Origin of the sequence: Methylobacterium sp. E-046 (genome assembly GCF_022829625.1) — a bacterium.
GTDB lineage: Bacteria > Pseudomonadota > Alphaproteobacteria > Rhizobiales > Beijerinckiaceae > Methylobacterium > Methylobacterium longum.
Genome location: NZ_JAKSYP010000038.1, coordinates 1 through 44,462 on the forward strand (window position 1 = coordinate 1; position 44,462 = coordinate 44,462).

General features: G+C 71.0%; 31 protein-coding genes, 1 tRNA gene and 1 pseudogene. 19 read left to right on the plus strand and 14 right to left on the minus strand.

Features of this window, described 5'->3' with window-relative positions; translation table 11 throughout:
• Nucleotides 1-63: 63 nt before the first annotated feature.
• A tRNA-Met gene (locus tag MKK82_RS01725) sits at nt 64-140 on the plus strand.
• A gap of 595 nt (nt 141-735) precedes the next feature.
• On the opposite strand, the gene MKK82_RS01730 is transcribed toward MKK82_RS01725, so the two are convergent.
• Entirely contained in the window at nt 736-2,880 is a 2,145-nt protein-coding gene (locus MKK82_RS01730) for a helicase-related protein (RefSeq protein WP_243984460.1), read from the minus strand.
• Between the two features lie 123 nt (nt 2,881-3,003).
• Entirely contained in the window at nt 3,004-3,891 is an 888-nt protein-coding gene (gcvA, locus tag MKK82_RS01735; RefSeq protein WP_238291618.1) for a transcriptional regulator GcvA, read from the minus strand.
• Nucleotides 3,892-3,984: 93 nt separating this feature from the next.
• On the opposite strand from gcvA, the gene MKK82_RS01740 reads away from it, so the two are divergent.
• Entirely contained in the window at nt 3,985-5,208 is a 1,224-nt protein-coding gene (locus MKK82_RS01740; protein WP_238291619.1) for an MFS transporter, read from the plus strand.
• A gap of 43 nt (nt 5,209-5,251) precedes the next feature.
• Here the strand turns inward: MKK82_RS01740 and MKK82_RS01745 are convergent, their stop codons facing one another.
• Nucleotides 5,252-6,982 (minus strand): adenylate/guanylate cyclase domain-containing protein, encoded by a 1,731-nt coding sequence (locus MKK82_RS01745; RefSeq protein ID WP_238291620.1) that lies wholly within the window; start codon nt 6,980-6,982, stop codon nt 5,252-5,254.
• A gap of 251 nt (nt 6,983-7,233) precedes the next feature.
• On the opposite strand from MKK82_RS01745, the gene MKK82_RS01750 reads away from it, so the two are divergent.
• Nucleotides 7,234-7,791, plus strand: coding sequence for a DNA-3-methyladenine glycosylase (locus MKK82_RS01750; protein ID WP_238291621.1), 558 nt, complete (start codon nt 7,234-7,236; stop codon nt 7,789-7,791).
• 6 nt (nt 7,792-7,797) lie between these two features.
• Here MKK82_RS01750 and MKK82_RS01755 read toward each other — a convergent pair whose 3' ends face one another.
• The 3 genes from MKK82_RS01755 to MKK82_RS01765 all read right to left on the minus strand — a co-directional run bounded on the left by MKK82_RS01755 (nt 7,798) and on the right by MKK82_RS01765 (nt 12,865).
• Entirely contained in the window at nt 7,798-9,960 is a 2,163-nt protein-coding gene (locus MKK82_RS01755; protein WP_238291622.1) for a molybdopterin-dependent oxidoreductase, read from the minus strand.
• A gap of 167 nt (nt 9,961-10,127) precedes the next feature.
• A complete protein-coding gene (locus MKK82_RS01760; protein ID WP_238291624.1) occupies nt 10,128-10,448 on the minus strand; it encodes a DMT family transporter in 321 nt (106 codons plus the stop codon).
• 221 nt (nt 10,449-10,669) lie between these two features.
• Nucleotides 10,670-12,865: an ATP-dependent RecD-like DNA helicase gene (locus tag MKK82_RS01765; RefSeq protein WP_238291625.1), complete on the minus strand. Its 2,196-nt coding sequence runs from the start codon at nt 12,863-12,865 to the stop codon at nt 10,670-10,672.
• Between the two features lie 459 nt (nt 12,866-13,324).
• On the opposite strand from MKK82_RS01765, the gene MKK82_RS01770 reads away from it, so the two are divergent.
• From MKK82_RS01770 to MKK82_RS01820, 11 genes are all read left to right on the plus strand, one after another.
• Nucleotides 13,325-14,479 (plus strand): transporter substrate-binding domain-containing protein, encoded by a 1,155-nt coding sequence (locus MKK82_RS01770; RefSeq protein WP_238291626.1) that lies wholly within the window; start codon nt 13,325-13,327, stop codon nt 14,477-14,479.
• Nucleotides 14,476-15,102, plus strand: coding sequence for an ANTAR domain-containing response regulator (locus MKK82_RS01775; RefSeq protein WP_238291627.1), 627 nt, complete (start codon nt 14,476-14,478; stop codon nt 15,100-15,102). The genes MKK82_RS01770 and MKK82_RS01775 overlap by 4 nt, the downstream gene beginning before the upstream one ends.
• 172 nt (nt 15,103-15,274) lie before the next feature.
• The gene (locus MKK82_RS01780) at nt 15,275-16,120 is read left to right on the plus strand and encodes a nitrilase family protein (protein ID WP_238291628.1); all 846 of its coding nucleotides are present in this window, start codon (nt 15,275-15,277) and stop codon (nt 16,118-16,120) included.
• 44 nt (nt 16,121-16,164) lie between these two features.
• The gene (locus tag MKK82_RS01785; RefSeq protein ID WP_238291629.1) at nt 16,165-17,319 is read left to right on the plus strand and encodes a substrate-binding protein; all 1,155 of its coding nucleotides are present in this window, start codon (nt 16,165-16,167) and stop codon (nt 17,317-17,319) included.
• Between the two features lie 240 nt (nt 17,320-17,559).
• The gene (locus MKK82_RS01790; RefSeq protein ID WP_238291630.1) at nt 17,560-18,393 is read left to right on the plus strand and encodes a branched-chain amino acid ABC transporter permease; all 834 of its coding nucleotides are present in this window, start codon (nt 17,560-17,562) and stop codon (nt 18,391-18,393) included.
• Complete coding sequence (locus tag MKK82_RS01795) at nt 18,386-20,188, plus strand: ABC transporter permease subunit (RefSeq protein ID WP_238291631.1); 1,803 nt, start codon at nt 18,386-18,388, stop codon at nt 20,186-20,188. Before MKK82_RS01790 ends, MKK82_RS01795 begins: the two co-directional genes overlap by 8 nt.
• Nucleotides 20,181-20,924: an ABC transporter ATP-binding protein gene (locus MKK82_RS01800; RefSeq protein ID WP_238291632.1), complete on the plus strand. Its 744-nt coding sequence runs from the start codon at nt 20,181-20,183 to the stop codon at nt 20,922-20,924. The genes MKK82_RS01795 and MKK82_RS01800 overlap by 8 nt, the downstream gene beginning before the upstream one ends.
• A 17-nt stretch (nt 20,925-20,941) precedes the next feature.
• The gene (locus tag MKK82_RS01805) at nt 20,942-21,871 is read left to right on the plus strand and encodes a DUF1028 domain-containing protein (RefSeq protein ID WP_238291651.1); all 930 of its coding nucleotides are present in this window, start codon (nt 20,942-20,944) and stop codon (nt 21,869-21,871) included.
• On the plus strand, nt 21,864-23,264 hold the full coding sequence (locus MKK82_RS01810) for an amidase (RefSeq protein WP_243984462.1): 1,401 nt from the start codon (nt 21,864-21,866) through the stop codon (nt 23,262-23,264). The genes MKK82_RS01805 and MKK82_RS01810 overlap by 8 nt, the downstream gene beginning before the upstream one ends.
• 165 nt (nt 23,265-23,429) lie before the next feature.
• The gene (locus tag MKK82_RS01815) at nt 23,430-23,675 is read left to right on the plus strand and encodes a hypothetical protein (RefSeq protein WP_238291634.1); all 246 of its coding nucleotides are present in this window, start codon (nt 23,430-23,432) and stop codon (nt 23,673-23,675) included.
• Nucleotides 23,676-23,719: 44 nt separating this feature from the next.
• Nucleotides 23,720-24,136: a DUF1236 domain-containing protein gene (locus MKK82_RS01820; protein ID WP_238291635.1), complete on the plus strand. Its 417-nt coding sequence runs from the start codon at nt 23,720-23,722 to the stop codon at nt 24,134-24,136.
• Between the two features lie 252 nt (nt 24,137-24,388).
• On the opposite strand, the gene MKK82_RS01825 is transcribed toward MKK82_RS01820, so the two are convergent.
• On the minus strand, nt 24,389-24,778 hold the full coding sequence (locus MKK82_RS01825) for a response regulator (protein ID WP_238291636.1): 390 nt from the start codon (nt 24,776-24,778) through the stop codon (nt 24,389-24,391).
• An 18-nt stretch (nt 24,779-24,796) separates the two neighbouring features.
• Nucleotides 24,797-26,653, minus strand: a complete 1,857-nt coding sequence (locus tag MKK82_RS01830; protein ID WP_238291638.1) for a PAS domain-containing sensor histidine kinase — start codon at nt 26,651-26,653, stop codon at nt 24,797-24,799.
• A 315-nt stretch (nt 26,654-26,968) separates the two neighbouring features.
• Here MKK82_RS01830 and MKK82_RS01835 point away from each other — a divergent pair, with 315 nt between their 5' ends.
• Nucleotides 26,969-27,943 carry an HWE histidine kinase domain-containing protein gene (locus MKK82_RS01835; RefSeq protein WP_238291639.1) on the plus strand — a complete coding sequence of 325 codons (975 nt, stop codon included), beginning with the start codon at nt 26,969-26,971 and terminating at the stop codon, nt 27,941-27,943.
• Nucleotides 27,944-28,026: 83 nt separating this feature from the next.
• On the opposite strand, the gene MKK82_RS01840 is transcribed toward MKK82_RS01835, so the two are convergent.
• The 5 genes from MKK82_RS01840 to MKK82_RS01860 all read right to left on the minus strand — a co-directional run bounded on the left by MKK82_RS01840 (nt 28,027) and on the right by MKK82_RS01860 (nt 38,666).
• On the minus strand, nt 28,027-28,431 hold the full coding sequence (locus MKK82_RS01840) for a response regulator (protein WP_238291640.1): 405 nt from the start codon (nt 28,429-28,431) through the stop codon (nt 28,027-28,029).
• A gap of 23 nt (nt 28,432-28,454) precedes the next feature.
• Nucleotides 28,455-31,706 (minus strand): GAF domain-containing protein, encoded by a 3,252-nt coding sequence (locus tag MKK82_RS01845; RefSeq protein ID WP_238291641.1) that lies wholly within the window; start codon nt 31,704-31,706, stop codon nt 28,455-28,457.
• A 151-nt stretch (nt 31,707-31,857) separates the two neighbouring features.
• Nucleotides 31,858-34,287, minus strand: coding sequence for a hybrid sensor histidine kinase/response regulator (locus MKK82_RS01850; RefSeq protein ID WP_238291642.1), 2,430 nt, complete (start codon nt 34,285-34,287; stop codon nt 31,858-31,860).
• Nucleotides 34,288-34,654: 367 nt separating this feature from the next.
• Entirely contained in the window at nt 34,655-38,125 is a 3,471-nt protein-coding gene (locus tag MKK82_RS01855) for a chemotaxis protein CheB (protein WP_238291643.1), read from the minus strand.
• Nucleotides 38,106-38,666: a PAS domain-containing protein gene (locus tag MKK82_RS01860; RefSeq protein WP_238291644.1), complete on the minus strand. Its 561-nt coding sequence runs from the start codon at nt 38,664-38,666 to the stop codon at nt 38,106-38,108. Before MKK82_RS01860 ends, MKK82_RS01855 begins: the two co-directional genes overlap by 20 nt.
• A gap of 833 nt (nt 38,667-39,499) precedes the next feature.
• Here MKK82_RS01860 and MKK82_RS01865 point away from each other — a divergent pair.
• From MKK82_RS01865 to MKK82_RS01880, 4 genes are read left to right on the plus strand one after another with little or no spacing between them, the layout of a single operon-like run.
• Nucleotides 39,500-41,989, plus strand: coding sequence for a methyltransferase domain-containing protein (locus MKK82_RS01865; RefSeq protein WP_243984463.1), 2,490 nt, complete (start codon nt 39,500-39,502; stop codon nt 41,987-41,989).
• A gap of 17 nt (nt 41,990-42,006) precedes the next feature.
• Nucleotides 42,007-42,753 carry a class I SAM-dependent methyltransferase gene (locus tag MKK82_RS01870; protein WP_238291647.1) on the plus strand — a complete coding sequence of 249 codons (747 nt, stop codon included), beginning with the start codon at nt 42,007-42,009 and terminating at the stop codon, nt 42,751-42,753.
• Complete coding sequence (locus tag MKK82_RS01875; protein ID WP_238291649.1) at nt 42,704-43,348, plus strand: HAD-IB family phosphatase; 645 nt, start codon at nt 42,704-42,706, stop codon at nt 43,346-43,348. Before MKK82_RS01870 ends, MKK82_RS01875 begins: the two co-directional genes overlap by 50 nt.
• Nucleotides 43,324-44,004, plus strand: coding sequence for an NTP transferase domain-containing protein (locus tag MKK82_RS01880; RefSeq protein ID WP_238291650.1), 681 nt, complete (start codon nt 43,324-43,326; stop codon nt 44,002-44,004). The genes MKK82_RS01875 and MKK82_RS01880 overlap by 25 nt, the downstream gene beginning before the upstream one ends.
• Before the next feature lie 306 nt (nt 44,005-44,310).
• Here MKK82_RS01880 and MKK82_RS01885 read toward each other — a convergent pair.
• Nucleotides 44,311-44,462: pseudogene (locus tag MKK82_RS01885) on the minus strand (electron transfer flavoprotein subunit alpha/FixB family protein); the annotation flags it as partial.

Sequence of the window (44,462 nt, forward strand, 5' to 3'; positions counted from 1 at the left end):
CCGGATACCGCGCCCGCTGCACCCCAGCCCGCGCCGCACCCGGGACCAGCCGCACAGACTTGGCGCGGGGTGGAGCAGCCCGGTAGCTCGTCAGGCTCATAACCTGAAGGTCACAGGTTCAAATCCTGTCCCCGCAACCAAACACAAGCCCGTCGTTCCCATGGAATGGCGGGCTTTTTGCTGTCCGCTGTCTGGCCCGCCCCGTGCCGTTCAAAGCGCTGGCCTACTGCGAGAAGGCCGCCACGCTGGGTCAGATCGGTGCGCTCAATATCCTGGACCTTGGCGGCGGCACGGCACCATCCGAACGCATCGGACGCGCTACGACGGGTAAGCGCTCAGCTTTCCTAAGAGGAGATCCTGAAGGCGCAGGCCGAAGCGAAATCGTGGAAGGCCGAGGGCCGAACGGGAGCGGCCATGGGTGGCCGGACTCGGTCACGTCCTCCCAATCCTTCACGTGTCCGTCGTGATCTCGTGGACGTGTCGTGGACGGGTCTCGGCGAACGGCAGGGCGAACAGGGCCGTCGCGCAAGCTGGGCTGAAGAACCGGCGAGTACAAACGACGGCGACGGATGATCTAAGAATCGACGGCCGTCTTTGGCTGTACCGGAGTCTGGCGCGGTATGCGGGGAAAGATCTCATAACCGGAAGGTCGGGGTCCACGGCCTGCCCCCGGCACCGACACCTTCCCTGAAGCCGGTCCGCGTCCCGCGGGCCGGCTCTTTTTTTGCCTGACCCTCAGCGCGCCCCGCCGGTCCGCCGGCTCCGGCGCTCGGCCTTGCGGGTGGCAGTCTCGCGCAGGTGCTGCTCAATGGCGTCGTTGGCCCGCCCGCGCATGTGGCGGATGGCGTCCACGTCGTCGAAGGTCTCGGGGAAGCGGCGCGACAGCCACAGATAGGCGCTGGCGAGCTTCACGGTCCGCTCTTGGTAGTCGAGCTCGCCCGCGAGGTTGCCGCGCAGCGCCGGGACCGTGAGGCCGGCGGCCCGCGCCTGGCACCAGCGCTCCAGCAGGCCCATGGCGATCTCGTCGCGCCGGTCGATCGGGCAGACCGAGAAGGCGAACTTCTCCTCGATCGGCAGCCGCGCCCGGTCGACCGTGCGGGCGACCTCCAGCACCTCCTCCAGGGCCGAGGGCTGAAACGGCGAGCCGGCGTAGAAGGTCGCGCGGGCGAAGTGGGTCAGCACCTCGTACAGGCTGTGCGTGCGCATCTCCTCCGCCACCGAGCGGATCGCCCCGAGATCCGGGCGGACGAAGAAGCGCGTGTCGGCCGCGGGCGCCGTCGGGGCGCCCGAGAGCGCCGTGCGGATCGGCTCCGCGGCGTACGGGTCGGTCGCCGCCACGTAGCCGACATCCTGGTGGCCGTAGCGGCCCGCCCGGCCGGCGATCTGCCGGATCTCGGAATGGGTCAGCGCCCGCTCGGCGGTCCCGTCCCACTTGCGCACCGCCGAGAACACGATCCGCTTGAGCGGCCCGAGGTTCAGGCCCATGCCGATCGCGTCGGTGGTGACCAGCACGTCGGCCTCGCCGGAGCGGAAGCGCGCGGCCTCGGCGCGGCGGACCTCCGGCGACAGGGCGCCGTAGATCGTCGCCACCCGGTGGCCGCGGGCGACGAGGATCTCGCGGTTCTCGTGCACGGCCCGGCGGGAGAAGGCCACGACGGCGTCGCCGGCCTCGACCTTCTCCAGGGGCACCGGCTCCTCCAAGAGCAGGAGCGGTGATTTCCGGGTGAAGGGGATGACCTCCAGGGACTCGTTGGCGGCCTCGGCGGCGCGGCGGACATACGAGAGCGCGTCGTCGGAGCCGCAGACGATCACGGTGCGGGCGGCGACGCCGAACAGGGCGTTGGTCCAGGCCCAGCCGCGATCGGGATCCGACAGCATCTGGATCTCGTCGATCACCGCGACGTCGATGGGGCGCGTCAGGTCGGCGGTCTCGATGGTGCGCGCCGTGTGGGTGGGGTTGGCCTCGCCCAGCACCTCCTCGCCGGTGATCATGCCGGCGCGCAGCCCCCGCTCGCGCAGGGTCTCGTAGTTCTCCAGCGCCAGGAGCCGGAGCGGCGCGAGGTAGGCGCCGGTCTCGGCCGCCGTCAGGTGCTGGAGCGCCGCGTAGGTCTTGCCGGAATTGGTCGGCCCCATGTGGAACAGGATTTTCCGGTTGAGGCGCCGGGCGGCGGTGAAGCGCTCGATATAGGCGCCGAAACCGACCTGATCGCGCAGGCGGCGCAGGCGCGAGCCCTCGCGGGCCACCGCCTTGGCGTGGCGGCGCACCGGCGTCAGCGTGTCGTTGAGGGCGCGGGCGAGCTTCGGGCAGTAGGTGAACACCCGGGACCGGAGCGACCGGTCCATGTGGGCGATGTAGGCGGCGGCGTCCGCCCCGACCTCGCGCAGGTCGACGAGGAGCTGCGCCCGCAGCCGGTCGACCGGCTTGTGCAGGGCGCGGGTGGCCTGGAGCGCGGTGCGCGCCACGGCGTCGCGCAGGGCCTCCAGGCGGTGAGCCGGGTCGTTCCGGGCCGCCATGCGGGCGAGGATCTCGGCCGCCTCCGGCTCGGGGGCCATGTCGAGCCGCAGGTCCAGGCGGCCGCTGTCGAGGAGCGGGATCTCGGTCCGGATCAGCCAGGTGATGCGGTGGTCCTTGGTGACCACGGCCCGGAGGCTGGGGATCGCCGTCCGGATCGCCGGAATGCCGGCCTCCGCGAAGGCGCGGGCCGCCTGCATCTCGCGCACGGCGCGGGCGACGCGGTCGTCCTCCACCTCGGCGCCGTAATCGGGCAGTTCGAGATGGACGAGCAGCCGGTCGAGGTCGACCGTGTCCGGCGAGAGGCCGAGCCGGCCTAAGGAGTCGATCAGGCTCTCGATCGTCGGGCGGAGACGCTTGCGCGCCATGCGGTCACCTTCGGCAGAAGCGTCTCACGCCAACCCGGACGCGGTCGGGGGCGTTCCGAATCCGATCCCTGCGCCGGGCGGAGGCGGCGCGCCATCCCCGAAGGCGCGTCGGCGCTCCTTGCCTCACGGCCGCCGCGCCGCCTCCGCGAGCCAGCCGCAGAAGGCGCGGACCGCGGGGTCCTCCGCGCGCGGCTCAGGGACGTAGGTGTAGTAGCTCCGCGCCGGCAGGGCGGGACCCGCGAAGGGCAGGGTCAGGCGGCCGGCCGCCACGTCGTCGGCGATCAGCCGCTCGGGACCCATGGCGACCCCGAGCCCGTCGAGGGCGGCCTGAAGGGTCAGGTAGAAGTGCTCCAGCGTCACCGTGGCCTGCGGCTCCAGCTCCGGCACGCCCGCCGCCCGCAGCCAGTCCGGCCAGACCCGCGGGAGCGTCGCGGCGTGCAGCAGCGTGTGCTGCCGGAGATCCTCGGGCCGGTCGAGGGGACGGCGCCGCCGCAGCGCCGGGCTGCAGACGGGGATGCGCCGCTCGGACAGGAACGGCTCCGCGCGGTGGCCCGGGCGGCTGTCCGGCCCGCCGCGGATCGCGACATCGAACGGGTCCGCGAGCTGCGCCAGGGGCACGTTCGAGGTCGTCAGCCGCACCTCGATCGCCGGGTTGGCCACCTGGAATCCGGACAGGCGCGGGATCAGCCAGCGCAGCGTGAAGGTGGCCAGCGCGTTCACGTGCAGCAGGCGCGGCCGGCCGCGCTCGGCCTGGCGGGCGGTGGCCAGGGCGATGCGGTCGAGGCCGGCCCCGATCTCGATGGCGTAGGCGCTGCCCGCCTCGGTGAGGACCACGCGCCGGTTGTGGCGCTCGAACAGGGGCACCCCGAGCCAGCCTTCCAGCATCTGCACGTGCCGGCTGACCGCGCCGTGGGTGACGAGCAGCTCCTCCGCCGCCCGGGTGAAGCTCCCGTGCCGGGCCGCCGCCTCGAAGGCTTTGACGGCGTTGAGCGGCGGCAGGCGACGGTGCATGGGTCAGGTTTCCTCACGCGAGCGTCAGCATAAGTCGTTTGTCAGCCACGCACCAGGTCGCCATCCTGGCGTGCTACCACGAAGGATGGCTGGATGTCCGTCGCGTCCGTTCCGACCGCGTCTTCCGAACACGTCCCCCTGCCGGAGGCCCGGCGCACCCTGGTGGCCGCCGGGGTCAATCACGCCCTGCACGACGGCTACACGGACCTGATCTACGTGCTGCTGCCGGTCTGGCAGGCGGAGTTCGGCCTCGACTACGTCGCCCTCGCGTTCCTGCGCTCCCTCTACAACGGCGCCCTGGCGGCGCTGCAGATGCCGGCGAGCCGTCTCGCCCAGGCCTGGGGGGCCCGCACCGTGCTGGTGCTCGGCACCGGCCTCAGCGCGGCCGGCTACGCGGTCGCGGGCGCCTCGGGCGGCCTCGTCGGGCTCGGGATAGGCCTCCTGCTCGGCGGCGCCGGCAGCAGCACCCAGCATCCCCTGGCCTCGGCGGTGATCGCCCGGGCCTACGGACCCGGCGCCCGCGGCCCCCTCGGCACCTACAATTTCACCGGCGATCTCGGGAAAGCGGCGGTCCCGCCCCTGGTCGGCCTCCTGCTGACCCTGACGGGGTGGCGGCACGCGCTCTGGGTGATCGCCGGGGCGGGCGTCGTCGTGGCGGCGGCGGTCGGACGCCTGCTCCCGCGTGAGCCGGAGTCACGCGGAATCCGCAAGGCCGCCGGGCCGGCGCCCCATCGGGCCGCCGGGGGATCGACGAGTCCCACGGGGTTCCGGCTGCTCGTCGCCATCGGGATGCTCGACAACGCCGCCCGTCCGGCCTTCCTGCTCTACCTGCCGTTCCTGCTGCAGGAGAAGGGCGCGGCCCTGACCACGGTGGGCCTCGCGCTCTCACTGGTCTTCGTCGGCGGCGCGCTCGGCAAGGCCGTGTGCGGGCGCCTCGGGGAGCGCCTCGGCGTGACCCGGACCGTCATCGTCACCGAGACCGGGACGGCGCTCGCGATCCTGGCGGTGATCGTGTTGCCGCTGATCCCCGGGCTGATCCTGCTGCCGCTGCTCGGCGTGATGCTGAACGGCACCTCGTCGGTCCTCTACGGGACGGTGCCGGAACTGGCCCCGGGGGGCCGGGTCGAGCGGGCCTTCGCGGTGTTCTACACCTGGACGCTCGGCGGCAGCGCGCTCGCGGCGCCGCTGCTCTACGGAAGGCTCGGGGACGCGGCCGGCCCGCACTGGGCGGCCGTGGCGGCGGCCGGGACGGCGCTCGCCGTGGTGCCGCTGATGCTGGCCCTGGCGCCGCGCCTCGGGGCGTCGCGGCCGGCCTGAGGCGCGGCCCCGGACGGCGGGACCTCCCGCGAAGACGGACGCCTCAGAGGCTGCCCAGCGCGCTGACCCGGACGGCCTCGGACCGGCCGTCCACCGCCACGTCCCGGATCGCCTCCGGCGCCACGCGGGCCGCCGCGTAGACCGCCTCCGACACCACGGCCACGCAGCCCAGCCCCTTGGTCAGCCCCTGGAGCCGGGACGCGACGTTCACGGTGTCGCCGAGCGCGGTGAAGCGAGCATCGGTGGCGTCGCCCATCGCGCCGACGATCGCCGGGCCGGCATGGAGGCCGATCCCGTACCGGAGGGTGTGCTCCAAGTCGGCGGCGAGCAGGCCGTTCAGGGTGTCGACCGCCTCGGCGATGCGGTCCACCGCCCGCAGGGCGTCCCGGGCCGCCGCCTCGGGCTCGCTCTCCAGGCCGAAGAGCGCGAGCAGCCCGTCGCCGAGGAACTGGTTGGTCGAGCCCCCGGCCTCCCGCACGGCGTCGCCCACCGCGCCGAGGAAGCGGTTGATGATGAACACCGTGTCGTAGGGCAGGCGCTCCTCGGCGAGCCGCGTCGAGCCGCGGAGATCCACGAACATCGCCACGATGAAGCGCTCCTCGCCGGACTGCGCCCGGTCGAGGAGGTCGGCCTGCCGGGCGCGGGGCTGCGGCGGCAGCAGCGGCACCACGGCCATGTTGGTCTCGGGCCGGAACTGGCAGGCGAGGCGTACCCCCGGCCCGGCGCCGATGCGCTCCAGGACGGCCCGCTCGGTGCGGCCGGGGCTGGGCGCGCCGTCACTGCCGTCGGTCACCCGGATCCGGCAGGTCGAGCACCGGCCGCGTCCGCCGCAGACGCTGGCATGGGGGATCCGGTTGCGCCGGCTCGCGTCCAGCACGCTGGTGCCCCGGGGCACCCGCACGACCCGGCCGTCCGGGTAGCTGAGCCGGACCGTGCCGCGCTTGACCTCGGCGAGCGTCCGGGCGCCGCGGGCCGCGACGACCGCCGCCACCAACCCCGCATAGGTGGCCAGCATCCCGTTCCGGATGGCGACGAGCCGCGCCACCTGATCGGGCAGACCGACATGGACGGGCCGCAGGGCCTCGGCCCGCCACGCCGGGTCCTGCGCCAGGGTCAGGATCATCCGGCCGCCCTGCGCGAAGCCCAGCAGCGACAGGACCGGCACCAGGACGGCGAGCGCCAGCAGCCAGGGTGCCGCGCGCCCGAAGGCGGATTTCAGCCGGAGCCAGAAATACAGGCCCATGCAGCCGTGGATCCAGGCGACGACCAGGACGGCGACCTGCATCAGGCCCAGCGGCGGCGAGGCCACCCAGAAGGCGTAGAGTTCCTGCGCGTAGCCCTTGTCGAGCCCCTCGGTGACGAAGGAGACCCGGGTGCCGACGACGTGGCTGATGAGCAGCGGCGGGATCAGCAGACCGGAGACGAGCTGCAGGGTCTCGGACGGCCGCCAGCGGAAGAAGCGGGCCGCGTAGAGGGCCTGGAGCCCGAGCAGCAGGTGGATCAGCAGCGCGCCGTACAGGAGCGACAGGCCGACGGGGTTGAGCCACAGGGCCGTGACGACGTCGAGGCCGTCCTCCATGGCGTCGAGGGACACGTTGCCCAGCGCGTGGTTGATCAGGTGGGTCAGCACGTAGCCGAACAGCACGAGGCCGCTGCCCAGCCGGAGGCGGCGCAGGGTCAGGAGGCCGCGCGCCCGGGAGACGGGCGCGGCCGCGCGGTCGGGCGCGCCGGGCTCGGCGGAACGCAGCGGCGCGATCGGTAGGGTGCGCATCATGCTGGGAGGTCCGTTGGGATCGGCCGCTTGCCCGCCTGTTGGCCGGCTCTCGTACCAGCAAGACTTCGGCCGCGTCCGATTTATTTCGCTTCGCCCCTTCGTGCGCGCGCTCCGGCCGGTCCTCGGGACGCCGAAGACGTTCCGCCTTGCCCTTCCCCATGGCCGACCGGATGCACACGTCCCGGTTCGGAACTCGGCGCGGGCGGCCTTCCCGCGCGGGATCCGGTCCCCGCCCCGAACCCGGAAAGCCGATGCTGGAATCCTTCTTCGCCCGCAGCGCCGCCGCGGTGGCCGCCGAGCTGATCGGCGCCCGGCTGTTCGTGGGCGACGCGGGCGGGGTCATCGTCGAGACCGAGGCCTACGACCGCACCGATCCGGCCTCCCACAGCTTCGCCGGGCCGACCCGGCGCAACGCCAGCATGTTCGGGCCGCCGGCCCACGCCTACGTCTACCGCTCCTACGGGATGCACTGGTGCCTGAACCTCGTCTGCGAGCCCGGCAGCGCGGTGCTGCTCCGGGCGCTCGAGCCGACGGAGGGCCTGACCGCCATGGCGGCGCGAAGGGGCACGGAGGCGCCGCGGCTGCTCTGCGCCGGGCCCGGTCGCCTCGCCCAGGCCCTCGGCGTCTCCGACGCGCTGGACGGGGCGCCGCTGGCGCGGGCGCCGTTCCGGTTCGAGCCCCGCGCCGCGCCGGCCGCGGTGGTGAGCGACCGGCGCATCGGGATCAGCCGCGGCGCCGAGACGCCGTGGCGCTTCCTGCTGGCCGGTTCCCGGTTCGTCAGCCGGCCGGCGCGTCGGGTCGCCCCCTGAGCCGGCTCAGTTCGCCCGCGCCACCTCGACGAGGTTGTCGGAGAACGAGGGCGCGTGGCCCATGTCGGTGAAGGCGCCGGACGAGATGCTGTTGACCGTGCCCTCGTTGAGCTGACGCCAGTAGCCCAGCGTCGCCACCACGATGCCGGCCTTCACGTCGTCGGTGATGCGCGCCACGCCCTTGAAGGCCCCGCGGTCATTGGCGACCTGCACCCGGTCGCCGTCCCGGATGCCGCGGGCATCGGCATCGGCTTGGTTGATCATCACGAACTGCTCGCCCTGACCCTTCTGCTTGTCCTCCATGTTGGCGTAGCAGGAGTTCAGGAAGTAGTGGCTCTTGGGCGAGACGATGTTGAGCGGGAAGCGCTTGGCCAGCTCCGGGTCGTTCGTATGGCTCTCGCGCGGGCCGAGGTAGTCGGGCAGCGGATCGAGCGCCTCGCCGGGCTGGAAACCCTCGTACATCTGCCGGAACGGCGGGGCGACGAAGTTGGTGGCGCCCTCGACCTTCAGCATGCACTTGCCGGTCGGCGTCGGGAAGTTCCCCTCCCGGTGCGGCGCGCGGTCGTCCGGCGTGCCGACCTTCAGGCGCGCGAAGCCGTGCTCGCGCATGTACTGGAGGTCGATGCCCTCGCAGGCCGGGGCGTTCCAATCGACGTAGTGCTCCAAGCACTCGCTATCGGTCCACTTGAAGTTCTCTTCCTCGAAGCCGAGCCGGGCGGCGAGCTGCCGGAAGATCTCGTTGTTCGGGATCGCCTCGCCGGGGGCTTCCGCACACTTGGTGTTGTAGGTCAGGTAGAGGTGGCCCCAGGAGAGGATCATGTCCTCCATCTCGGCGCCCATGGTCGCCGGCAGCAGGATGTCGGCGTAGGAGGCCGTGTCCGAGATGAAGTGCTCGGCCGAGACCATGAACAGGTCCTCGCGCATCAGGCCTTCGACGATCTTGTCGGTCTCGGGCGCCTGCGTGACGGGGTTCGAGTTCCAGCACATCATGGACATGATCGGCGGATCGAGCTGCATCTCGCCGGTCAGCGCGCGGCCGATCTGCAGATTCGAGACGACGCGGGTCCCCTCCGGGATCAGATCGGGCCGGCACATCACGTCGAACTTGTAGGGGTGCTCCCACACGCCGAACTGCGTGACGCCGCCGCCGACATGGCGCCACGCGCCGGTCAACGCCGGAATGCAGGTCACGGCCCGGATGGTCTGGCCGCCGCCGTAGTGGCGCTCCAGCGCCACGCCCATGCGGATCGCGGCGGGCTGCGCCGTCGCGAGTTCGCGGGCCAGCGTGCGGATGTCGTCGGCCGGCACGCCGGTGATCTCTGAGGCCCATTCGGGCGTCCGGGGAGCGGCCCGCTCCTTCAGCTCCTCGAAGCCGACCGTGTGGTTGTCGACGTAGTCCTGGTCGACGAGCCCCTGCGCGATGATCGAGTTGATCAGCGCCATGGCGAGCGCCCCGTCGGTGCCGGGCTTCGGGGCGATGTGCCAGTCGGCCGCCTTGGCGGTGCGGGACGCGTAGGCGTCGATCACGACGACCTTGGCGCCCTTCTTCTGGGCGTCCTTGACGATGGCCCAGTGGTGCAGGTTCGTGCTGACCGAGTTGCAGGCCCAGATCACGATGTACTTGGAGTGGATGTAGCTGTCGGGGTCGAGGCCGGCGGTCGGCCCGACGGTGAGGAGCCAGGCCGTGCAGGAGCCCTCACCGCAGAAGGTCCGCTCGGTCACGGTGGCGCCCATCCGGTTGAAGAAGGCATCGCCGCCGTTCAGCCCGTGCACCAGCCCCTGGTTGCCGAGGTAGCTGTAGGGCGCGATGGCCTGCGGACCGTACTGGTCGATGATCGCCTTCCAGCGCGACACGATGGTGTCCAGCGCCTCGCCCCAGGTGATCCGCTCGAACTGCTTCGACCCCTTCGGGCCGACCCGCTTCATTGGATAGAGCAGCCGATCCGGGTGGTAGTGGCGCTTCTCGTAATCCTTCAGCTTCACGCAGAGACCGCCGCGGGTCATCGGGTGGTCCGGGTTGCCGCGCACGCCCTGGAGCTGGCCGTCCTTGACGTCGAACAGCATGGAGCAGGTGTCGGGGCAATCGTGCGGGCAGCCCCCGAAGAAGGTCTCGGTCAGGCTCTGGGCCTCGGCCATGATCAGGGAGTCGGGCTTGACGATCTCGTTCATGGGTCCTCCGGGGGGAGCGTGAAGCCTCTTTGTCCGGCGGACTTCGATCGCTGACCCCCCTGTTGCGTACAGCAGGAGGAACAAAATTACCAATCTCGCCGCGTTGTCGCCGGTGAGTTCGGAGATACGCAGTCTAGTCCTGCGTCATAGTTCGGATCCTGGGCGCGTCAGGCATCGCCCGCCAGCTTCATGGTGACGAGGCCGGCGACGATCAGGCCGGCGGCGGCGAGCCGGGCGGGCGAGGCCTGCTCGCCCAGGACCGTGACGCCCACCGCGAAGGCGCCGACGGCGCCGATGCCCGTCCAGATCGTGTAGGCGGTGCCGAGGGGGAGGGTGCGCATGGACAGGGCGAGGAGGCCGACGCTGCCCACCATCGTGGCGACCATGATGGTGGTCGGCCAGGGGCGGGTGAAGCCGTCGGATTGCTTCATCGCGTAGGACCACGCGACCTCCAGCAGGCCGGCGGCGACGAGACAGATCCAGGCCATGGCGGCCCTCCTGAAAGGGCCGGGCCGTCCCGGGCTTGTGCTCCGCGCGCTGGCAGGCGCGGAGGGAGGACGTGGCCTCGCACGGCCTAGCTGGTGCTGCAGCGCCGGCGTTCAAGGCCGCCGGCGGGTCGATGGTCCCGTGAGGCTGAACGGCGGAATCCGCCCCGCGCCATCACCCGCGGAGGGGAGGGCGAGAAGCGGCTCCTTCCGCGCCCGGGCCTTCACCCGCCCAGCCACTCCCGCAGCTTGGTCCAGCGGGGCTTCATCGTGCCGCCGCGGACCGCCACCGCCACGGCCTTGCGCTGCCCGAGCAGCACCACCAGCCGCTTGCCACGGGTCACGCCCGTGTAGAGGAGGTTGCGCGCCAGCATGGTCCAGTGCTGCATGGCCACCGGGATCACCACCGCCGGGTATTCCGAGCCCTGCGACTTGTGGATGGTGGTGGCGTAGGCCGGCACCAGCGTGTCGAGCTCGCCGTAGGGGTAGATCACCTCCCGCCCCTCGAAGTCGACGATCACCGCGCCCTCGTCGGCGTCGATGCGCGCCACGGTGCCGAGGTCGCCGTTGAAGACCTCGCGGTCGTAGTCGTTCTGGCTCTCCATCACCCGGTCCCCGGGGGAGAAGCGCCAGCCGAACCGCTCCACCGAGACCGGCGGGTTCGGGTTCAGCACCGCCTGGAGGGCGTGGTTGAGGTTGCGCGCGCCGAGCACGCCGCGCTGCATCGGGGTGAGCACCTGCACGTCGCGCACCGGGTCGAGGCCGAAGCGGGCCGGGATGCGCCGCGTCACCACCTCGATCAGCGTCTCGACGGCCGGCTCGGGATCGTCGATCGCGATGAGGTGGAAGTCGCTCTCCGCGCCGCGCGGGGCCGGCTCGGGCATCCGGCCCGCGTTGATCCGGTGGGCGTTCACGACGATCCGGCTCTCGGCCGCCTGCCGGAACACCTCCGTGAGCCGCGCCACCGGCACGGCGCCGGAGGCGATCACGTCGGCGAGCACCTGTCCCGGCCCGACCGAGGGCAACTGGTCGACGTCGCCGACCAGCAGCAGCGCCGCGTGCTCGGGCACCGCCTTGGTCAGGGCGTTCATCAGCGGCACGTCGACCATCGAGGTCTCGTCGATGACGAGGAGGTCGCAGGGGAGGGGGTTTTCCGCATTGCGCGAGAAGCCGCCGTGCTTGGGGTCGATCTCCAGCAGCCGGTGGATCGTCCTGGCCTCCAGCCCGGTCTGCTCGCTCATGCGCTTGGCGGCCCGGCCGGTGGGGGCGGCGAGCAGCACCCGCACGCCCTTCGCCCGCAGAATCCGCAGGATCGTGTCCAGGGTCGAGGTCTTGCCCACCCCCGGCCCGCCCGTCACCACCGCGAGCTTGGCGCCGAGCACGCGCCGCACCGCCTCTTCCTGCGAGGGCGAGAGCGTCTTGCCGGTCTTCTCGGTCACCCAGGGCAGGGCCCGGGCGAGGTCGATCTCGGGCCAGGGCGGCGCGCCGGTCGCCCGCCGGAGCAGCCTCTCGGCGATGGCGCGCTCGGCGGCGTGCAGGCCTGCGAGGAAGATGCAGGCCTTGTCGCCCACGATGTCCTGCACGACCGCGCCGGTCTCCAGAACCTCGAGCAGCGCCGTGCGGATCAGGGGCGCCTCCACGCCCAGCAGCTCCCCCGCCAGCGCGACGAGCTCCGCCACCGGCAGGGCGCAGTGGCCCCCGTCGGTGGCGGTCTGCAGCGCGAAGGAGATCCCGGCCCGCAGGCGTTGCGGGGCCTCCGGGGCCAGCCCGAGCTTCATCGCGATCGCGTCGGCGGTCTTGAAGCCGATCCCCCGGATGTCCTTCGCCAGCCGGTAGGGATCCTCGGTCATGACCGCGATCGCCTCGTGGCCGTAGGTCTTGAAGATCCGCACCGCCCGCGCCGTTCCGACCCCGTGGGCGTGCAGGAACAGCATGATCTCGCGCACGGCCTTCTGCTCGGCCCAGCCGGCGACGATGCGGGCGGCGCGCCTCGGCCCGATGCCGCCGACCTCGGTGAGGCGGCCGGGCTCGGCCTCGATGATCTCGAACGTGCCTTCCCCGAAGGCCGCCACGATGCGCTTGGCCATGGCGGGGCCGATGCCGCGCATGTGGCCCGAGGCGAGGTACTTCTCGATACCGGCGATCCCGGTCGGCGGCGTGACCTTGAGGGTGTCGGCCTTGAACTGAAGGCCGTGCTGACGGTCCGTGTGCCAGATGCCGGTGGCGGTGATCCACTCGCCCGCCCCGATGGCCGGCGCGTGGCCGATCACCGGCACGAGGTCGCGCTTGCCGCGCGCCTGGACCTTGAGCACGCAGAAGCCGGTCTCGGGGCTGTGGAAGGTGACGCGCTCGATCGTCCCGGCCAGCGCCTCGACGGGCTGGCCGCGCTCGGAGGGGTGTGGCGTCGCTCGCTGGTTCATGCCTTGGCGTCGGGCCTTGGCGACGGGCCTCGGCTTCGGGCCTCGGCCGGCGCGGATGGGCCCGGTGTGGCACATCCTGACGTTGAAGATCGGACCTGCCGGGGAGCGGAGCAACGGCGGCGCGGCCCTGCGGCCGGACTTGCCGCCGCGACGCGTCGTCACGCGCCCTCGTCGACGCGCCCTGGTTCCCGCGCCCTGGTTCAAGCGTCCCGCGGAGCCCCGATGGAACCCGGATCCGTCCGCCTCCGTGCCGGCGGCTTCGTGCCCCGAACACCCGATCTGCCGGTCCTCCTCCGCCGCGGCGCCGTCCAGGCGGCGGATCCGGGCCGGACCACCGTCGTCCGGACGGCGCCGACGCGCCGCCGCGACTCTATCGGCTTCCACCGGGGGTTGTCCGTCGGGTAGGACGGTTCGTCACGCAGCCGCCGCCCGGGGGCCTGCGGCGAGCCCGGAGGGACCATGGCGGTCAAGGATGAGGCGACGTGGCGGGTCGGCGTCCTGTTCTCCCGCAGCGGGGTGAGCGGCGTCACCGAGACCGAGCACTTCCTCGGCACGGCACTTGCCATCGAGGAGATCAACCAGGCCGGCGGTGTCCTCGGACGTCCGATCGCACCGGTCTGCTACGACCCCGCGGGCGACAACGACGCCTACCGCAATCTCGCCCGGCGCATGCTCGCCGAGGACGGGGTCGAGGTGGTCTTCGGGTGCTCGCTCTCGGCCAGCCGCAAGTCGGTGCTCTCGACCGTCGAGCGGCACAACGGCCTGCTCTGGTATCCGTCGATCTACGAGGGCTTCGAGTATTCGGAGAATATCATCTACACCGGCGCGACCCTCAACCAGAACGTCTTCGCCCTGGCCGACTACCTCCTGCAGGAGCACGGCCCGCGGATCTTCGTGATCGGTTCCGACTACATCTACCCGCGCGAGTCGAACCGGGTCATGCGCGACCTGATCGAGGCGAAGGGCGGGACGATCGTCGGCGAGCGTTACGCGCCGCTGGACGCGGATGATGCGGCCCACGCAGCCATGATCGCGGAGATCCGTGGCGCCGCGCCGGATGCGGTGTTCTCCACGGTGGTGGGGCGCGGCGCCGAGCGGCTCTACCGGGCCTACGCGGAATCCGGGATCGACCGCGCCCGCTGCCCGATCGCCAGCCTGACCATGGCGGAGGGGCAGATCCGGGCGATCGGCCCCGAACACTGCGCCGGCCATGTCCTGGCCGCCCCGTATTTCGGCGCCCTGGCGACCGAGGAGAACCGGCGCTTCGTGACGGCCTTCCAGGCCCGGTTCGGGCTCGATCGCCCGACCAGCATGTGGTCGGAGACCGCCTACGCGCAGGTCCACCTCTTCGCCCGGGCGCTGGCGGAGGCCGGCACCCTCGATGCCGAGCGCCTCGGCGCGGCGGCCCTGCGGCAGCGCTTCGCGGCGCCGGAGGGCGAACTCGCCTTCGACGGCGAGACGCGGCACCTCTGGCTCACCCCCGGCATCGGCGTCGCCCGTGCGGACGGGCAATTCGACGTCGTCTGGCGGGCGCGCCGGCCGGTGCGGCCCGACCCCTACCTCGCGTGGTCCCGGTTCGAGACGAACTGGCTGGAGGAGGGGCTCGCCGCGTGACCGCCTCAGCCCGCAAGATCCTGGACGACCTCAGACGGGCCCGCGCCCTCGTCATCCACCCCAAGGACGAGGAGGGCGCCGCGCTCCTCGAGCAGCTGCGGCGCCTCGGCTGCGCGGTCTCCCTGGCCTGGCCGCCGCCGGCCGCCCTGCCGCCGGAGATCGACACGCTGTTCATCCAGCTCGACGACGCGCAGGTGATGCACCTCCTGCCCTCGATCGAGGAGACCGAGCCCGCCGTCATCGCCATCGTGGCCTACGAGAGCCCGACCTCGCTGAAGGCGATCGCCGACGTGAACGCCCACGGGGTGCTGAACAAGCCGCTCCACCCGCGGGGCGTGCTCACCCAGTTCGCCCTGGCGCGCTACCGGCGCGGCTACGAGGGACGGCTCACCAGCAAGATCAACCGCCTGGAGGAGACCATGAAGGGCCGCCGCACCGTCGAGAGGGCGGTCCGGCTGCTCGTGGAGCTGAACCGGATCGACGAGGATGCCGCCTACAAGATGCTCCGGGATCGGGCCACCGCGTCCCGGGTGCCGATGGCGAGCGTCGCCGAGGGCGTGGTGTCGGCCCACGAGGCGATGAGCGGTCTCGGCCTGCGCATCGCGTTGGCCGAAAAGCCCTGATCGCGGCAGCGTGCCGCAAATATGGCCTTGCGGTCCGTATCCTGAGGCGTATCGTCCTCGGATAGGGCAAGGTTGCCCGGCTGCAGCGCTGCTGCAGCGCATCTCGGCTTTGGAGCCTCTGGTCCGCGGCGTACCGTCCGCGTCCAGGGGCTTTTTGCGTTTTGGAGCCCGCATGATCCCAGCGAACGCGACCGCACGGCCGCCCATACGGGTGTCCTGCATCCAGTTCGAGCCGCAGCTCGGCGCGGTCGCGGACAACGTGGCGCGCGCATCGGACCTCGTCCGCGCGGCCGCCGCGGAGGGCGGTCGGCTGATCGTCCTGCCGGAACTCGCCAGCACCGGCTACGTGTTCGAATCCGCCGCGGAGGCCGCCGCGCTGGCCGAACCGGTGCCGGACGGCCCGACCACCCGGGCCTGGGCGGCGCTCGCCGCGGAACTCGGCGTCCACATCGTGGCGGGGATCGCGGAATCGGCCGGCGACGTCCTCTACAACGCCGCCGTGATCGTCGGGCCGGAGGGCTATATCGGCACCTACCGCAAGGCGCATCTCTGGGACCGGGAGAACGTGTTCTTCGCGAAGGGGGATCTCGGCTTCCCGGTCTTCGACACGGCCCTCGGCAAGGTCGGCGTCGCCATCTGCTACGACGGCTGGTTCCCCGAGACCTTCCGGCGGCTGGCACTGGGCGGGGCCGAGATCGTCTGCATCCCCACCAACTGGGTGCCGATGCCCGACCAGCCCGAGGGCGAGGCCGCCATGGCCAACACCCTGCACCGGGCCGCCGCCCACACGAACGGGCTCTTCATCGCCTGCGCCGACCGGGTCGGAATCGAGCGCGGCCAGCCCTTCGAGGGCCAGAGCCTGATCATCGGCGCCACGGGCTGGCCGCTGGCCGGTCCGGCCAGCCGCGACCGGACCGAGATCCTGTCGGCGCTGGTCGACCTCGACGCGGCCGGCCGCAAGGACCTGAACGCGTTCAACTCGCTCCTGCGCGACCGCCGCACCGACATCTACGGCTGAGCCGAGATCCGCACCCGCCCCTGTCCGTCCCAAGGAGTTCGTTCATGGTGAAATGGTCCCTCGTCGGCGCCGCGGCGCTCGCCCTCGCCGCCACGGCCGGGCAGGCCGCCGACGGCAAGCCGATCGTCATCGGCATCCCGATCGGCCTGTCGGGCGCCAACAGCGTCGTCGCCCCCTCGGTGGTGCAGTCGGCCGAGCTCGCCGTGGAGGAGATCAACGCCAAGGGCGGCGTGCTCGGCCGCAAGCTCGTCCTGGAGGTGGCCGACGACGCCTCCGGGGCGGCCGGCGCCCAGAAGGCCTTCGACAGCCTGATCTACCAGAAGAAGGTCGACGTCCTGATCTCCATGGAGACGAGCGCGGCCCGCAACGCCGGCCTGCCCGCCGTCACGAAGGGGAAGGTGCCGTACATCTACACGTCGTTCTACGAGGGCCATTCCTGCAACAGGAACATGTTCGTGAACGCCTGGGTGCCGGAGCAGCAGGTGCCGCCGGTGGTGGACGCGTTCAAGGCGAAGGGCGCCAAGACCTACTTCCTGATCGGCAGCGACTACGCCTTCGGCCGCGGCATGCTGGGCTTCGCCAAGAGCTACGTCGAGAAGACCGGCGGCAAGGTTCTGGGCGAGGAATACCTGCCGATGGACGGCAGCGACTGGACGGCGATCATCTCCAAGCTGAAGGAGGCCAAGCCCGACGCGCTGATCACCTCGACGGCGGGCGGCGCGCCGAACGTGACGCTGACCAAGCAGTTGCGCGGCGCGGGCGTGACCCTGCCCTTCGCCAACCTCGCGCTGGACGAGGGCACCGCCAAGAGCATGGGCGCCGACGCCGAGGGCGTCTACCTCTCGGCCTCCTACGTCACCGGGATCGACAGCCCGGAGAACAAGGCCTTCCTGGCGGCGATGCAGAAGAAGTTCGGCGCGGAGCTGCGCACGCCGAACGACCTCTCGGTGCCGGAATACGAGGCGATCTACCTCTACAAGGCCGCCGTCGAGAAGGCGGGCGGGACCGAGACCGCCAAGGTGCTGGAGGCGCTGCCGACGGTGAGCGTCACCGGGCCGCGGGGCACGATCACCATGAGCAAGCAGCACCACGCGCCGCTGACCATGTATCTCGGCCAGATCCAGAAGGACGGCACCGTGAAGGTCGCCGGGACCTTCACGGACGTCGATCCCGGCGCGCAGTGCCCGAAACTGCCGTGACCGGAGGGGATTGAGGGCGCCGCGCATCGCCCTCCCCCTCCGCGGGGGAGGGGGCGACGGTGCAGGATCGGGTTCCGCCCGCCCTGCGAGTCGCATCCCTCCCGGCCACGTCTCTCCCGGCCACGTCGCGCCCCTCTCCCGACCCCGGCCGACGCCGGGGTCGCTTTCCCCCCGCTGCGGGGAGGGGGGCGCATCGTCGCCCGCCGTGCCTTCCCGTTCCCGCGCACCCGGACCGCCCCGATGCTGCTCACCCTCGACATCCTGACCACCGCGGCGATCCTGTTCATCGTCTCGATCGGCCTCCTGGCAATCTTCGGCGTGCTCAAGATCATCAACTTCGCCCACGGGGCGTGGCTGACGGTCGGCGCCTATTGCGCGGTGGTGACCGCCAAGCTCGGACTCAATCCGTGGGCAGCGCTGCCGCTCGCCTTCGCGGTCGGCGCGGCGTTGGGCGGCCTCGCCGAGCACTTCATCATCCGCCCGCTCTACCGCAGGCCGCTGGACGCGATCCTCGCCACCTGGGGACTCGGCATCGTGGTCGGGCAACTCGTCACCCTGGCCTTCGGCCGGGACGTCCAGCTCACCCCGAACCTCTACGCCGGCACCGTCGAGATCCTCGGCGTCGACTACTCCGCCTACCGCCTCGTGGCCTTCGGCATCGCGCTGGCGATCGGCACGCTGTTCGCGCTGATCATCGAGCGGACCCGGCTCGGCCTCTCGGCCCGGGCGGTGATCATGAACGAGACCCTGGCGCGCAGCCTCGGCATCGACACCGGCCGCGTGCGGCTCGTCGTGTTCATGATCGGCGCCGGCTTCGCGGGCCTCGCCGGCGTCCTGCTGACGCCGCTCACCAGCGTCGATCCGAACATGGGCGTCTCCTGGCTGATCGGCGCCTTCATGCTGGTGATGGTCGCCGACGCCTCGTACCTGGCGCTCGCGGCGGCCTGCCTCGTCTTCGGGGCCGCGCAGGTCCTGATCAGCACCTTCGTGAGCCCGATCCTGGGCAGCATCGCCATCGCGGTCCTGGCCGCCCTGGTGCTGCGGATCAGCCCGAAAGGTTTCTCCCGTGCTTGAGACCCTGCCCGTGACCGAGCGCGCCGCCGCGGCGCCCGGACGCCGCCTGTCCCGCGCCGCGCCCTTCGTGGTCGCGGCCCTGGCGGCACTGGCCCTCTGGATCGCGCCGCTCTTCCTCGACACCTTCGCGGTCAACGTCCTGACCCGCTCGATGATCTACGCGGTGCTGGCCGTCACGGTGGACCTGCTCTGGGGCTTCGCCGGGATCCTGACCTTCGGGCAGGCGGCGTTCTTCGGCATCGGCGCCTACGCCACCGCGATGATCCTGGCCGCCTACGGGGCGACGCCGCTGGGGATCGCCGCGGCGGTCGCGGCGGCGCTCGTCGCGCCGGCGCTCCTCGGCCTCGCGGTCGGCTGGCTGTCCTTCTACCACCGCTCGACCCCGCTCTACGCCTCGGTGATCTCGCTCGTCGTCCCGATCGTGGTGGTGCAGCTCATCTACTCGGGCGGCGAATGGACCGGCTCCAGCAGCGGCCTCGTCGGCTTCGACGTGCTGCCCTTCGAGATCGAGGGCTACTTCCGTCTGGCGGCGCTGTTCCTGATCGTCGTCACCCTGGCGGCCTGGATCCTGGTCCGGGCCGATGCCGGGCGCGCCCTCGTGGCGCTCCGGGACAACGAGGCGCGCTGCGCCTATCTCGGCCTCAACCCGCGGCGCCTGCAGATCCGGCTGACCGCGGCGCTCGCCGGGATCGCGGGGCTCGCGGGCTTCCTGTTCGCCAACGCCTCGGGGGTGGTCGCGCCCGAGAATGCCGGCTTCCTGTTCGGCACCGAGCTTGTGATCTGGGTGGCGCTGGGCGGCCGCGGCACCCTGCTCGGCCCGGTGCTCGGCACCATCGCGATCGACTACCTCGCGGCGAACCTGTCCGGCGACCTGCCCTTCCTCTGGCAGCTCCTCCTGGGCACGGCCTTCGTGGCCATCATCATCCTGCTGCCCGGCGGCCTCGCCGACCTCGTGGGCCGCCTCTGGCGGGCGCTGCCGGTGGGCCGGCGGGAGCCTGCGCCGCCGCGCCTCGTCGCGCGGGTGGCCGGGACGGAGGCGACCGGGACCGGGATCCCGATCCTCAAGGTCGAGAACCTCGCCAAGGCCTACGGCGCGCTCACGGTGCTGGAGGGCATCGACCTGGAGATCCGGGCGGGCGAACTCGTCAGCCTCGTCGGGCCCAACGGCGCCGGCAAGACCACGCTGATGCGCTGCCTCAGCGACGGCACCGAGCCGTTCAAGGGCGCCATCGCGGTCGGCGGCACCCCGATCACCGGGCTGACGCCGAACCGGATCGTCGGCCTCGGCGTCGGGCGCAAGTTCCAGGTGGCGAGCGTGTTCGAGAGCCTGTCGGTGGCCGATTGCCTGCGGCTGGCCCGGGCGCCGCATGACGGCCTGAACCCGGTCGGGCAGGCCGAGACCCTGGGCCTGCCGCAGGCGGCCCTCGACGTCCTGCGCATGACCGGCCTCGACCGCCTGCTGACCCGGCCGACGCGGCTCCTGTCGCACGGCCAGAAGCAGGCGCTGGAACTCGCCATGGTGGTGGCGCTGGAGCCCCGGCTGATCCTGCTCGACGAGCCCACCGCGGGGCTGACCAAGGCCGAGCGCACCACCATCGGGACCGTGCTCAAGGCGCTCACCGCCGGGGGCCGGATCGCCGCCGTGCTGGTCGAGCACGACCTCGACTTCGTGCGCGAGATCTCCTCGCGGATCGTGGTGCTGCATCAGGGCCGCCTCGTCCTCGACGGCACCGTCGAGGATGTCGTCGGCTCCGAGCTGGTCCGGACCATCTATTCGGGAGGGGCCCATGGCTGAGGCAGCGGCTCAGGCAGGTCGGCGGATCGAACCGGCGGGCGCCGCCCTCGCCCTGGAAGGCGTGTCGAGCGGCTACGGGGCCGTCTCGATCGTGAAGGGCGTGTCCCTGTCGGTGGGGCGAGGTGAGATCGTCGCCCTGCTGGGCAAGAACGGCATGGGCAAGACCACCCTGCTCAAGACCATCCTGGGGATGGTCGCCCTGCGCGGCGGCCAGATCACGATCGGCGACCAGGCCCTCGCCGGCCTGTCGCCCGCCCGGCTCGTGGCGCTGGGCGTCGGCTACGCCCCCCAGGAGCAGCCCCTGTTCCAGGACCTGTCGATCCGCGACAACCTGCGCCTCGCGGTGCCCTCCGACCGGATGCTGCCGGAGGCGCTGGAGCGGCTGTTCGGCCATTTCCCGTTCCTGAAGGACCGGCTCGCCCAGCGGGCCGGCACCCTGTCCGGGGGCGAGCAGAAGATGCTGATCCTCGGGCGCGCCCTGATGCTGCGCCCGCGCCTCCTGCTGATCGACGAGATCTCCGAGGGCGTGCAGCCCTCGATGGTCGAGCGCCTGCGTGGCGTGCTCCAGGCCGAGCGGGATTCGGGCGTGTCCATGCTGGTGGTGGAGCAGCACGTCGCCTTCGCCCTGGCGCTCGCCGACCGCTACGCCGTCCTGAAGCTCGGCGAGATCGTCGACAGCGGAGCCGCCAAGGCGCCGGACGCGCAAGCGCGCGTCATCGACCACCTCGCGGTCTGAATGCGGCGGTGTCCGACATGATGGAACTCAACACCTTCTCGATCGCGGCCCGCTGCCCCCGGACCGGCCATCTCGGCGTCGCGGTGGCGAGCGCCGTCCCTGCGGTGGGCGGGCTGTGCCCGTTCCTCAGGGCCGGGATCGGGGCCGTCACCACCCAGTCCTGGGTGAACCCCTACCTCGCCGCCCGCATCCTCGACGGGCTGGCCGGGGGGCAGGCGCCCGACGCGGCGCTGGCGGCGGCGCTCGCCACCGACGACCGGCCGGACCTGCGCCAGGTCGGGCTGGTCGACGCCCACGGGGCCGGCGCGGCCTGGACCGGCGCCGGCTGCACGCCGGCCGCCGGGCACCGCACCGGATCGGGCTACGCCGTCCAGGGCAACATGCTCGCCGGGCCCGGCGTCATCGACGCCATGGCCCTGGCCTTCGAGGACGCCGCCGCCTGCGCCCTCGACGAGCGGCTCATGCGGGCGCTCGAGGCGGGCGACGCCGCGGGCGGCGACAGGCGCGGCAAGCAATCGGCGGCGCTCCGGCTCGTCGCCGGCGAGGATTACCCGCTCCTCGACCTGCGCGTCGACGAGCACGGGGCCCCCGTGGCGGAGCTGCGCCGCGTCCTGGAGGTCGCCCGCCGGCAGCTCGTGCCCTTCGTGGCCGGCATGCCGCGCAAGGACGGCCCGGCCGGCGCTCTGCCGGACGACGTCGTGGCGATGCTCCTCGAAGCGCCCGGGACGCGGCCGGGCGCGGCGCCGGCGGTCCCCGACCCGGTCCGCGATGTCATGGGCCTGCACCAGGAGGCGGGGCGGATCGCGCATCTGCTGGCCCAGTTCGCGCCGGTGCTCGCCGAGATCGAGGTGCTGCGCACCCTCGATCTCGCGCACATCCATCCGCCGCTCGTCTTCGATCCGAGCCTGCCCTACCGCGACGTGCCCCTGCCGGTGCCCCATGACTGACGCCGTCTGGCAACGGCCGATCACCGAGCTGGCCCGGCGGGTCGCGGCGCGCACGCTGTCGAGCACGGAGCTCGTGGACGCCTATCTGGACCGGATCGCGCGGCTGGACGGCGATCTGAAGAGCTTCGTGTGCGTGTCGCCCGCGGTCCGCGACGCGGCGCGCGCCGCCGATGCCGAGATCGCCCGCACGGGCCCGCGCGGCCCGCTGCACGGCATCCCGATCGCCATCAAGGACAATTACACGACGGCCGACCTGCCCACCCGGGCGGGCACGTCGGTGGACGCCCTGACCTTCCCGCGGGAGGACAGCCACTGCGTGGCGCGGCTGCGCGCCGCCGGCGCCGTGATCCTCGGCAAGCTGCGCATGCACGAATTCGCCTGGGGCATGGTCTCGCCGCCGACGCGCAACCCCTGGGACCTCGCCCGGGTGCCCGGCGGCTCCAGCGGCGGCTCGGGCGCCGCGGTCGCGGCCCGCCTCTGCCCCGCCGCCCTCGGTTCGGACACCGGCGGCTCGATCCGCATCCCGGCCGCCCTCTGCGGCGTGGTCGGCCTCAAGCCGACCTTCGGGCGGATCGGGCGGTCGGGAATCGTGCCGCATTCCTGGTCCCTCGACCATGCCGGGCCGCTGACCCTGACGGTGGCCGACGCGGCGCTGCTGCTCGAGGCCCTGGCCGGTCCCGATCCCGGGGACCCGGCGGCGCACGCCGCGCCCGTCGCCGCCGTCGCGGCCGGACTGGATCGGCCGATCCGCGGATTTCGGGTGGCGGTGATCCGCGACCACTTCTTCGACGGGCTCGACGGCGCGGTCGGCGCCGCCGTCGAGGCGGCGATCGGGTTCTTCGCCGGGCAGGGCTGCACGGTCCGGGACGTGGCGGTTCCGTCCCTGCGCTACGGGCTCGGCGCCATCTACGCCATCGAACTCGCCTCCTCGGCCGCCTATCACGACCGCAGCGTCGCGGCGGGGCACACGGCGGGGTTCGCCGAGGACGTCCGGGACCTCGTGGAGATGGGCCGGCTGGTGACCGGACCGGACTACCTGCGGGCCGAGCAGGTGCGGGCGCTGATCATGGCCGAGATGGCCGCGATCCTGTCCGAGGCGGACGTGATCGTCGGCCCGGCCTCGCCGCTGACCGCGTGGCGGACGGAGGAGGCCAGCGTGGCGCTCGCCGGCCGGTCGGAGAGCGTGCTGGCGGCCTCGTGGCGCCTCACCTACCCGTTCAACCTCACGGGCCTGCCGGCGATCGCGCTGCCCTGCGGCTTCGACGGGCGCGGGCTTCCGATCGGCCTTCAGATCGCCGCGCGGCCCTTCGGCGAGGCCGTGATGCTGCGCATGGCCCACCAGTATGAGCGGGCGCACGCGTGGTGGCGCCGAGTACCGCCCTTCGCCGGCTGAAGCGCTCGGCGCGTCCGCCGCAGCTCTCCGGCGCCGCGGCGAACGATTGTCCCCATTCAAGACCGGCCTTCATCGCGGCCGTTACCGTCCGGCTCGTATAATTTTGAGTGGAACGCTTCTGGGCGCTTGCCGTTACTGCCTTCGATTGAAGTCAGGAGGCTACTCATGCGGAACATCGTATTGTCCGGCGCCCTGTTGGCTGCCCTGTGCGGCGCGGCCGTGCCGGCCAGCGCCGAGGACACCACCGTCATCCGTCGCGACAGCGGCCCGGGCGTTTCCGTCGAGCGGCGCGAGGGCGTCGTCGAGCGCCGCGAAGTGACCACCGGCAGCGTCGATTGCGGCTCCAAGACCGTCCACAAGGAGGACGGCATGGGCAACTCCAAGACCGTCCACAAGGAAGGCTGCAACTGAGATCCCCCGGCCCCGCGCGTTCTGACGTCCCTGGAGGTTTGACCATGACCAACAAGCTTCTCCTGTCGGTGGCGGCGGCGGGCCTCCTGGCCCTCCCGGTGGCCGCGCAGGCGCAGGGCACCCTGCGCGGCGCGGCCGAGGGGGCCGAGGCCGGATCGGCGGCGGCGGGCCCGGTCGGCGGCATCGTCGGCGGCGCGGTCGGGGCGGCCACCGGCACGGTCGGCGGCATCCTGGGCGTCGACGACCGCCCGCGCTTCCGCAGCTACGTCCGCGAGCGGGGTGCCCGCTCGTACAGCTGGGGCGGGCCGGTCCAAGTCGGCACCGTCCTGCCGGAGGACAGCGTGACCTACTACGACGTCCCCACCGATTACCGGGTGCGGCCGGGATATCGCTACACCATCGTGAACGACCAGCCGGTCCTGGTCGATCGCGGTCACCGCATCGTCGAGGTCATCGACTGATCGGAGCCATCCGATCGCCGAACCTGAGCTGCGCGAGCGGACCCCCGGGGGCCGCCTCGCAACAGCCTCGCGGGAAGAAGGCCGCTCCCTCCCGGGGCGGCCTTCTTTCTTCGCCTGTCTCGGGATTGGGGCGCGCCGTCGCGAACCGGGATGTTTGTGACGGGTGGAACGTCGCGCGCCGTGCCGGGCGGACATGTCCCGACCGGGCCGTCGCCGGATCGTGGCCCGGCCAATGGCCCCGAGCCTCGGCGGCTAGCGCGTGATCTCCGCGGCGATGCCGTTGAGGGCCTTCACGATGTCGTCCGGCGGGTACGGCTTGGCGAAGAAGAGCCCGTTCTCGGGCAGGTCCTCCTTCATCACCTTGCGCCTTCCCGACGTGATCAGGATGGCGACCGGCGGCCAGCGCTCCCGGACGGCATGCGCCAGCCTCAGGCCGTCCATCGACCCTTCCATCTCGATGTCGGTGAACAGCACGCGGATTTCGGAGTGGCATTCGAGGATACGGATGGCCTGGTCGGCGTTCCGCGCCTCGTAGGCGGTGAAGCCCGCCTCGATGCAGAGGTCGACCGCCTCGGCGCGCAGCAGGGCGTCATCCTCCACGACGAGGACGGCGATGCTGCCCGGGTTGAATGATTGTCCCATCTTACGCGACCCGAACCCTCACGCCTCACCCACCGCGCCGCCGGGCATGCCCGTCAGCCTGAACCTGATGCCGGACGGATCGAAGTCCACGCGGCCCTCGCCCTCGAAGTAGGACGCCACGATCCGCTCGATCAGCTTCGAGCCGAAGCCGCGGCTTCCGGGCGGGGTGACAGGGGGCCCGCCGGACTCGACCCACTCGAAGGCGAACGCTCCGTCCTCCACCCGCCACGTCATCGCGACGCGCCCCGTGTCGTTCGAGAGGGCGCCGTACTTGGCCGCGTTGGTCGCCAGTTCATGGGTCGCGAGCGAGAGCCCGAGCGCCTGCTGCGAGGTGAGGATCAAGCGCGGGCCCGCCCATGAGATGCGGTCCTCGGTCACGCGATGCGGGTCGATGGCCGCCGCGATGACGTCGTGGATGTCGGCCTCGGTGAAGTTTGAGCGGGTGAGGATGTCCTGAGCCCGGCCGAGGGCCGACAGGCGCTGTCCCACGGCCGTGCGCCCTTCCTCCATGGATTTGGCTTGGCGCAGCGTCTGGGTGACGATGGCCTGGACCATGGCCAGCGAGTTCTTCATGCGGTGGGCCAGTTCCTGGGCCAGCAGCGCGCGCGCTTCCTCCGCCACCTTGAGGTCGGTGATGTCGCGCGAGATCGACAGGATGCGCTCCGGCTTCCCGTCGGCCCCCATGATCGGCGAGACCTGTACGTCCCAGTACCGCCGATTGCCCTTCATCGTGTCGGAGTAGCCCTGGAAGCTCGAGGCGACCCCCGCCCGGGCCGCGGCGATGGCCCCCTTGGCGGCGAGATTGCCCGCCCCCTCCCAGAAACTCGGCCAGGGGCACCCGGCCACGGCGTTGAAATCCGAGACCTCCATGACGCGCTTTCCGCCTTCGCTCATGAAGGCGAGCTTGGCATCGAGGTCGAGCACCTTGATGCAGTCGTTGGAGGAGGCGAGCACCCCGCGCATGAAGGCCTCGCTGTCGCGCAGCTGCTCCACAGCCCTTTGCCGCGCCGTCACGTCGGCGGCCATGCCGAACCATTCCGTGACGCGCCCCTCCTTGTCCCTCACCGGGATGGCCCGCGAGAAGATCCAGCCCGCGCTCCCGTCGGCGAGGCGCACCCGGTGCTCCATCTCGAAGGGCTCCGTGCGCGCGACCGCCTCATCGATCCTGGCGCGAACGTCGGCTTGGTCCTCCGGGAACAGGTAGCCGTCCATCCAGCGCACGCTCGGCGCGTCGGCGTTCGCGATGAACCCGCGGCCCTGGAGGGTGCGCATCTCCTGCCAGTCGGGGCTCATCGTGTAGAGGCTGTCCGAACTGGCCTCGACCAGGGCGGCCAGGCGCCCCTCGCCGGCCCGCAGCCGTTCGATGGCCGCGTCGCGCTGCCGCTGCGCGCTCACCCGGGCCGTGCAATCGGAGGTCACGTTGAGCAGGCCGACGACCTCGCCCCGCTCGTCGCGCACGGGGGAATAGGCGAAATCGTACCAGACCTGCTCCTCGAAGCCGTTGCGCGTCATCGTCAGCGGCTGGTCGCGGAAGGCGAAGCTCTCCCCGCGGAAGGTCCGGTCGATCAGCGGGGCGAGCTCGTCCCACAGTTCCGGCCACACGTCCTCGGTCGGCAGGCCCAACGCGCTCGGGTGCCGCGCCCCGAGGATCTCCGCGTAGCCGTCGTTGTAGAGGAAGATGCGCCCGGGACCCCACATGACGCACATGGGGTGCAGCGACGCGAGCATCATCTCGACCGTGGTGCGCAGGACCGCCGGCCACGTCTCGCGCCTGCCCAAAGGGGTCGACGCCCAATCGTATCGGCGGACCAAGTCCGCCATCCGCAGGGAATCGGTCCGCCCGACATCTGCGCCAAGCTTGGCGTGCAGCGTCATTCCTCGTCTCGCCACCTACCTCGTTCGGCGAGCCCCCCGCCTTGCCGCACCCTAAACGGTCGCGGAAGACGCAGGAAGAGAGCCCCGGTGACCTCTGCGTGAGGCTTGTTCACCCGCCACCCCTCGGGCGCGCCTCCGCCCGCTCCGAAAGCCGCGTCACATCACGCACCTTGCCGCCGGGCGGAAACAGAGCCTCGGCGCGGAGGTTGTCCGTTGAGTTAGGGCCACCTGGCGGCGGATAGCCCTGGGCAGCGAGCCGTGTGGCGGGACCTGAAGAGGGCTGGCGTGTCGCGTCGGGACGAGACAAGGCGGAGCTTGGCCGATCTCAGGCTCCTCCAGGCGGCGGTCGAGGCGACCGGCGAGGCCATCCTCATCACCACCGCAGACCTCGACGAGCCCGGCCCGGTCGTCGTCTATGCCAACCCGGCATTCACCCGCCTGACCGGGTACGAACTGGACGAAGTGGCCGGGCGCAGCCCGCGCTTCCTCCAGGGGCCCGGCACCGACCGCGCCGTCCTGGAGAGGGCCCGCGCCGCCCTCTCGGCCGGTGAGCCGTTCCAGGGCGAGGCCCTGAACTACCGGAAGGACGGGTCTACGTACCGGGTCGAGTGGCTGATCACGCCGGTCCGGGACGCGGACGGGCGCATCTCCAACTGGGTCTCCGCCCAGCGCGACGTGACCGAGCGGCGCTCCTTCGAGGACGGGCAGGCGCTGATGGTGCGCGAGCTGCACCATCGGGTGAAGAACACCCTCGCGACCGTGCAGGCCGTGCTCAACGCCACCCTGCGCTCCTCCGTGACGATGCACGAGTTCTCCCGGGCCTTCACCGGCCGGATCACCTCCCTGGCCCGGACGCACGCGTTGATCACCGAGGATGAGGCTCAGGTCGCCTCGTTCGAGGGCCTGCTCCGGTCCGAACTCGACCCGTACAACGAGCGCGGCCGCATCACCCTCGAAGGCCCGAGGCTCAAGCTGCCCTCGGAACTGGCCGTGCCCGTCAGCATGGCCCTGCACGAGCTGACCACCAACGCGCTCCGCCACGGCGCCTTGGCGCATCCTGGGGGCCGGATCGCCGTGACCTGGCTGGTGGAGGACGGCGCGAGGGGCCGGTGCCTGACCTGGACCTGGAACGAGCACGACGGCCCCCCGCCGGCACTGCCGACGCGCGAGGGCTTCGGCATGCGATTGCTCAACAAGATCCTGACGGTCCAGACGGCCGCGGAGGTCGACGTCACCCGCGACGCCGACGGCTTGCGGATCAACGTCCGCGTCCCGCTCGCGCAGACCTGAGGCGTGGCGGCTGCGCCCCGCGGCCGGAAGCGCGGGCCGGGGCGGGCGAACGCCGTCCGGGCCGGGTGGAACGTGACGCTGCGTCAGGCTGCGGGAGCATGCCCCGCGAAATCCCGTATGGCCGAGACCATCGCCCGGCCGTCGAACGGCTTGCCGAAATACAGCCCGCGGGCCGGCATCGCGCCCGCCCGGGGCGCGCGCGGCGCCGACGATGTCAGGATCAACTCGATGGGCGGCCAGCGGTCACGGATGTGGGCTGCGAACGTGAGGCCCATCACCGACCCGCGCGTGTCGAGATCCGCCACGACGATGCGGATGTCGGTCCGATCCTCCAGGACCCGGATGGCCCATTCCGTGGTGTTGACCTGGACGACCTCGCAGCCGGCGGCGTCGATGTAATCGGACAGCGTCATCGCCAGCAGCGGCTCGTCCTCCAGCAGGAGGACGACGGGGCGGCGTCCCGCCCCTTCGTCTTGCGAATGTACCACGGTGCACCCCGATGCCGCCCGCATCAGGACGCTTGAATGTGGGTAAGTGGGGCGCGGAACACCGCCGCAAACCCCTCGGTCATGTAATCGAGGTCGGCATCGCGGGCGCCGACCAAGCCTGTGCGGATGAGCCGCGTGCCGAACCCGCGCCTCGCCGGCTCGACCGCCGGCGGGCCGCCGTGCTCCCGCCATCTCAATTCGAGGACGGCCTCGTCCCCCGGCAGGACGGCCCACGACAGCGCGACATGGCCGCCCTCCACCGAGAGCGCGCCGTACTTGGCGGCGTTGGTGGCGAGCTCGTGCAGCAGCAGCGAGAGGGACAGCACCGCCGAGGGCGCCAGGCCGATCTCCCGGCCCGAGAGGACGAAGCGGTCCATGGCTGCGTGCGGCCCGAGCACGCTCGTCGCGACCGCCCGGAGCGAGGCCGGCGCCCAGGCATCCTGCAGCAGGACGTCGTGCGCCCGCGACAGCGCCATGATGCGCCGCTCGAACGCCTCGACGGGCTCTCGCTCGGAAACGGAGCGCAGGGTCTGGCCGGCGATGCTCTGGACGACGGCGAGGGTATTCTTCAGGCGATGCGACAGCTCGTGGTTCAGGAGATCCTGCCGTTCCTCGGCGCGCACGCGCGCGACCGCGAGGCGCAGCCGGGATCCCACGTCGCGGATGAACGCGAGTTCCGGCGCGGTCCAGTCCCGCTCCACCCCGGTGCAGACGAAGAGCAGCGCCACGAAGGCCCCGCGCTCGAACACCGGCGCGTTGACGAAGGCGCGGGCCCTGTGCGCCTCCAACGCCGTCGCGTTGGCCCGGGTCCGCGGATCGGTGCGGCAGTCCCGCACCACGACGGTCCTGCCGCGCTTCAGGTCCTCGACGTACGAGCCGTAGTCGCGGAAGTGCAGGGTCCCGGCCAGGGATCCGGCGCCCCCCGTGGTCCAGTCGCGGGCGACCGTGACCGTCTCCTGTTGGGGGTCGACGTCGCCGTAGCCCACCAGCATGGCGTCGAGCGTCTTGCCGAGGATCTCGCTGGTGACGTGCGTCATCTCCTCGACGTCGTCGAGGTCGCGCAGCCGGTCACCCAGCGCGATGAGGGCCGAGCGGCGCGCCTCCGCCTGCACCCGGTCGGTGATCTCCAGGAAGATCACCCCGAACTGGCCGCCGCCGAGCGGGAAGGCACGGCCCTCGTACCAGCGGGCCAGCGTCCCGACCTGGCGGGTGAAGGCGATGGGCTCGCCGGTCTCGACGACCGCGGCGAACTCGTCGACCCAGGCGTCCTCGATGCCCGGCAGCACCTCGCGGATGGTGCGTCCGATCACTGTGGCCGGATCCATGGACACGAGTTCGGCCCAGGCGGCGTTGACGTCGACGTAGCGCCAGTCCCGGATCGCCCCCGCGGCGTCACGAATGACCTCGCCGACCATGAAGCCCTCGCTCAGGCGCTCGAACAGGCCGCGCCAGTGCGCCTCGCTGGCTTGCAGGTCACCCTGAGCCGCGTGCCGGTCGCTCACGTCGGTGAACAGCACCGCCACCTCGTGGCGGGCCGCCGGTTCGACGCGGTGCACCGAGACCTCCAGCCGCCGACCGGTCGGGCTGAATGCGCGCTCGAACCGAACGGGCACGCCGGTGCGCCACACCTCCAAGTAGGTGTTCAGCCATTCCTCGGGGTTGTCGGTGACGATGTCGCGCAGCGTCTGGCCGACCACGTGCGGGATACCGAGGTGGTGCTCGAAGGCCGGGTTCGTCTCGACATGCACGTAGTCGCTCATCGGCCCGTGCGGCCCGGCGACGAAGCGGATGACGCAGAAGCCCTCGTCGATGTTGTCGAACAGCGCGCGGTAGCGCTTCTCGCCCTCCGCGAGCCGTTCCTCGGCCGCCCGGCGCTCGGTGACGTCCTGCACCGTGCCGATCATCTGGACGACGCGGCCGTCCCCGTCGAGGATGACATCGGCCCGACGCGCGATCCAGCGCAGCGCGCCGTCCTCCGCCCGACGAATGCGGTACTCGACGCCCCCGGCCCCCCCGGCATCCTGCCGGGTCTGCTGGCCGGAGGCCGTCGGCCGGTCCTCCGGGAGGACGAGGGCCTCGAAGGTCTCCGCCGTGTACAGGCCGGTCGGCGGCACGCCGAACAGGCGTGCGAAGACCGGCGAGACGCTCATCAGGCCGGTGTCGATGGCGAGCTCGAAGGTGCCGATGCCGCCGGCTTCCTGGGCGAGACGCGAGCGCCGGTCGCTGTCCCGCAGGGCCTGCTCGCCGTCCAGGCGCTCGTAGACCGCCGACATCAGCCGCGCGACGGTGGCGAAGAACGTCAGGATTTCCTCGTCGAAGGCGGGCTGCTGGGTCGACGCGAACGAGATGACCCCGCGCAGCGAGCCCCGGCTCATCACGGGATATCCGGCGTAGGCGTCCAGGCCCATGGCGCGCGCGGTCGCGTAGGCCTCCCCGCCGGATGTCTGCAGGCTGGCGAGCACGAGGGGCTGCCGCCGCTCGGCGACGATCCCGCACAGGGGCGCACCGATGGGCAGGCGCTGCAGCAGCTCCTGCACCTCGGCCGTCGCGTTGAGGGAATGCGTCAGGTGCAAGTCCCTGCCGCCGGGCCCGAGGTCGTAGGTGTAGCTTCGGTCGAACCCGAGCGTGCCCGCGCTCGCCGATAGGATCGGGGCGAGGACGGCGGCCGGGTCGGTGGCGTTGAGGAGCGCTTGGGAGCTCCGCGCCAGGATGTCGAGGTGGCGCACCCGGCGTAGCTTGTCCCGCTGGTGCTCCAGCAACGCGTCGCGGTGCTCCACCGCTCGCCGGGTGGACAGCAACTCCGTCACTTGGCGGGCCAGGGCACGCAGGTCGTCGGCCTGCTCCTGCGACAGGCCTTCGGGCCGGGGCATGGTGTCGATGACGCACAGGCTGCCGAGCACGTGCCCCTCGGGCGTGCGCAGCGGCGCGCCCGCGTAGAAGCGGATGTGCGGATCGTCGGTGACCAGCGGGTTGGCGGCCGTGCGCAGGTCGGCGCTCAGGTCCGGGATGATGAGCAGATCCGGCTCCGGCAGCGCGAACTTGCAGACCGAGCGGTCGAGATCCGTCTCGCAATGGGGGAAGCCGACCTTGGCCTTGAACCACTGCCTGTCGGCCGCGACCAGGCTGACCAGGGCAACGGGGACGGCGCACAGGCGCGTGGCCAGGCGCACGATGTCGTCGAACCCCTGTTCGGGGAGCGTGTCGAGGATCGAGTAGGCGTCGAGGGCCGATAGGCGTGCCGGGTCGAGGACGGGGCTGCTTGGATCGGGCTGCATCGCGCTGGCGGGTTCGTGCGGCAGGCCCTCTCAAGACCTTGAGCGTGTCTCTACTGATGAATCGGCTTTTTGCGAGGCAATTCCACATCGTCGACGACGTCGAACCGGGGACGGGATGCCGCATGTCAGGGGCGTCCCGGCGCGGACGTCGCTATCCGGCGAGCGGGTCGTGTCCCCGGGGCACCTTCTGGACGGCGCGGCGGAGGATGCGGGACAGGTCGGCGACCGAGTAGGGCTTGCGCAGCAGGTCGAACCCGTGGGTGCCCTCGGCCGCGAGCACGTCGCTGTACCCGGAGGTGAGGACGACCGGCAGGTCCGGCCGGCGCCGACGGATCTCGCCCGCGAGCTCAACGCCGTTCATGCCCGGCATCATCACGTCGGAAAACACCACCTCGAAGCGGAAGGGGACCCGCTCGATCTCGGCCAGCGCCTTCGTCGCATCCGTCACCCAGACCGTCGAATAGCCGAGTTCCCGCAGGGCCTGCTCGGCGAAGGCGCCGACGTCGATGTTGTCCTCGACGACGAGGACGCAGGTGCCATGTCCCTCGGCCAGCGGCTCCGGTTCGACCGTCACAAGACCGGACGCAGCGGTGTCGACGCGCGGGAGGTAGACGGTGAAGGTGCTGCCGTCGCCGAGGGCGCTCTCGACCGTGATCTCGCCGCCGGACTGCTTGGCGAAGCCGAACACCTGGCTCAGGCCCAGCCCGGTGCCCTGGCCGACGACCTTCGTCGTGAAGAACGGCTCGAAGATGCGCTCCAGGTTCTCGGGCGCGATGCCGGAGCCGGTATCCGAGACCGAGACCGCGACGAAATCGCCGCGCCGTCTCGGGTGTGCCCGCACGGCCGGGATCAGGGTGGCTCTGCGGAGCTGGATGCGAAGGTGCCCCTCGCCGCCCATCGCGTCGCGGGCATTGACCACGAGGTTCACCAGCGCGGTGTCGAACTGGCTCGGGTCGGCGTTCACGTGCAGGTCCTGCCGGTCCTCGCCGGGCAGGTCGAGCTCGACCCGGATCCGCGCGCCCGTGAGCGTGCCCACCATGTCGGCGACCGCGGTCACGGCGTGGTTCACCGCGAAGGTCTCGGGCCTCAGCGCCTGCCGCCGGGCGAAGGCGAGGAGTTGGCCGGTGAGCTTGGCGGCCCGGTCGACCGTGTCGGAGATCGCCCCGATGTATCTCTGCCGGCGTTCCTCGGCGAGATCGCGCCGTTTCAGCAGGTCGGTGGAGGACTTGATGACGGTCAGGAGGTTGTTGAAGTCGTGGGCCACGCCGCCCGTGAGTTGCCCGACCGCCTCCAGCTTCTGCGACTGACGGAGTTGCTCCTCCAGTGCGCGCCTGTCGGTGACGTCGCGGCCCGCCGCGTAGAAGCGGTCGCCGGTCGGGATGGCGTTCCACGAGAACCAGCGGTGGCCGCCGTCCCGCGTCCGGACGCGCACGTCGACGTCGGCGAGCACGCCGCCGCCGCTGACCCGCTCGAAGGCCGCCGAGACGGCATCCAGGTCGTCGGGGTGGACGAAGGTGTCGAAGCGGGCACCCTCGACCTCGGCGATGTCCCACCCGAGCGTCTCGGTCCAGGCATCGTTGGCCGTCTGGAACAGGCCGTCGAAGCCACAGACGACGAGGAGGTCGCGGCTGGCGCGCCAGACGAGGTTGCGCTCGGTGGTCTTCTCCTCCGCGGTCGCCTGGAGCGTGGTCTCGGCCCGGCGGCGGTCGGTGATGTCGTTGAACAGGACGGCGACCCGATGCTGCTCGGGCTCGCCGACCCGCAGGGCATGCACGTCGAACCAGCGGCCCATCGCGACCGCGCCGCTCTCGAACCGCACCGGCCGTCCGGTGCGCGCGACCTCGCCGTAGGTGTCGAACCAGAAGCGTTCGTGGCCCGGTACGATCTCGCTCATCCAGCGCCCGACGACGTCGTGCAGTCCGGTCTGGGCCCCAAAGGCCGGGTTGACCTCGACGAACCGGTAATCAGCCGCCCGGCCCGCCGCGTCGAACCGCATCTCGACGATGCAGAAGCCGCTGTCGACGGCGTCGAACAGGGCCCGGTACCGGGCCTCGCTCTCGGCCAGCACCCCCTCGGCGGTGCGGAAGCGGGTGACGTCGAGCTGGCTCGCGAAGAAGTACCGGAGCTCGCCCTCCGGGCCGAAGACCGGGCTGACGTAGAGTTCGTTGCGGAACGGCGTGCCGTCGCGCTGGTAATTGAGGATCTCGACGACGACGTCGCGCCGGCCGGTGATGGCGTCGCGGACCTTGGCGATGTCGGTCGGATCGGTGCCGGGCCCCTGGAGGAAGCGGCAGTTGCGCCCGATCAGCTCGGCGGCGTCGTAGCCGCACAGGTTCTGGAAGGCCCGGTTGGCGAAGACGATGGGATTGTCGGGCTGGCCGGGGTCGGTGATGATCTGCGGCATGCGGGTCTTCTCCGCCGCCGTGAACAGCAGGTCGGCGGAGGCCGCGGAGGTCTGCTGCCCCTGGCCCGGCCGGCGCAGGCCATCGCCGCGCGCGGCCTCCAACCGCGCCTCCAGATGCGCCACGCGCTCTTCGAGTTCGCGCTCGCGCCGTCGCAGCCTCTCGTTCTCTGCGTCCATGGCCCCCTCGGTCGGCCGCGTGGATAGCGGCGGCGGCGGCGGGGGACAACGCGGTACGGCCCGGCCAGGGCCGTCGCGATGACGCAGCAGGCCTCGGATCCGGCGGCGGTGATGCGGGGTGCCTCACCCCGCGAACCGGTGACGCCGGTGCGCTGGCCGCGCCATTGGCGAGGGCGCGCGGCGGCGCGCATCCGGTTCTGCGGAGCGCCGGGCGTGTGCGACATGACGGAACCACGGATCGGGACCGCCGCGTATCGGCCGTCCGGCAGGGGCGCCGCCCGGGCCTCGCAGACCGCAACCGCGGCAGCCCGCACACGCGCGGTTGCCGGCACCCCTCGGCGGAATGGGGAGGCCCTGAACGGTTGGATCAGGTGCGCGCGAGCGCCGCCTCCGGCAGATGCAGCGTGATCCGGTACTCGGACGCGTCGTGGCTGCGCGTCACCGTCGCTTCGAGCTGACGCAGGGACATGTCCACCAGCAGCGTGCCGAAGCCGCGGCCGGGCCTCGGCTCCGGGATCCGGGCCATGCGCTCGCGCCATTCCAGCACGAGCCCGTCCTTCCGCTCCCAGGTCACCGACAGCGAGCCATCCTCCGATCCGAGGGCGCCGTACTTCACCGAGTTCGTCGCCCACTCGTGCAGGATCATCGCCAGCGACGACACGTGCCGCCAGTTGATCGTCATGAGCGGCCCCTCGATCGTGGTCGGGACGTGGTCGCGGTAGGGCCGGAGCGTCGCGCCGACCAGGCCGGAGAGATCGCTCATGCCCTGGCCGTCGCTGGGATCCGCCAGGGAATGCGCACGCCCCAGGGCGGAGATGCGGTCGCGCATGTCGGAGGCGAAGATGCCGATGTCCCGGTGCGTGCGGGCGCCCGCCGAGATCATGCCGCCGATGATGGCGAACAGGTTCTTCACCCGGTGGTTCATCTCCCGCAGCATCAGGTCGCGGGTCTCGGCCAGGGCGTATTCGGGCGAGACGTCGATGCAGACGCCGACGATCCGCTTGCGGTCGCCGCCCCGGGTCAGGCGCCCGTAGCTCCGGACGTGCCGGAGCGTCTGCTCCGCCCTGCGGATGCGGATGCGGGCTTCGAACTCGTCCAGCCCGTGCGCGGCCTGGGAGAGCGCCGCCTCGAGGCCGGGGCGATCCTCCGGCGTCACGCAGGCGATCAGGGTCGCCGTCGGGTGCGGCGTGTCGGGCGCGAGGCCGAACATCGTACCGGCGGTGCTGTCGACCAGGATGGTCCCGGCATCGGGACTGTACTCCCAGACGCCGATCCCGCCGGCCTTGACGGCCAGTTCCAGGCGCTCCCGCTCCGCCGCGAGCTGGCGCTCCAGGGACAGGGCCTCGGTGATGTCGGTCAGCACCAGGGTGGCGCCGTCGATGCTCCCGTTCTGCAGGCGGTAGGGCAGGACCCGCAGGGACAGCGTCCGGTTCCCGTCCCGGGTGGTGATGCGCCGCTGGATCACCGAGCCGCCCGCACAGACCTCCTGCGCGTCGTGCAGGTAATCCTGCCCGGCGAGCCGGCTCGCGACGTCGGCGAGCGGACGGCCGCGGTCGCCCGGCTGCAGGGGGAAGATCGTCGTGGCCGCCGCGGTGAAGCTGCGCACCCGCAGGTCGCGGTCCAGAACGATCACGGCGAGGTCGGTCGATTCGAAGAAGTTGCGCAGGTCTGCGTTGGCGATGGTGAGCTGCTCGACCTTCGTCTTCAGCTCGTCGTTGACCGTGGAGAGCTCCTCGTTCGTCGACTGGAGCTCCTCGTTCATCGACATCATTTCTTCGTTGGAGCTCTTCAGCTCCTCGTTCGTCGTCTCCAGTTCCTCGACGGCCGAGCGCAGCTTGTAGCGCGTGCGCAGCAGCTCATCCTCCAGCGCCTCGACGTGATCGTCGCCCGCGTCCATCTCCACGAGGTCGAGGTCGTCCGACGGCTGGAACGTACCGGTCTCGCGCAGGATCAGCAGCATCGCGCCGTCCGGCAGGGGATCGCAGACCAGCTCGACCGTCTGCGTGCCGTAATCCGAGCGGATCGCCACGTCCCGCACGACGACGCGCTTGCGCGCGTCCCGGGTCTGGCGGAGCAGGGGGCCGATCACGTCGCGCAGGCCCGGCCGCGCCAGCGTGATGGCGCTGGTGCCGCCGGTCCGCGTCACCGGGAAGTCGAAGTAGCGGCTCAGGCGCCCGTAGGCGGCGATGATGCCCCCGTCCTCGTTCAGCACCATGCTGGGCGGGGCGTAGCGTTCGACCACCCGCCGCACCGCCACGGTCTCGTCGGCGATCGACGGGTCGCCCCGGCGCTCCTCGCGTCCGCCGGGACGGGGTTCGCCGCGCCGGGCGCTTCCGGGCAGGTCGATCGGGTAGTGCGGCGCGCCCGGCGGCCGCTCGAACAGGCGGGCGTGCTGGTCGATGGTGGGGAAGAGCTGCTCGAACCGGCTCACGCTCTCGGAGGGGCCCAGGAACAGGTAGCCGCCGGGCCGCACCGCGTAGTGGAACAGCGGCACGACCGATTGCTGGAGCCGCTCGTCGAAGTAGATCAGCAGGTTGCGGCAGGAAAGGAGGTCCACCCGGGAGAACGGCGGATCCTTCACCAGGCTGTGGCTGGAGAAGCGGATCAGGTCCCGGATCTCGGCCGCGATGGTGAAGCGCTCGGCGTGGAGGACGACGTAGCGCTCGCGCAGGGGCGCCGGGATGTCGGCCAAGGCCGCCGCCGGGTAGCTCGCCTCCCGGGCGATCTGGAGCATGCGCTCGTCGATGTCGGTGGCGAAGATCTGCACCGCCAGCGGCACGTCGAGGCGGCGGGCCGCGTCGGCGAACAGCATGGCGATGCTGTAGGCCTCCTCGCCGCTGGAGCATCCCGGGATCCAGACCCGGATGTCCTCATCGGGGTTGCGGGTGCGCAGCAGGGGCTCGACCGCCCGCTCGCGGAGGATCTCGAACAGCTCGGTGTCGCGGAAGAAGCGGGTGACGTTGATCAGCAGGTCGCGGAACAGGGCCTCGCACTCGACCTGGTCGGCGCGGACGCGGGCGAGATAGGCCCGCCCGGAATCCAGGCCCAGCACGTGCATGCGCCGCTCGACCCGGCGCACCAGCGTGGTCCGCTTGTAGCCGGCGAAGTCGTGGCCGACGGCCGTGCGGAGCACCCGGCACAGGTCGTCCAGGTGGTCTGCGACCGGGCCCGATTCCTCGCCGCCGGCATCGGTGCCGCGGCGGCGGAAGAAGGCCGCGAGGCACTCCACGATCTCCCCCGGCGGCTGCACGAAGTCGACGAGCCCGGTCCCGACCGCGGAGAGCGGCATGCCGTCGTAGCGGGCGGTGTCGGGCTGCTGGACCACGCAGACGCCGCCGTGCTCCTTCACGGCGCGCAGGCCGGTCGTGCCGTCGGCGCCCGTGCCCGACAGGATCACGCAGGCGGCATTGGCCTGCTGGTCGACGGCCAGCGACAGGAAGAAGTCGTCGATGGGCCGCCGCAGCCCGCGCGGCTGGACGAACTTCGTGAGTTCGAGCACGCCGTTCTGGATGACGAGGCCGCGCCCGGGCGGGATGATGTAGACCGTGTCGCCGGCGATCCGCTCGCCGCCCTCGCACTGGAGCACCTGCAGCTCGGTCTGCCGGTCGAGGAGCTGCGCCAGCATACTCTCGTGATTGGGGTCGAGGTGCTGGACGATGACGAAGGCCATCCCGGTCGGGGGACGGGCGCGCGCCAGCATCTCGCGCAGGGCCTCAAGCCCGCCCGCCGAAGCGCCGATCCCCACCACCGGCCCGGCGAAGGGGGCGGGCACGATCTGCCCGCCGCCGAGGGCCTCGGAGGCCTCGCCTCCGGCCTCGTTATGGAAATCCTGGTGCATTGAGATCCGCGAGCGTGAGCTTGGCCTGCGCGACGGTGGCGACAGTGTTGGCGATCGTCCTCAGGGACCCCTCGATGACGAGGCCGCTCTCGGCAAGCGTCGGACTCAGCCGGGACAAGGTCCGGCCGAGCTCGGCATCGTAGGCGGAAAGTAACTCCGGTTGCGAGCGGCTGACGTCGAATTGAGATGCGAAAAGAAAGCGCACCTCGCCCGACAATGCCTTCAACTTGGACATGTACAGCAGATTGACGAACGGCCGCCCGTCCTTGCGGAAATTCACGATCGACGTGCGCACCGCATCCACCCGCTCATCCTCCAGGAAGGCGTGGATCTTGACCCGCGCCTCCCGGTTCTCGGCGTCGCGCTGCAGGAGGCGGCAATTCAGCCCGATCACGTCGGCGTTGTCGTACCCGGTAAGCCGATGGAACGGGCTGTTCACCAGCAACAGGGGGTTGTCCGGCGCAACGGAGGCCAGCGCGAGGGCGATGTGCGAGCTCTCGAAGTAAGCGTGGAGTTCGGCCGGGATGTTCTGCGTGTCCACGTCGGATCCCCGTCGCCTCCGTCCGTTCCGCCGCCGCGCGTCCGGTCCGTCCATCCTCCGGTCCGCCACCATGACGGACGCCACCGCCCTCCGGTTCCCGCGCCGGGCGCTGAGACGGCGGCCCGTCATGGGCGCCCCGGTCGCGGAAGGCAATGACCGGCCGGGCCGTACCGTGCCGGGACCCGCGCCCGAGCCTCGCCCGTGACGGTGCTGCCGAAGCGGGCCGTCGAAGCGGGCCGTTGCGCCTCCGGCGCGCCGGGCCTCGTCATCCCCGGCGGGCCCGGGCCGCGGTGGCCGCGGTCGGGCGGGGCGTTTCCCCGGGGCGGGCGATGGCCGGGATCGCCGCATCGGGCAGGGCGCCCCGCATCGGGCGTCCGGCGTCGTGGGGGGCGTCCGCCACGAGATCTTCCACGGCCCGCCACGCGACGAGTGCCGGAGGCGGGACACGTCCAGCCGCTGGAAGACGCGCAGGCCGTGACCAGTCCGAGGTCGACCGCCTCCAGCGGTGTCCGACCACAATCGGCCCTGCGCGGTCGGCCACCTGCGCCCGCCACCGTGCCGGATTCGGCATTCCGGCTACCAATCGCCGCCGCCATGCATTAGAGTTCCTCGCGATCCGGGCCAGGATCCCGGTTCTGCGAGGCAATCGCGGTCGATTCGCAGCCAATACCGGTACAATGTGGAATATTCGCGTGCAATAAAGCTTATTCGTTCGGGATAATTATGTTTTTAAACATGAATGCAGGTCGTTTTTCGGCGGAACTGCGATGCGTATACAATTCCATCTACAGAATGACGGATCGGAGATCTCATGAGGCGGTTTTGGAGTTGAGGTGCGGCGATTGTCTTTAGCGGATGAGACGGCCACGACGCGTTCTGATCAATCGGGTCGCCTTACTGATAGCTGGCATGCTGTTGTTGAAGCGGTTTCCGGCCGGTACAGCGAGCTTCTGTTCGCGCTGAAAGCCTCCGAGCAGGCTGTCGCGGCGCGCCTCGACGACCTCACGGAAAGCGTCCGGGGAGCGTCCGAAGGCGCACAAGGGGGCCGCGACGACGTCGCGGAAGCGGTTGATCGCCGCGTTGAGGATCTCGCAACTTTGCTGCGCGACCACGGGGCTGCGATTCTACAGGCTCAATCCCAGGTGCGGGACAGCCTCGCCGACGCCATCGCCGGCCGCTTCGGCGATCTGGCCTATCTGCTCCGCGAACACGAAGCGTTGGTCTCCCGGCAGCAATCGGAGGTGCGGGAGGGCTTCGCGGAGGCCCTGTCCAGCCGGTTCAACGACCTGGCGTACCTGCTTCGCGAGCAGGACGCCGCCTTCCGTGAGCGTCAGAACGCCGCCCGCGCTGACCTCCAGGACCTCGCTTCGCGGATCGATCGCATCGTTCCCCTGATCCAGGACGGGCACGCGGTTGCCGAGTCGCGTGCCGCATCGGCCCGCTTCCAAGCCGCGAGCTATCGGGCCGCGCTGGGGCGCGTGAAGGTCGTGTTCATCGCCCAGACGGCGGAGACGTGGCCGTCCTTCCACTCCGTCGTTGAGGCGTTCCGGCACGATCCGAGGTGCGAAACAACCGTCGTCGTATCGCCCTTTCTGCAAGGCGGCTATCCGTCGGCTCGCCTCCGCGATTTCCTCGTCCAGCGTGACATCCCGTTCACGACGGCGGAGGCTTACGACCTCGAAGCGGAGGCGCCGGACGTCCTCTTCTACCAGAATCCGTACGATTCGACGCGGCCGGCTTCCCTGCATGTCGGCTCGGTCGAGCGGGTCGTGCCGAGGATCGCGTACATTCCCTACGGTCTCGAGATCGGCGGCGGGGACGAGAACCGGCGCTACCAATTCGATCTCAACGTGCAGCAGCGATGCTGGCGTATCTTCGCGCGCTCGGAGCGGCACCGTCGGATGTTCGGCCGGTACTGCCGGGCCGGCGATAACCACGTCGTCGTATCGGGGCATCCGAAATTCGACTGGGCTCAAGGCTTCACCGCGGACGATCTCGATCCGTCGCTGGTGCGGGCTGTCGACGGACGGAAGGCGTTCTTGTGGAACCCACATTTCGCCATCTCGTCGGAATCGCAATGGTCGACGTTCTTCATCTGGAAGGACGTTCTCGTTGACCTCTTCGCGAGCCGGGAGGACATCGTACTCCTGCTCAGGCCGCATCCGTCCTTGTTCACGACGATCCTGCAACACGGGGTCATGACGCAGGCGGAGATCGATGCTTTTCTCCAAGGCGCCCGGGACCGGGGCGCACTCATCCTCGACGAGCGTCCCGACTATCGGCACAGCTTCACCGCATCGGTTGCCCTGATGTCGGACGTGTCGTCCTTCCTGCTGGAATACCTGCCGACGACGAAGCCGATCCTCTATCTGCGCAACGAGGCCGGGCCGGGGCTCAACGACGATGCGGAGATCATCAACGCCTACGCGCTCGGTGACTCCGACCACGCGATCAGACGATTCATCGACGACGTATCGGCGGGGCGCGATCCGTGCAGATCGGCTCGTCTCGGTCCCCTGAGCGAATACCTGTTCGGCACGGACGGGCTGGCCGGCCAGCGGATCAAGGATCACGTGGTCGCGGCGGTCCTCCACGAGGGTGCGCGGTGGCCGAGATCGCGCGCGCGCGACGAAGCGCCCGGAAGCCCCGACCTGGGACGCGGGCTGAGCACGGGACCCGGGCTGACCAGGCCGGTCGATCCAAGCGCTGCCCAGTCGGCGGCCTCGGCCTTCTGGATGGCGTGCAACAACACGTTCCTGGCCTCGCCCGAATACTATATGCGCCAGGAGGCCATCCTCCAGGCCCACGTGCTGCCGCTCATCGAGACGACCTGGAGCATCCTCGACATCGGCTGCGGCAACGGCCGATTCACGCTTCTCATGGCCGCGTGCGCGAACTCGGTCCGTGGGTTCGACCTCTCCCGGAAGCTCGTCGACCAGGCGCGGGCCGAGGCGGCCCGGCGAGGCATCGCGAATGCTCGGTTCGATCAACGCGATCTGAGCGAATACCGTGATGAAGACGTGTACGAGATGGTGTCGTGCATGGGCGTCGTATCAACCCTGATCGAAGACGAGCGTTTTGACGCCCTGCTGGGGATCCTGCGGGGGGCCGTTCGTCAGCAGGGCCTGCTGGTCCTGAAAGACACCGTAGCGGTGGGAGCGAACGACGTTTTCGTCTCCACCGCGGAGTACACGTCCCTGTATCGCGCGGAAGCAAAGTATCTCGGCGCGCTTGCGGCCTGCGGATTCGACGCAATCGAGGCCATCGAGATGGGGCGCGACCAGGGTCTCGTGAACAAGATGTTTATCTTTCGGCGCGCCTGAAGGGTTGGGGGTGAACGATGAGCCGCGTGGTCGGATCCCGTGTATCGCTCGACTACGAGGCGATCGAACGATTCTTCCGTGACCGGGGCGCGGTCGCGAATCGTCAATGCGACTACTCGGCGACGATGTACCAGGACCGTTCTCCGGACCTCGTGACGGCGCGCGATCGTCACGAGAAGAGCGCCGTGCTGCCCTTGATCGGCCACGGCGCCGGATTGCGGGTTCTCGACATCGGCTGCGGCGTCGGGCGGTGGGCCGACGCTTTCGTCGGGCAGGCCGCGGCGTATCTCGGCATCGACTTCAGCGAGGAGCTCATCCAGATCGCGCGGCGCCGGGTACCCGAGCGCCCCGATTTCGCGTTCCAGAGGGGCGCGGCCCAGGATCTGGCGACGGCCGAACTCGCGATAGCGCCGCCGTTTGACGTGTTCCTCATCGCCGGTGTCTTCGCCTACCTGAACGACGACGATGTTCTGGCCTGCTTGCGAGCCCTTCCTCCCCTGGCCGCCGCGACCGCGACCGTCTGCATCCGGGAGCCCGTCGGGATCGAGGCCCGCCTGTCCCTGATCGGCGAGTTCTCCGAGGAGCTCGATTGCAACTACAGTGCTGTCTACCGGACAGTCCCGGAATACGCTGAATTGATCGATAGAGGTCTGTCATGCGGTTTCACCCTGACCAAGCAGCAGCGTCTGCTACCCTCGTCTTTGGAGAACAGGCGTGAAACAACGCAGCATGTCTTCCTCGTCACCCGATCCGAAAAGCGGTAGGTCGTCCCTGGCGTTTGACTTGGACGGAACGGTTACGCGGGAGGAGATACTGCCGGCGATCGCGCGCGAACTGGACCTGTTCGACGAGATGTCGCTGTTGACCGATCTCACCCTGCGCGGAGAGATCTCCTTCGAACGGTCGTTCCGGCTCAGGTTCCAGATCCTGAGAAACGTGCCGCTCGCGCGCATCCAGGACATAACCGGGAGCGTGCGGCTCGACCCCGACATCGCCGCCTTCATCAGGGCTGAAGCCGACAGGTGTTTCATCGTGACGGGGAACCTCGATCTCTGGGTCGCGCCGTTGATGACCGTGCTGCCTTGTCGCTGGTTCTGCTCGAAGGGCCATCTCGGGCCGACGGGCGCCGTCGAACTGGGCGAGGTTCAACTGAAGAGCAGGGCGATCCGCGAGTTGCGGTCCAGTGGCAGCGACGTCGTCGCGATCGGCGACAGCAGCAACGATGTGCCGATGTTCGAGGAGGCGGATGTCGGCATCGCCTATGGCGGCGTGCATGAGCCGGTCGCGGCGCTCCACGAGATGGCCGATTACGTGGTGTACGATGGAGCGACGCTGTGTCGATTGTTGGCCACGCTGTGATTGCGGCCGCCGGCGTGGGGAGCCGGCTGGGGCATGGGATACCCAAGGCGCTGATCGACGTCTGCGGCCGCCTGATCATCGAATACCAGCTTCATCTGCTGCGCGATGTCGAGGACGTCCGCGTCGTCGTCGGCTATCACGAGCGCGCGGTCATCGCTGCCGTGCGACGGGTTCGCGCCGACGTCATCTTCGTGCGTAATCCGGCCTACCGTCACACGACCACGCTGCAGAGCCTCCACCTGGCCGCCAGAGATCTCCGGGGCAAGTCCGTACTGATCCTGGACGGCGACACCGTGTACGGCGCGAGAAGCTTCGCGACCTTCCTGGAGACGTGCCGCGAGCGATCGAGCCTTGTCAGCATCGCCGACGAGATCTCGGAAGATCCTGTTTACGCGAATACAGCCGAAGACGCCGACGGAATCACGGTGACCGGTTTCAGCAGAACGGTACCGAGTCACTACGAGTGGGCCAATCTCGCGCTCGTCCCCGCAGACTATCTGACGAACGACGAGACGCCGGTGTTCGAGAGGCTGTCCGCATTCGCCCCCCTACCGGCATGCCGGGTGGAACGGCTGGAGGTCGACACGGAGAAGGACCTCGCCGCCTGCCGAGCGCGCCTGGAACGGGATCCAGGCTTTGCCGGAGACCTCCCGTGAAAGCCTTCCCGATCGCGGATCCTGACGACGCATCGGGCCGGAGACGCTGCTCCGCCGGCCGCCGATCCGCTCCCCGCGGGCGGGGGGCTCTCGGTGGGGCCTCCGAGCCTGAGACGGCGCTGCGGTTTGTGGTTCGGGACCGGAGCCGCACGGCTGTCGGTCCGACAAAGCGCTCCGATACCGCTGGCCCGCCCCGGGCGGGTTCGCGCCGGCCTCAAGCGCCGGGCCGGCCGCGCCGGCCGCGATCGCCACGGCCGGCCCGGCGCCCCGAGATCGCCGAGCCTCCGCTCCACCCCGGATTTGGGTTCAGCCGCGCGCGATCTCGGCCTGGAGTTCTGGCACGACCTGGAACAGGTCGCCGACGAGGCCGTAATCGGCGACCTGGAAGATCGGTGCGTCCTCGTCCTTGTTGATGGCGACGATGACCTTCGAGTCCTTCATGCCGGCGAGGTGCTGGA

What these genes read in the sequence shown, in the direction of transcription:
- MKK82_RS01730 (WP_243984460.1), bottom strand. Translation starts at nt 2,880, where the DNA reads ATGGCGCGCAAGCGTCTCCGCCCGACGATCGAGAGCCTGATCGACTCC.
- gcvA (WP_238291618.1), bottom strand. Translation starts at nt 3,891, where the DNA reads ATGCACCGTCGCCTGCCGCCGCTCAACGCCGTCAAAGCCTTCGAGGCG.
- MKK82_RS01740 (WP_238291619.1), top strand. Translation starts at nt 3,985, where the DNA reads ATGTCCGTCGCGTCCGTTCCGACCGCGTCTTCCGAACACGTCCCCCTG.
- MKK82_RS01745 (WP_238291620.1), bottom strand. Translation starts at nt 6,982, where the DNA reads ATGATGCGCACCCTACCGATCGCGCCGCTGCGTTCCGCCGAGCCCGGC.
- MKK82_RS01750 (WP_238291621.1), top strand. Translation starts at nt 7,234, where the DNA reads ATGCTGGAATCCTTCTTCGCCCGCAGCGCCGCCGCGGTGGCCGCCGAG.
- MKK82_RS01755 (WP_238291622.1), bottom strand. Translation starts at nt 9,960, where the DNA reads ATGAACGAGATCGTCAAGCCCGACTCCCTGATCATGGCCGAGGCCCAG.
- MKK82_RS01760 (WP_238291624.1), bottom strand. Translation starts at nt 10,448, where the DNA reads ATGGCCTGGATCTGTCTCGTCGCCGCCGGCCTGCTGGAGGTCGCGTGG.
- MKK82_RS01765 (WP_238291625.1), bottom strand. Translation starts at nt 12,865, where the DNA reads ATGAACCAGCGAGCGACGCCACACCCCTCCGAGCGCGGCCAGCCCGTC.
- MKK82_RS01770 (WP_238291626.1), top strand. Translation starts at nt 13,325, where the DNA reads ATGGCGGTCAAGGATGAGGCGACGTGGCGGGTCGGCGTCCTGTTCTCC.
- MKK82_RS01780 (WP_238291628.1), top strand. Translation starts at nt 15,275, where the DNA reads ATGATCCCAGCGAACGCGACCGCACGGCCGCCCATACGGGTGTCCTGC.
- MKK82_RS01785 (WP_238291629.1), top strand. Translation starts at nt 16,165, where the DNA reads ATGGTGAAATGGTCCCTCGTCGGCGCCGCGGCGCTCGCCCTCGCCGCC.
- MKK82_RS01790 (WP_238291630.1), top strand. Translation starts at nt 17,560, where the DNA reads ATGCTGCTCACCCTCGACATCCTGACCACCGCGGCGATCCTGTTCATC.
- MKK82_RS01800 (WP_238291632.1), top strand. Translation starts at nt 20,181, where the DNA reads ATGGCTGAGGCAGCGGCTCAGGCAGGTCGGCGGATCGAACCGGCGGGC.
- MKK82_RS01805 (WP_238291651.1), top strand. Translation starts at nt 20,942, where the DNA reads ATGATGGAACTCAACACCTTCTCGATCGCGGCCCGCTGCCCCCGGACC.
- MKK82_RS01810 (WP_243984462.1), top strand. Translation starts at nt 21,864, where the DNA reads ATGACTGACGCCGTCTGGCAACGGCCGATCACCGAGCTGGCCCGGCGG.
- MKK82_RS01815 (WP_238291634.1), top strand. Translation starts at nt 23,430, where the DNA reads ATGCGGAACATCGTATTGTCCGGCGCCCTGTTGGCTGCCCTGTGCGGC.
- MKK82_RS01820 (WP_238291635.1), top strand. Translation starts at nt 23,720, where the DNA reads ATGACCAACAAGCTTCTCCTGTCGGTGGCGGCGGCGGGCCTCCTGGCC.
- MKK82_RS01825 (WP_238291636.1), bottom strand. Translation starts at nt 24,778, where the DNA reads ATGGGACAATCATTCAACCCGGGCAGCATCGCCGTCCTCGTCGTGGAG.
- MKK82_RS01830 (WP_238291638.1), bottom strand. Translation starts at nt 26,653, where the DNA reads ATGACGCTGCACGCCAAGCTTGGCGCAGATGTCGGGCGGACCGATTCC.
- MKK82_RS01845 (WP_238291641.1), bottom strand. Translation starts at nt 31,706, where the DNA reads ATGCAGCCCGATCCAAGCAGCCCCGTCCTCGACCCGGCACGCCTATCG.
- MKK82_RS01850 (WP_238291642.1), bottom strand. Translation starts at nt 34,287, where the DNA reads ATGGACGCAGAGAACGAGAGGCTGCGACGGCGCGAGCGCGAACTCGAA.
- MKK82_RS01855 (WP_238291643.1), bottom strand. Translation starts at nt 38,125, where the DNA reads ATGCACCAGGATTTCCATAACGAGGCCGGAGGCGAGGCCTCCGAGGCC.
- MKK82_RS01870 (WP_238291647.1), top strand. Translation starts at nt 42,007, where the DNA reads ATGAGCCGCGTGGTCGGATCCCGTGTATCGCTCGACTACGAGGCGATC.